Here is a 57232-nt window from a genome sequence, read left to right as displayed (position 1 = left end):
ATCATTCTCAGCCTGGTCGGAAATCTCCGCATAGAGCTGCTCGTAAACGTCCCAGTAGCGCGCCTTCTTGCCGCGCAAGAGGCCAGTGAAACCGCCCTTGTCCTCAATCTGCGCCTCCAGCGCCTTGGGATCGAGCCGTTTCAGCACGCCTTTCAGCGCCGCCTCCATACCGGTGACCATCGCCACCTCGTGCGCCTTGATGTCCCGCAGCGCTTCCTCGGCCGCGGTCTCGGGCGACAGGTAACCCTTGGTCGCCGGGCGCACCATCGCCTCCACCGCCTGTTCCGGGGTGATCGAGAATTTCAGCGGGTTGTTGCCGCCGGCAGAAATCATCGTCTGCTCGATGCGGAACTCGGATTTGATCGAGGTCCGGGTCATCAGGATTTCACGCAGGCCCGTGACCAGGGTTTTCATCACCCGGCCCATGCGTCCCATGGTGCTGGCGTGATCGGCGGGTCCGATGCTGACCTCTGCGCCCAGCCCTTTGAGGAAAGCCGCTACCGCCTCCTGCGTCTCTGCCGAGGGCGCAGTTGAAGGCGCGGTGGTCTTCTCCCCGCTGTCCTGCTGCGGCGGGATCTCCTGCGGCGGCGCAGGCGGCGCCTCTTGCGGCGGAGCCGAAGGCGGCACTTCCGTAGGAGGCTGCGGCATCTCACGCGGCGGCGGCGCAGGCTGCGGATCAGGCTGGGGCGCCGGGGTTTCCGGTTCGCCGATGCCCGAGAGGAAGTCGTCATCCCAATCATCCGGGATCATGTTCGATTGCGACGCAGGTGCGGCAAACCCGTCCGAGGCAGTCGGGTTGTGATTGGGCAGGCTGGCCCCCTCCCCTTCACGCCCGTCGCTGGCCTTCTGGAAGAACGGGTCCTCTTCTTCGCCAAGCGGCGGCAGCAACTCGTCGATCGGGTCCACAGGGTTGAACTGTGCGGGCCCCTTCGGCCCCTCACCCAGCAGATCGTCCAGGAAATCACCGCCTGGCCCGGCATCCTCCAAGAGTTGCAGCGGGTCAGGCGCATTGGCGGCATTGCCGTGCGAGGCCGGCCCCTGCGCCGCGGGCGCCGCGATCATGTCACCCACATCCGCCAGATCATCGCGGATTTCCACCACCAGCTCATAGTTGCCGACACACAGCACATCCCCGTTGTTCAGCGGCGTCGGAGTGCGGCCCAGCGGGATCTTGGAATAGTTCAGAAAGGTGCCATTGGAGCTGAGGTCGACCACCACCACATTGCCGTTGTGATCCTCGATCACACAGTGGTTGCGCGACAGCATCTGGTCCGGGTCCGGCAGCACCAGGTCGCAGCTGGCCCCGCGCCCCACGGTGAGGCTCGGCCCCCGCATCGGAACAGGGGCCGCATCGCCGGGCATCGCGCCCGAGCTCTGGAATTTCAGTGTCACTCCCATGCCTGGGCCTATCCTCCAACCAGCACAGTGAATTCACCCTTGGCAATCATGCCGCCGCAGGCAGTGCTGTCCAGCACGCGCGCGGCCGGCAGGTTGTTGATCAGCACCGTTGCCGACCCCTTGATGATCGGGTGCGGTGCAGGCGCCGCCGTGCACATATCCGTCAGCCGCGCCGCCGGCAGGTTGGCCACCAGCACGGTGACCGCACAGGGCGGCAGGATCGGCGTCGGCACCGGCAAGACCGGCGGCGGCGGGGTGGAGGGCAGCATGCAGGCATGCAGATCCGTCACCCGGGCCTGTGGCATTCCCATCTGTTACATCCTCCCATTCAGTCCTGCGCAGCCTGCAGCGGGACCTCGATCACCTGGCCCTTGCCGCCGCGCGCGATATCCAGCGCCCGCTCTACCAGAACGGCGCCGTGTTCTTCAAACTTATCAGACAATTGACCCAAGGCCACCATATTCATGGCAAAGGCAGCTGCCTCAGAGGCCCCTGCCGGGGCAGGATATTGATTCAATTCTCCCGGTCCCAGGGTTCCGGCGGCGTAGAGCACCGCCAGCGCGCAGTTCACCGTGTCATCATCCACATAGGCATGATCCAGGGTGATCCGCGCCTTGTCGCGGTTCTCCTCTGAGGGCTCGAACACCCAGGCCTCTGACGCGGTCAGCGAGGCCGGGTCCTTGTCCGAGCGCGGCCCGATGTAATCGCGCGCTGCCAGGCAGGCCCACCACACCCGCTCGCGCGGGGGCAGCAGCACCGCCAGCGTGCGCAGCAGATCAACCAGGGCGCCCTTGCGGTCCAGCTCTTCCAGCACAACCCCCGCCTGCGCCGTTGGCGGCGCTTCCAGCGGGGTTTTCAGGATGACATTTGCCCGTGACAGCAGCTTGGCCACCGGGTCAGCGGGCATTTTCACCAGCTTTTCAAATCTTGCCGACATCTGCACCCGCCTAGTTGATCATCGTGAGGCCGCCCTTAAGGGTCAGCATGGCCTCGCCTTTGACGGTGGTCATCGGCGCCTTGGCCTCAACCATTCCGGTGCCTTCGATCTTAATCATCGGCCCTTTGATACTGACCCCGGAGTTGTCGATTTTGACCTCCGAGGCGCCCACGGTCAGTTTGATCTCCTGCCCCGCGCTCATCGCGATCTTGCCCGCGGTCACATCCACGGTCAGATTGCCCAGCGAAACGGTTTCAGAGTGGTTCCCCTTGGCAATGGTCTCGGTCAGGTTGCCGGTATCCACGTCCAGGGTCATGTTGCCTGTCTGTATGGTTTCCGATTTGTCGCCGGTCTCCACCACTTCAGTCCTGTCGCCCTGATGCACGGTTTCCGTCATGTGCTGCTGAACAGTGAACACATAGCTTTTCTCATCCGCCGAGGTCACTTCCGGGTCCGGTGCATCCATGCCCACCGTCACCGTCGAGCGGTCCTTGACCAGCATCTGGTGGTCTTTTTCGGCCTGCACCCGCATCAGTTCGCTGTCTTTCTTGTCGTCGAACATCAGCTCGTTATAGCCGCCGCCGCCCTTGGAGGAGTTGGTCTTGATCCCCAGCTGGGTCTGATCATCGGGGTAGGTATAGGGCGGCATTGTTTCTGCATTGTAAAGCATGCCGGTGCAGATCGGCCGGTCCGGGTTGCCGTCCTCGAACTGGATCACAACTTCCTGACCCATCCGCGGGATCGCCACCATGCCCCAGTTCTTGCCCGACCAGGGCGTCATGACCCGCACAAAGCATGAAGAGGTCTCATTCTTCTTGCCCTCGCGGTCCCAATGGAACTGAATCTTGATACGGCCATGCTCGTCGGTCCAGATCTCCTCGCCGCTCTGGCCCACCACGGTAGCTGTTTGCAGACCCTGAACCTCCGGCCAAGGCGTCACAAGCGGCGCCCGGAACTGATCGGATTTCAGGATCGCCCCAAAGGTCGAGGCATAGACGTCATGCTCCATCTCCTCCGGAACATCCATGTTCTTCGGCTTCAGATCGCGCCGCATCGACCCTTGGTCAGCAGCCTTCTTCTGCCTCTGGCTTTCCCGCTCGCCGTAGTCCCAAGCCACCTTGATGTGATGCTCCGCATCGATCACCAGGTATTCCTTGTTGTTATCCTTCACCGGATGCTCCTTCATGGTGAAGGTGCAGCCCGTGACCAGCGTCGGCACGCTGGAGGCGCCCCGCCAGCGGATGTGCTTGATCGCTTCCGCTTCCATCCGCACCCGCGCCAGCTTGGTGCCCAGGCCGGAATTCTTCCGGTAATGGCCCTGATAGTCGTAAACCTCGTAATCCTTGTAGGAATGCTTGCCCTTGGCAATCGACGAGGTCGCCTTGAGATCCGCTGACGGCGTCAGGAAATCGAAGTCGTTCAGCGTAACCTTGCCGCGGGTCACGCGCTCATCCTTGGTCCATTCGGAGATATGCTCTTCGCGGCGCCGGTCGCTGTCGTCGCGGGCGTGGAATTCAACGGTCGACCCGCCGCTTATCGGGGAGTGGCCGCTGACACCGTCGCACAAAATCAGCTTTTCGCGCGTGGTCTCACCGACCGGGCTTTCGAAGTAGTAATAGATCCCCTCTTCCTCCATCAGGCGGCACAGGAAATCAAAATCGCTCTCACGGTATTGCAGGCAATATTCCCGCTTCTCGTAGCTCTCGCTCAGCTTGTCAGTGAAATCGCTGAAGCCGTATTCGCCGAACAGCTGCTTGATGATCTCGACCGTGGTCTTGTCCTGATACACCCGCAGGTCGCAGGTCCGGGTCAGCATCCAGAACCAGGGGCGCACCTCGGCCACAAACATCTCGTACCCGTTGCGGAACCCCAGATGCTCGACCGAAACGCAGATGCCGTTGAACTGATGCTCCGTCTTCTGGCGCATCACATGCACGTTCATCTGCTTGCCGACCAGGTCTTCCAGTTTGGGCTGGGCCTTGGTGGCGGCAAATTCGATCGTGGTCTCGGTGAGCTTGCTCAACCCCTCGCGCACAATGGCCCGGCTCATCATAAGGCCGTCGGTGGAATATGTCCCCGTCATCCAGGCGAGGTCGTTTTCATGGCCCTTGCTTACAACCATGTCTCCTCCTTTCCGCGACGGGAACGGGGCCGGTAATCGCCGGCAGTGTTCTCAAACATTCGCATCATAAATCATCCAAAAGCGCGGCGAGGTCCGCATCCATTTCGTCATCATCCCCATCGTCGTCATCGTCATCCCCAAACGACGACAACAAATCATCCAGATCCCCGAGGCCATCGTCATCCCCGTCATCGCCTCCGAAATCAAGATCATCCAGGCCGAGATCGTCCTCATCGTCACCGCCCGTATCCAGATCAAGATCCAGATCTTCGTCTTCATCGCCGCCGCCTGCAGGCGGCTTGGGCTTCGGCAGCCCGCGCGGATCCGGCGGCGAGGGCTCCGGCGCCGGCAATCCGGTCCAGGGCCCCAGTATCTCGCTGCCCTTCAAGGAATTGAAGGAGGTCAGCCGCACCTCGTCGCGCCCCTTGACCGCGCTCACCGCCATAAAGCCGCGCTCCTGCGCCAATGCGATCTTGTCCAGATCGATATTGCGCTCGGTGCAGGGCAGCGCCACCTGATCGCCGAACTTGTCGTTCACATAATGATAGGGCATCCCTCCCAGAGACATAATTTTCCCCAGCTGCAGCGACGGCCCGTGTTCCTTGAAGGACCGCCCCAGGAGGATCGCCACCAGCACCACCGGATTGGCCCAAAGCATACCCTTCAAGCCTTCCGTTTCGGTAAACTCCTCAAAGTCAAACTCATAGCAGGGCTCGGTTTTTTCACCATAAGGGCGCCGCAGCAGGAAGCGCGGGCTGACCAGCCCCAGATGCCCGGCTTCGGCCATGCCCTGCAGAGTGTCCCAGGCATCTGCCACCAGCTTGGGCCGCTCCGCCTTGGGCGTTTTCAGGAACTCCGGCGAAATCGACGCAAAGAAGGGTGCATCCACATGCGCCGCCACCCGCGCGATGCGGCCCAGCAGCTCCGCATGAGGCGGAGTTTCCTCGAACTGATACACGCCGATCAGCGCCGAATAGCCGCCGCGGCCGTTCTCCTCGTCCAGCGGCTCCTCCGTCAGCAGCCGCACAAAGCCGGTTTTCGACAGATCGTCCTCCGCCGCCAGATCCGCCGCCAGCTCCTCCGCCGAAATGTCATAGAGCATGACATCCAGCGTATCGTCGGCCTCAATGGAGCGTGCCATCAGATCCAGCGAGCGCCACTGCGCCTCCACCGACTGGAACTCCGGATGGTGCAGCACCAGCCGCATCGCATCCGACAGCGCCTCATCCACCGCTTTCTGCATTGCAGTGACATCCGGGTCCGGCAGCGCCCGGATATGCGGACCCACCACCCGCGCCAGCAGCTCTTCCACCGGCGTCGCCGGGCGCGGTGTGATTCCGGTGTCCTTGATCAGCTGCTGAAAGGCGCTCAGCCGCTTGTCGGCCGGCACCGCATTGCCCGCCGAGGTCCGCTTGGGCGCCCGTGCCCGGGTGCCGTATTTCTCCGCCCAGGCCTTCAGCGTATTCGCCGCATGATCCGCCGTCGCGCCGCTCTGCAGCTGCTTGCGCAGGCCCACAAGCTCCGAGAACAGCTCAACGTTTTCATAAAGCTCATCCGGGTGCAGCCCGTCCAGATCCTCCAGCTTGATCGCAATCCCCGCATCATCCTTGCCAATCGGCAGCACCAGCTCGGTGGCAAAGCGCTCGATCACATCCTCGACCGTATCCGGATCCAAGAGGATCGCTTTGCGCGTTGCCAAGGCGTCGCCGGTTTCGATCTGCCCCTTGGCCGCCCGGCCCGAGAAGTCGCCCAGGATGGCCATCCGGAACCGCTTGCGCTCCAGCTTCTGCGCCGCGGGCCGGTCCGCGCTCATGGTGCCATAGGCAAACTCCGGCTCATCCGAGGCCTCCGCCGCAGCAGCCTCCGGCGCCGGCGCCTCGCCGCCTTCGTCCAGGTCCCCCAGCAGCGCATCCAGATCATCACCGCCCGTTTCGGCGGCGTCTTCATCCTCACCGCCAAGATCACCGAGCAAATCATCCAGGTCCATATCCCCGTCACCGCCCATCAGGCTGTCCAGATCCGCATCCGCGTCCCCCAGACCGCCAAGCAGCGCATCAAGGTCGTCTTCGGCACTCTCCGCATCCGCCGCCTCTTCGGCGTCGGCTTCTTCGCCAAGACCCGCCAGCAGGCCGTCCAGATCTCCGTCCTCTTCCTCATCACTGCCAAGGTCGCCCAGCAGTTCATCCAGGCCGGCGTCCTCCCCGGCCTCGTCCTCATCCAAGCCGCCAAGTAGCGCGTCCAGATCGTCCTCGCCGGCGTCCCCGGGCTCGTCGCTGCCGTCGTCATCCAGACCGCCAAGCAGGTCATCAAGATCGCTGCCGCCATCATCCCCGCTGGCGGCCTCTTCCGTCTCACCCAACCCGCCCAGCAAAGCATCAAGATCATCACCGTCTGCTTCCTCGGCGTCCTCATCATCCGCCACAAGCGCATCCGGATCGGAACTGTCGTCATCGCCCGCGGCGTCCAAGCCGCCCAGAAGATCATCCAAACCGCTGTCGCCCGCCTCGTCCTCTGCACCGCTCAAGAGCGCATCGGAATCGTCCGCAGTTGCATCCTCTGCATCCAGATCCCCCAGCAGACTGTCCAGATCGTCATCCTCATCTGCCCCGCCGGCCTCGGCAAGATCTGCAAGCACATCAGCGGTGTCCTCTTCAGCCGCTTCTTCCGGCGCGCCGCTGCCGAGATCGGCAAGCAAGTCATCCAATCCGCTGTCTTCGGCCTCTGCTTCTTCGGGAGCCTCCAGCGTATCCAGCGCTGCACTCAGGTCGTCTTCAGCAGCCGCTTCTTCCGGCTCATCGAGACCGCCCAGAATATCGTCGAATTCCGTCTCACTCTCCGGGTCGTCTTCCGGCAGATCATCCGCCAGCCCGGCCAGCACATCCCCGGCAACATCCGCGTCTTCTGTCTCTTCCGGCGCATCCAGGCTGTCCAGAACAGCGCTCAGATCCTCCTCTTCGGGCTCATCTTCTTCCGGCGCTGCATCCAGCAATCCCTCAAGAACGTCCTGCGCGCCACCATCCTCCGCATCTTCGATTTCAACCCCGGCCAAGCTCTCCAGCGCATCTTCTGTTTCGCTGGCGGCTTCGTCCTCTTCGGGTGAATCCTCCAGGAGACCGCCCAGCACATCCTCCAGGCCATCATCGTCCTCAGCATCCGGAACCGCTGCATCCGTCAGGCTTTCCAAGGCAGCCGCGGCCTCTTCGCCGCCGCCGTCCTCCTCATCCTGTTCCAGGTCCGCCAGCCCGCTCAGAACGCCGGAAACATCCTCGTCCTGATCTTCCGAAACCTCCATCGCAGCCAGGCTTTCCAGAGCTGCACCGGAATCATCTTCATCATCCGCCGTGTCCGGCTCCAGCTCAGCCAGCCCTTCCAGAATATCCGAGTGATCCTCGTCCCCCGTCTCGGCCACCTCCGCGGCAGCGAGGCTCTCAAGCGCCGCGCCGGCGGCGTCCTCCGCCTCATCCTCCACCTCAATTGCGGCCAGTTCATCCAGAACCGAGGAATGGTCCTCTGCCTCTGCGGCCTCCGGCACATCCGCAGCCGCAAGGCTCTCCAGGGCCGCGCCGGCTGTCTCCTCTTCTGCCGCATCTTCAATTTCCAAGGCAGTCAGGCTTTCGAGCGCATCCTCCGCCGCAGTGTCCTCGGCCTCTTCCATCCCGGAATCTGCCAACGCGTCCAGGACACCCGAATGGTCTTCTTCCGCATCTTCGGAGATCTCTACAGAAGCCAGGCTCTCAAGCGCATCCTCTGCGGCCGTATCTGCCTCCTTCGGCACGTCCAGCTCCGCCAGAGCATCCAGCACGCCAGACTGATCTTCTTCTTCCGCCTCACTCACTTCAACTGCCGCGAGGCTTTCCAGTGCTGCCCCCGCTGTGTCCTCTTCGGCAGCGGCCTCCTCCACTTCCTGCGCCGCCAGCCCGGCGAGCACATCACCAGACGTGTCCTCTTCTTTCTCGGGAATTTCAGCCTGCGCCAATCCCTCCAGAACAGATCCGGTCTGAACGTCATCTTCGGCGTCCGGCATCTCAGCTGCGGCCAGCGACGCAAGCGCCTCTCCGGCTTCATCGCCCTGGTCTTCCTCCTCCGGCGCAGCCGCGCTCAGATCCGCCAGGACGTCCGCGGAAGCATCATCCGCCTCCGTCTCAACAGGCTCCGCAGCCCGCAGCTCATCCAGAACGCTGCCAGAGTCATCCTCAGCCCCAACCTCCTCCGGGGCCTGCGCGGCAAGCCCCGCCAGCACCTCGCCCGAGGTGTCTTCCTCCCTTACAGGGAGGTCCGCCTGGGCCAGCCCCTCCAGAACAGACGCAGATGTGTCCTCCTCAACAGCATCGGGAGTTTCTGCCGCAGCCAGCGACGCCAATGCATCCGCCGACTCATCCGGCTGATCCGTGTCCTCCGGCGCAGCCTCCCGCAGCGCATCCAATACACCGCCCGAAGTATCCTCTGGCTCTGTGTTCTCAGGCGCCTGCGCGGCAAGGCCGGCCAGAACGTCACCGGTGGAGTCCGCCTCCTCATCCGGCAGCTCCAGATTGCGCAAACTGTCCAGAGCCGCCGCACTGTCCGCATCAGCTGCGGGCGCCGACACCGCGGCCAGCAGCGACGGATCGTTCAGGATCGTCTCGATCAGCGTCTCGGCTCCGGTCTTGCCGTCCATATAGGCCATCAGGTTCTGCAGCTGGGTGCGCGCCTCCAGCAGAGGCCGCAAGGCATCCACCTTGGCGGCGATCGCCCCGGGCGAAAAATCCGCCATGCTCTCGAACGTGAGGTCCACCGCCAGATTGCCCTCGCCGGTCAGCGTGTTGGGCACGGTGAAGGCGGCGCGCGGCGCCAGGCCTTTCATCCGCTCGTCGAAATTGTCGACATCGATCTCCAGGAACTTGCGGTCCGCCACCGACGGCTGCTCGACCGTGGATTTTCCCACCAGGTCGCTCATCACCCCCATCACGAAGGGCAGCTGCACCTTCTTCTCGGCGCCGTAAAGCTCGACATCATACTCGATCTGGACCCTTGGCGCCCGGTTGCGGGCGATAAACTTCTGCGAGCTGTCAGCCATTACCCTGCCCTTTCAGCTGGGCAATCTCCGCCCGCAGTGCCTTGATCTCCTCATGCAGCTCCATCACATGCGCGTCGACCACATCGGTCTCCGATTTCACCAGGTCACGCAGCTTCTCGAACTCTGCCTCGGCTTCCGCCTCCACTGCCGACTGCATGGTGTTGACCAGAAGACCGATGAACAGGTTCAGCACCGAAAAGGCGGTGATCACGATGAAGGGCACGAAAAAGGACCAAGCAAAGGGAAACTCCTCCATCACCGGGCGCACGATGCCCATCGACCAGCTTTCCAGCGTCATGATCTGGAACAGCGAATAAAGCGACCGGCCCAGGGTGCCGAACCATTCGTCGAAGGCAGCACCGTACATCATCGTCGCCATCACGCCAAAGACGTAGAACACGATGGAGATCATCACGATCACCGCGCCCATGCCGGGCAGCGCGTCCAGCAGCGCCTGCACAACCGCGCGCATCTGCGGAATGACCGACAACAGGCGCAAGGCGCGCACCACCCGCAGCCCCCGCAGCGCCGACAGGCCCTGGCTGTCGGGGAGCAGGCCGAAAGAGACCACGACGAGGTCGAAGATGTTCCAGGCAGAAGAGAAAAACCGCAGGCCGTAGGCAAACAGCTTCAGCGCCAGCTCCAGCACAAAGATGGTCAGCACAGCGGTGTCGATCACGTCCAGCAGCCCGCCCGCATGCGCCCGCACCGCGGCGGAGGTGCCAAGACCCAGCGTGACGGCGTTAAAAATGATGATGCCCAGAATGGTATTGGTCACCCACGGGCGCTCGACGAATTCGCGGGCCCGGTCCCGAAGCGTCTCTGCGGTCTGCGCGCTGCTGTCCAAGGTACTTCTCCAGCCGGTCTTTCAGTATGCCGGGCGCGCGCTGCGCCCGGTGTCTTTCCTTCACGTCTCAGGCCGCGTCGAACACGGTTCCGTCCAGCACTTTGCTGGTAATCTTGTCATAGGCATAGCCGCCAACGGCGCCCCCCACACCCAGGGCCAGATCCTTGGCGCCGGTTGCGATCGAGTTGCCGTCAATCGGCGACAGCGCCAGGGCTGCGAACTTGAGCCCTTCACGGAACACCTTAAGCGCCTTCGGGTCCTTGATCGTCAGCGCCTTCACGCGCTTCATCAGGTCCTTGATGTTGTTGGCCCAGCCGCGCGCGTCAGCATACATGATCTGGATCTTGTCGATCGCCTTCTGCACCTCGGCATAGTTTTTCGCCAAAGCCGTATCCAGCGCCTTGCTGATCATCACCAGCTGGGTCTTCTTGTCCTTCACCGGGTGCTTCTTCAGCTTCTTGCCGACCTCGGCCAGGAACTCCTTCTTCAGCTTTTCCTGCTGCTTCAGGATCTTGTTCAGGTTCTTGGACAGGTCATGCATCTTGACCACCATCTGGGCGTATTTCGCCTTCAGCGTGTCCGCCGCATCCTCCACCGTCTTGACCGAGGGCTGGGAGATGCCGAGGAATTCCTGAAACACCGCCGCCGACACCTCGTTGGTGGCATTCAGCGCCTTGTTGGAGGCCGCCTTTTCCACCACCACGAGGTTCTTCACCAGGATCGCCTTGGACTGGTGGATATTGATCGCCAGCTTGCCGATATCCTTGGCCAGCGTGACGCCGGACTTGATCAGGCCGATGATGCCAAAGGCTGCACCCGCGCCGCCCGAGAAAGGTGAGGTCGCCATTGCCGCGATGCTCACCGCCAGCCCGGCCAGGGTGCCCGCGATGGACACGCCAACCTTGATCTTGAACTTGGACCATTCCTTCTTCTTCTTCTGCAGGCTGGTCCAGGCCTTCTGCGCTGCCAGCTCTGCCGCCTTCTCGCCGACCTTGATGTCATTCTTGATGGCGTCGTTCAGCCCCTTCAGCTGCTTCTCCATGTCCTTCTTGTCGGCGCCCTTGTTGGCCATCTCGACAAAGGCCTTGTCGAACACCTTGCACTTCTTCTCGATGGTGTCGCGGGTCTGCTCGAACACCTCGCTGGCACCGGCATGGAACTCCTGCTGCAGAAGCGGGTCTTTCTCGACCCCCTTCTCCATTTTCTTGTCCAGCTCAACCACAACCTTGAAGGACAGTTTGGGCGGATCAACCATCTCCAGCCCGGAAGCGCCGATGTCGACGTTCTTCATGTCCATGACAACGTGTTTAACCATAGGAACTCCTTCCCCACTTGTTACTTGTGAGCGTGATCAATCAAATGCGTAGGTGAACTCTCCGTCCTTGACGCCGATGGCAACTTTCTCGACCTCCGCGCCTTCCATCAGGCGGCGCAGGAACTCGTTGGAAATCTCCGGCAGCATGGTGTTGGTGACAATCGCGTCGATCATCCGGCCGCCCGAGTCCAGTTCCTGGCAGCGGTTGACGATTTCCCCGACCACGGCATCGGAATACTCGAACGGCACCCCATGCGCTTCTTCGACCCGCTTCTGAATGCGGCCCAGCTGCAGCTTGGTGATCTCGCCGATCATCTCCGGGCTGAGCGGATAATAGGGGATCGTCACCAGGCGCCCCAGCAGCGCCGGCGGGAACACCTTCAGCAGCGGATCGCGCAAGGCTTTCGCCATGCCCTCCGGATCCGGCATCAGGTCCGGGTCGGAGCACAGATCCATGATCGTCTCGGTGCCCACGTTGGAGGTCAGCAGGATCAGCGTGTTCTTGAAGTCGATCACGCGGCCCTCACCGTCCTCCATGACGCCCTTGTCGAACACCTGGAAGAAGATCTCATGCACATCCGGGTGCGCCTTCTCGACCTCGTCCAGCAGCACCACGGAATAGGGCTTGCGCCGCACTGCCTCGGTCAGCACCCCGCCCTCGCCATAGCCGACATAGCCCGGCGGCGCGCCTTTCAGCGAGCTGACGGTATGGGCCTCCTGGTATTCCGACATGTTGATGGTGATGACATTCTGCTCGCCGCCGTACAGAACCTCGGCCAGCGCCAGCGCGGTTTCGGTCTTGCCGACACCGGAGGTGCCCGCCAGCATGAACACCCCGATCGGCTTGTTCGGGTTGTCGAGGCCGGCGCGGCTGGTCTGGATCCGCTTGGCGATCATCTTCATCGCGTGGTCCTGGCCGATCACCCGCTGGGCCAGCCGCTCTTCCAGGTTCAGGATGGTCTCGATCTCGTCCTTGACCATGCGGCCCACCGGGATGCCGGTCCAGTCACCCACCACCGAGGCCACCGCCTGATGGTCGACAATCGGCAGGATCAGCGCGCTGTCGCCCTGCAGCGCCTCCAGCTCTGCGTTCTTGTCCTTCAGCTCCTGCATCAGCTTGGCGCGTTCTTCGTCCGACAGCGGGCTATCGGCAGCGCCCTCCGCACCGTCTTCCCCTGCATCCGGGGCAGCGTCCACGGGCGCGGCCCCCTCCCGGAGCTTGGCGCGCAGTTCCAGAATGCCCTCGACTACCGCCTTTTCCTTGTCCCAGCGTTCGGTCAGCCCGGCCAGCCGCTCCTCCTCGGCGGCCTTGGCGGCTTCCACCGCCTCGCGCCGGTCAGCGACCTCGTAGCCTGCGGTCTCGTCGCGGCCGATGATCTCCAGCTCGGTGGTCAGCGCCTCGATCCGGCGCTGGCTGTCATCGACCTCGGCGGGCACCGCGTGCTGGCTCACCGCCACCCGGGCGCAGGCGGTATCCAGCAGGCTCACCGATTTGTCCGGCAGCTGGCGTGCCGGGATATAGCGTGCCGACAGGCTGACGGCGGCCTCAATACCCTCGTCCAGCACCTGCACCCGGTGGTGCTTCTCCAGCATCGAGGCAATGCCCCGCATCATCAGGATTGCCTTCGGGATGCCCGGCTCATCGACCTTGACCACCTGGAAGCGGCGGGTCAGCGCCGGGTCTTTCTCAATGTATTTCTTGTATTCGGCCCAGGTGGTGGCACCGATGGTGCGCAGGGTGCCGCGCGCCAGCGCCGGTTTCAGCAGGTTCGCCGCATCGCCGGTGCCGGCTGCGCCCCCTGCCCCGACCAGCGTGTGGGTCTCATCCACGAACATCACAATCGGCGTCGGGCTTGCCTGCACCTCGTCGATCACCTGGCGCAGGCGGTTTTCAAACTCGCCCTTCATGCTGGCACCCGCCTGCAGCAGGCCCACGTCCAGCACCAGCAGCCGCACATCCTTCAGCGCAGGCGGCACGTCGCCGCGGGCAATCCGCAGGGCAAAGCCCTCGACCACCGCAGTCTTGCCGACACCTGCCTCGCCGGTCAGGATCGGGTTGTTCTGCCGCCGCCGCATCAGGATATCGACGATCTGGCGGATTTCCTCATCCCGGCCCACGATCGGGTCGATCTCGCCATTTCGCGCCTGTTCGGTCAGGTCGGTGCAGAACTGCTCCAGCGCCTCGCCCTTACCCATCGCACCCGGCGCCATGGAGCCGGAGGCCTCGCCCGGCTCGGCGCCGCCGCCGGTCACGTTGGAGCCGTCCTGCGCCCCCAGGCGTTCCTCGGGCGAACCGTCGGTGGCCTCATGGAAGTTGTCCGCCAGATCATCGGCACCGATCTTGGCCAGTTCCGGCGACATGTTCGACAGGATGTTGCGCAGCGCCGGCGTCTTCAGCATCCCCAGCAGCAGATGGCCGCTGCGCACCTGGGCAGAGGAATAGAGCAGCGAGCCCCAGACCCAGCCGCGCTCCATCGCATCCATCAGATGGTCCGACAGGTCGGAGATCGTCGAGGCGCCCCGCGGCAGCATATCCAGCGCCCGGGTGAGCTCAGCGGCAATCTTGCCGGTGTCCAGATCGTAATGCTGGATGATCCGGTGCAGGTCGCTGTCCTGCTGCGCCAAGAGCTGATGCATCCAATGCACCAGTTCCACATAGGGGTTTCCGCGCATCTTGCAGAAAACGGTTGCGCTCTCGACGGCCTGGTATCCCAGCTTGTTCAACTTGCCAAACAGCGCCACGCGGCTGATCTCGGTCATCTCAAATCCCTCCCTCTACTCGCTCATGAGCCCCGGCGCCCAGCCCCGGGTACAGGTATAAGTCATTCACATCCGGCTGATCCGCATCCGGATCGGGGCGCGAGCGCACCCAGCTGGTATGCCCCAGCCGCGTGGTGCCGCCCAAGGATGCCCGCGGCACCTCGTCGCCCGCCAAAATCAGGTTCACGTCCCAGTCCAGCACATCGCCGGCATAAGACCGCACAATTGCCCGCAGCCGGTTCAGGGCCGCGCCGCCCGGCAGCAGCCGTTCGTAATCTTCCAGTTTCAGCGGCCCGATGCGGATGCGGAATTTCGCGGTGCGGCTCCACACCTTTTCGCCAATGCTGGTGGTCTGCCCCAGCCCGCCGTAGCCCAGCTGCCAGCGGTCGTCCGGCTCCAGCTCCAGCCAGCTGCCGACATATTCCTCCAGCTTGACCGGCACTTCGAAAAACGCCGACAGGATCGACACCAGCCCCTCGGCGTTCTTGGCCCCCTTCGCCAGGTGGCCCGCAAAATGCAGCTTGGCCAGATCCGGCATGTCGTCCCGGCTGGTGAACTTGAACCCGTTGTAACCGATCAGCGATGCAACCTTGCGCGCCATCGGGTCATCGGCCCGGTCAAAGCTCACCGCGGGCGAGCCTTGCGTCCAGGCCCGGTACAAAAGGCTCATCAGCCGGTGCGTCAGCATATCGGCAAAGGCCACCATCGTCGGGTCGCGGTGGTTGCGTTTGCGGTCGCGGGCGTATTCGGTCAGATGCAGCGGCAGCGGCCCCTGCGGCCCGAACAATCCGAAGAACCGGTTGGTCAGCACCGCGGGCTTGTCGCCTTCGGCCGGTTTGAATGCGGCAATGGTCGAGGGCGGGAATGCCAGCTCCGCCTCCTGCCCCAGACGCAGCCGGTCCTGGCGCGGGCGGCGGCTTTCTCCAAGGCGCGGGGCATCAGCGAAATGCGCCTCCAATACCCTCAGGGCCTGAAAAACGTGGTGCTTTTCAGGGTCTATGGCCAGCCGGCCATAAAGGCTCAGATCATCCGGCCGAGGCCCTTTTCCGGTCGCCATCTGGCAATTTCCCCGCGTTTTTCGGTTTTCAGGACGGTCTCCGTGAACGAGTTGATACTGGCATAGCCGCGGAAGAACCGCTCCAGCACGGCCCCCAGCGCATAGATGTTGCTGCCCTCGAAAAAGCTCTCGTCAAAGCCCAGAGTGATCTCCAGCCCGCGCACCGCGGTTGACAGCACCTCGTCGCTCATCCGGCGCACGATGGGGCGGGCCCCGACCGACAGGATGCCCTCCAGTTGCTTCTCTGTCACCCGGTCGCCTAGCGGTGCATACAGCCCCACCAGCTCGCGCAGCGCCTCAGCTGACTGGCCCTTGCCGGTTTCAGCGATTGAGACGTAGTTCAGGCTCAGATGCGAGATCAGCCGCCAGGCGGTATCCCCTTGCGCCAGCGTCGGGTGCGGTCGGGTCGGCGACACCGGCAGCGTCACCTTCTGCACCGGGCCGCCCTCGGGCAGGTGGAACACATCATCGCTGCCCGTGGCCAGCAGCATCGGCAGATCGCGGTTGGTGCACAGCGCATTGACCGCCAGCTGCTCCAGCCCGGCGGAATACGGCGCCTGCGCCCGGTCCACCAGCGTCAGGAACACTTCCGATCCCAGGTAGGAACTGCGCACCCCGCGCAGGCGCTCCTTCTCCGACCGCTGCCGCATCCGCCGCTTGACGGTGTAATAAGCCGGGTGGCTTTCACCCGCGGCGGTGAAGTCATTGGCGGAGTAGAACGGGCGGAAGATAACATCGTCTTCGCCCTCGCCGCTGATGCCGGTCACGCTCTGCAGCCCGTAGATCTCGAAATCGAGGCCCGCGGTACGGTTCGGGATCACATGATGCTCGGTATCGATCGGCGAAATCCGCACCCGGTCGCAGCGTTTCTCGAACAGGTTCACCGCCGGCACCGCGTTCAGCTTGAACACCTCCGGCACCACGATCGGCGCAATCTCCGGCATGCCCTCGCGCAGCAGGATATACAGGTCGACCTCGTTGCCCTCGGACTTCTGCAAGCCCGCTTGCAGCCCCTGCAGCTCGACAAAGCGGAACCGCTCCGGCATCGCGAAATATTCCTGCAGCAGCCGGTAGCCGTCATAGACCCGGCGCGGCAGGGGCAGCAGCGCCTCATCCGGGCCAAAGCCCTTTTGCACCACTTTGGCGCCGCGCAGCGGCAGCTGCCAGTCGGCCCGCCGGTCAGTGGAGCGCGCCACGATCCCTTGCACCTGGGTGCACAAAAGCTCCAGGAGCGGCCAGCTGTTGCCCGCCTCGCTGGTCAGGTACAGCGACAAGCTGTCCATATCCAGCTTGCTGATCGGATCGCCGTCGATCCGCTTGATCCGCAGCCGGATGCCCGCCCGCGCGTCATATCCGGTGGCCACGCCCGCCGCCACCAGTTCGCCGCGGCCGTCGATATACTGCGCTTCGGTGATCTGGATCGGCCACATGGTCAGATCGGCAGCGGTGCGGAACTCGCACGGCGTCTGCTCGCCCTCGGTCAGCCGCGACCGCAGGGTCGAGCCGCGTTTCAGCACATAGCCGCTCTTGACGGCGGAGTTCGCCACATCCGGTTCAAACGCCGCGATCATCATCGAGGGCGTCGGCGCCAGGTAATGCGGATAGATGATCTCCAGCAGGTTGGAGGTGAAGTTCGGGTACTGCAGCTCCAGCTCCAGCTGCACCCGCGCGGTCAGAAAGGCGACGCCTTCCAGCAGCCGCTCCACATAAGGATCAAGAACCTCGACCCCTTCCATCCCCAGCCGCGCGGCGATCTTGGGATAGGCAGCGGCAAATTCCCCGCCCATGTCGCGCAGGTAGTTCAGCTCATTCTCGTAATGGGTCAGCAGCCGTGTATCCATCACATGGCCCTTTCCATTTCCACTTCGCCGGTGGTCAGATCAACCTTGCTGCGCAAATACAGCTCCAGCGGCATCGGCTGCGCCCACATGTCGGCGCGGATCTCCAGCCCGACTGTCATCTCGGTCGCATCGGTGCCATCCTGCAGCCGCACGTCGACCGAGCCTTCGATGATCCGCGGCTCATAAGTCGCAATCGCCTGCTTGATCGACCGCCGGATCGCCTGGGCTTTCTCAGTGGTCGAGGCCTCGCCCGCCACTTCCACCAGACCGTAGTTCAGCACCGAGGCCGATACCGAAGGAAACTTCTCCGCATCGAAATGGCTTTCGACATTCTGGGTGTTCAGCAGCCAGGACAGATCGCGCTGAATGATTTCCCGCAACCGCACAAGGTCGATCACCCGGCTCTCGCGGGTTTCCTTCTGATCGCCAGGTGCATTGTCAGTCAGCCGGTCCAGCAGCGAGGGCTGCAGGCGCTCGGCCAGTGTCTTGTCAGCCATTCTCTTCGCCGTGCCCATCCATCCGGAGTGTGCGCACGTCCATGATGGCAATGTCCTCATCGCCGATCGCCAGCAGCCGCTGGCCCAGACCGGTATAGGTTTCCTCGCCGGCATCCTCCCAAACGGTGGCGCGTGCCAGCATCGACAGCCCGTCGGCCTTCTCGCTGCCCGGGTAGCGGGTCGGGATCATCGCCGCCACCGCGCCGCCGCCCGCCAGTGTCAGGGTTCCGGCCGTCCAGACCGCATCACGCAGGTCGCTCGGCTCTTCCGCCTCGAAGGAGACGATCTTGGAAAACGGCAGCCAGTAGTATTTGCCGTTGATCACCGCCTCCAGCACCGGGCCCAGCCGCATGTCGGCATCGGCAATCCATTCGAACCGCTTGCCGTTCACCTCGCCCGGGCTGGCCGGCGCCGCATCGAAGGCCTTGGCGCGCAGTTCCGCGGCTTCCTTCGGGTTGCCGCCCGCCAGCAGTTTCTGCGCCTCGATCAGATGCGCCAGCCATTCCTCCGGCTCGCCCAGTATCAGCGGCGACTTTTCACCGGCGAACACCTTCTCGCGGTAAACCTCGCAGATGATCGCCTCGCGGTAGGCCTGCGCCATCACCGTGGCGCCTTCATCCAGCCCTGCCGCCGCCTTCAGCTGGGCAATCGCCCGGTTCCAGTCGCCCAGCACACACAGCAGCTGAAACAGGAACACCCGCAGTTTCGGATTGCTCGCATCCGCCCGGATCTTGGCTTGCAGCGCCTCCAGCGCCGCCTTGGGATCACCAGCTTTCAGATGCTCTTCGGGTGTCATGGGGCTCTACTCCGCAACGAGGATGGATGCTGCAAATACGTCAGAAAAAACGGACCCCGGGCGCAAATACACCCGGGGCCAGCCAAAAGGTTTACTCGACCTTGCCGGTCTGCACGTTCCACTTGAAGGTGCCTTCAGTGGTGAGTTTACCAGTCTTCTGGTTGGTCGACTTGTACTCGTGCTCAAGCGATGCATAGGCCAGCGACCAGGTCTCTTCCGGGATGCCGTCTTCACTTGCCGAGATGGAGTAGCTGTCGACAACCACATCCTTCAGCTTCCAGATCGAATAGACCAGCAGGCCCTGGCTGGCGCTGTCGCCCGAGCGGCACCAGTGCATGATGATTTCCGGGCGCACGGTGCCGTTGGCAACCGACAGCGCCAGGTCGTTCGATGCCTTGCCCATCTGCGAGGTCAGCTCGATCTTGCCGAAGTTCGAGTTTGCGTGCATCCGCTGGGTAGAACCCAGGTCGGTCATCTCGACGGCACGTTCAACGTTCCAGCTTGCCGACTGAACAACGATCCACTTCTTGTGGTTCTCCTCGGTTGCATCGCCTTCGATGTCCGAGATCTGTACGAACATGTTTGCAGCCATTTTTCTATCCTTTCAAAATTTAAGAACTCTACTGCACTATGCTTGGTTAAGGCTGGGGAGTGGGTAATCAGCCTCCTTTTTCCGAGGGCAGTTTCGATACCAGACGCAGCGAGACGGAAAGCCCCTCCAGCTGGTAATGCGGGCGCAGGAAGAATTTTGAGGTGTAATACCCCGGGTTGCCCTCGACCTCTTCCACAACCACTTCGGCTGCGGCCAGAGGCTTGCGCGCCTTCTCGTTCTCCGAAGAGATGTCTGCGTTGAAATCAACATAGTTGTTGATCCAGTCCTGCAGCCAGGATTCCATATCCTGACGGCTTTTGAACGAGCCGACCTTGTCCCGCACCATGCACTTCAGATAGTGCGCGAACCGGCATGTGGCGAACAGATACGGCAGCCGCGCGCCCAGATTGGCGTTGGCGGTGGCGTCCGGATCGTCATACTCGGCCGGCTTGTGCAGCGACTGCGCGCCCATGAAGGTCGCGACGTCGGTGTTCTTGCGGTGGATCAGCGGCATCATGCCGTTCTTCGCCAGTTCCGCCTCGCGCCGGTCGTCGATGGCAATCTCGGTCGGGCATTTCTGATCGACGCCGCCATCGGTGGTCGGGAAGGTGTGGCTGGGCAGGTTTTCCAGCGTGCCGCCGCTTTCGACGCCGCGGATGCGCGAGCACCAGCCGTACATCTTGAACGAGCGGGTGATGTTCACCGCCATGCCGTAGGCCGCGTTGACCCAGCCGTATTTCTCGCTGCCCGCCCCTGCGGTGTCTTCCTCGAAGGCGAACTCCTCAACCGGGTCGGTCTTGGAGCCATAGGGCAGACGGCCCAGGAAGCGCGGCATCGCCAGGCCGACGTATTTCGCGTCCTCGCTGTCGCGCAAGCTGCGCCAGGCGGCATATTCCGGGGTCTGGAAGATCTTGGTCAGATCGCGCGGGTTCGACAGTTCGGCCCAGCTGTCCATCTGGAACAGCGTCGGCTTGGCGCCGGTGATCAGCGGCGCATGCGCGGCTGCGGCGATCTTGGACATTTCGCCCAAGAGCTCGATGTCCGGCGGCGAATGGTCGAAGTGGTAGTCGGCCACCAGGGAGCCGTAGGGTTCGCCGCCCAGCTGGCTGAATTCCTCGGTGTAGATCTTCTTGAAGATCGGCGACTGGTCCCATGCCGTGCCCTTGAATTTCTTCAGGGTCTTCGACATCTCCTTCTTGGTGATCGGCATCACCCGGATTTTCAGCTGCTCATCGGTCTCGGTGTTGTTGACCAGATAGTGCAGGCCGCGCCAGGCGCTTTCCAGCTGCTGGAAATCCTCGTTGTGCAGGATCAGGTTCACCTGTTCCGTCAGCTTCTTGTCGATCTCCGCCACGATGCTCTCGATCGAGCGCAGCGCGTCATCGGAGATCAGCGCGGAATTTGCCAGCGCCTGCTCGGCCAGGGTCTTGACCGCGCTCTCGACGGCGGTCTTGGCCTGGTCCGACTTGGGGCGGAATTCCTTCTGCAGCAGGCTCGCAAATTCGGTTGAGCCAAAGGCGGCTTCACCGGCAGCGGCTTCCGCCTGGAGTTCTTCTTCAGCCATCTTTGTCCTCCCCTCTTATTCTTCGCTGTCGGCGTCGCCGCCGGGTTTCGGCTGCGCCGCCAGGGTTTTCAGCAGGCTCGGGTCCTGGATGATCTTGGAGATCAGATCCTCGGCGCCGGTCTTGCCGTCCATGTAGGTCATCAGGTTCGACAGCTGGGTGCGCGCTTCCAGCAGCTCGCGCAGCGGCTCCACCTTGGCGGCGATCGCGGCGGGCTTGAAATCATCCATGCTCTCAAAGGTGATGTCGACCGCCAGGTTGCCCTCGCCGGTCAGCGTGTTGGGCACGGTGAACGCGGCCCGCGGCGCCATCGACTTCATCCGGTCGTCGAAGTTGTCCACGTCGATTTCCAGGAACTTGCGGTCCGCCACCGCGGGCTGTTCCACTTCGGATTTGCCCACCAGGTCGCTCATCACGCCCATCACGAAGGGCAGCTGCACCTTCTTCTCGGCGCCGTACAGCTCCACGTCATATTCGATCTGGACCCTTGGTGCCCGGTTGCGGGCAATGAATTTCTGTGAACTTCCGGCCATCTAGGTCTCCTTACTCGTCTTGCTTTCACGGACGCTGCAGCAGGTTCCGCCGCAAATCTTTCCGTGTCCGTCAGTCGTCGTCGTCTTCGTCAATCCCGCCGATCAGGTGGACGTTCTCCACCCCCTGCGGGGCCATGTCATTCATGATGGTGAGGAAGTCGGCCCCCACCAGCCGCTTGCACCGCTCCAGCAGGATCGGCAGCGGGCTGGAGGGTTCCGCCCGCCGGTAATAGCTGATGATGCGGTCCAGCGTATTGGACACATCCGCGGGCGAGTTGATCGCCCCCGGCGCAGACGGCACCGCGCGCCCGCCCGCGGCCGGAGCCGCAGCCGCGCCGCTGTCTTCGGCTCCATCCTCTGCGGCCTCATCCCCCGCAGCATCGTCCTCCGCGCTCATGTTAGCATATGTGGCGATCCGCTTGGAAATCTGCTGCAGCAGCTTGATCAGCGCGCTCAGGTCCGGCCCCTGCCCCGGTGTCTGCTCGTCGAACACCGCCGAGATCGCCCGGACGTTCTCCTCTGCGGCCTTCACCGCAGCCAGCCGCGCCGCAACTACCTCCTCGTCGCTGTCCTGGAACGCCGCACCAATGGTGGCGGTATCCGGGACATGCTCCATATCTTCCGGCGCCGTCATCACCCCTTCGGCGATTTCGATGTCGCGCAGGCAGAAGCGGCCGAAGCCGCGGCTTTCGCTCAGCGGCGCGCGGCGCAGCGAGCGGTACAGCGGCGACGCGCCGGCCATGCCGTCCGGCTGGCCGCACAGATCCTGGATCGCATTGATCCGCATCGTCGGATCGCCGTCGTCCTCATCCAGCTCCGGGTGGCAGGTCTCCCAGAACTCCTCCAGGCAGCCGCGGATATAGGTCGTCACATCGGCAAAACCGGGCAGCCCTTCAGAATGCAAAAGCGCATCTCCCAGAAACACCGCCGCCCGCAGGTCGTGGCTGCGCTCCAGCACCTCCAGCGCCTTCTTCTGAACTTCGCGGTAGTCGGGATCGGTGGCCTCGATCTTCTCATCGCCCACCACCGATTCCTCGCCCGGCTGAGCCGCCAGCTCCATCTCGGTGAAAGCCGGGTCATATTCGAGGTTTTCACCGCTAGGGGAATCCTCCCCTTTGGATTGCAGCAATACTGCAGGATCCATCTTTATTCGCCCCCCTGGGTGCATTCTTTATTGGCCGCGCCTCAGATAGGTAACGCGACGTAAGGCAGGTGCCACTCTTTTCGAGCCTGGTGGTTAAACCCGCGGAAACCTCAAACAATAACTTGACCCCAAGAGAGCCTTATCGCCATCCTAATGTCAAACCTTTTCCATGCTTTTAGCGGCGGCTGAATGATGAGTATTGATCGTATTTCTGGCAAGGAAGTCAAAGAGATGGTCCGCGAAGGCGCCAAGAAGCGGATGAGTTTCGCCTTCTGCCTCGATGCCAGCAAGGACCCTCTGCTGATGATCCAGCCCGGCAAGAAACCGGAAACCCTGAAGGCCCCGATGAAGAAAGAAGGCGGCGGCCCGCCCATGGCCTGGGGCACCTACGTGGTGCGCTCCGGCAATATGGAGGTGATCTGCGAAAGCGCGCCGCAGCGCATGGTCACCGAACTCAAGAAATTCCTCAAGCGCAACCCGGCCAAGGTCAACGTGCTGTTCTACGATGACGGCGGCAACCTGCTGGACAGCCTCAAACCCGAGGCCCCCGAGGGCCAGGTCACAGAGGAAAACGTCTCCGACATTTCCGCCGCCGGCATCGACCCCAAGGCCATCGCACCGCTGAAACGCCGCCTGAAACGCATCCAGCCGCGCATCGGCCTTGCCCCCGGACCGCTGGAGCTGAAACTGAAACGCGCACTGGCCAAATCCGTCAGCCTGATCAACGACGGCCGCCTGCAGGAGGCCGAAACGATGATCGTGGTGATCGAGCGCGCCGTCGCCCGCATCGGCAAGGACCGAGAGGACGAAGGCAAGTCGATGAAACGCGGCCAGCGCGAAATGGACCAGCGCTCGCTTGGCGCCCAGGTCAAGCGCGCCCAGTCCCTGCAGGCCAATGTCGCCCGCGCCCCGGGCAAGGTCCGCGACCGCCTGGGCCGCGCCCTGCATGTGGCCGCCCGCCACCTGAAACGCCGTGACCTCGATTCCGCCCGCGACGCCATGGACAAGATCGAAAAGGCCCTGACCGCACTGGTCTGATCCAAAGAACCAATCCGCACCCGGCGGGCTGGCGAACACCAACCGGAACCCGGAGACAGTGATGCCCTTGAACCGCCTGCTTTCTGCCCTCGCCCTGATCTGCCTGCCGCTGGCCGCCGCGGCCGAGACCGGCCCGCTGCGGGTCGAGCTGAACAAGACCGAAGAAATCGAGGGCGGCGGCTGCCGCGCCTTCTTCCTGTTCCGCAACCAGACCGGCAAGAGCTTCGAAGGCTTTGAAATGTCGCTCGCCATCCTCGACGGCCAGGGGGTGATCGACCGGCTGCTGTCGATCGACGCCGCCCCCCTGCCCGTCCAGCGCACCACCCTGAAACTCTTTGAAATTCCCGAGATCGCCTGCAGCAACATCTCCGAGATCCTGCTGCACGACATCACCTCCTGCCAGCCCCAGAACGAAGAGCAGACGGACTGTTTCCCGATCCTCGAGCTTGGCTCCCGCGCCGCCGCGCCGCTGGTGAAGTAAACCATGGCCGGCACTTGGGAAATGCTCGGCACCGGCGGACCAGTGATCGTGATCCTGGCGCTGATGTCACTCCTGTCGCTGACGGTGATCGCCGTCAAACTGATCCAGCTCTGGCCGGTGCGCTCCGGCTCTGACGCCCGCGAGCAGGCGCTGACCCGATGGAAAGACGGCGACCGCAAGCAGGCGCAGGACAGCATAGCGGGCGGCAAATCCCCGGCCGACCGGGTGATGGGCTACGCCATGCAGGCACTGCAAGAGGGCCTGCGCGGACCGCTCCTGCAAGACGAACTGCAACGCCGCGGCAACGAGGAGGTAAGCCGGATGAATTCCCTCATCCGCCTGCTGGAGCTCATCGCCATGGTGGCGCCTCTCCTGGGTCTTCTCGGCACCGTTCTCGGCATGATCCAATCGTTTCAGGAGCTGGAACTGGCCCAAGGCGCTGCCAATGCCTCTGTGCTGGCCGGCGGTATCTGGCAGGCGCTGCTGACCACCGCCGCAGGCCTGCTGGTCGCCATCCCCGCCGCCATCGCCGCGGGCCTGTTCGCAGCCCGCATCGACGCCGCCGCGCAGGCGATCGAAAGCGCCGCCGGCCGCCTGCTGCTGATCGACGGGTCGCGCTGACACGGGGGAACGCCGCCATGATGATCAACCGGCCAGCCCGCCCCCGCGCCCTGATTTCGCTGGTGCCGATGATCGACGTCATGCTGATCCTGCTGGTGTTCTTCATGGTGACTTCCACCTACCTGAATCTCGACATGATCCCGGCGGTGAAACCCTCCGAAGGCGCCGCAACAGGAAGCCCGCAAGCGCCGGCAGGCACCCTGATGATCCGCCTCGGCGCAGACGGTGTGCCGGTGCTGCGCGGCACCGGACTGGATCAAAACACCCTCCGCGCCACCCTCGCCGCCGCGGTGGCAGAGGAACCGCTGACCCAGGTGGTGATCCTCCCCTCCGGCGCCGCGCAGACCCAGGCGCTGATCACCGTGATGGACAGCGCCGCCCTGGCCGGCGTCACCCGCCTGCGCGTCCTGCGGCTGGAGGCGGTGCAATGAAGCTCAACCGCCCGGCCCGCAATCCGCATTCGGAAACCATCATCGCCCTCATCGACGTGGTGTTCTTCCTGCTGGTGTTCTTCATGCTGATCGGCCGGATGGACGCCACCGCGCCGTTCGATGTCCGCCCCGCCACCGCCGTCACCGGCCGCGACATGCCCTCGGGCGGCATCACCCTGGCCATCTCCGCCACCGGAGACCTGGCACTCGACGGCAAGGCAATCCCCCGAGACGCCCTTTCCCCTGCCCTCTCGGCGCTGCTGGCAGACGACCCGGATCTGCGCCTGCGCATCAACGCCCACCGCACAGCGGAACTGCGCAACGTGCTGCCGCTGGTCGCCGCGGGCGAGGCGCTGGGATTCCGGGACGTGGTGCTGGTGGTCACCCCGGAAACGGACGGATGATGCGTACCCCGGCCATATGGGCGCTGGGGCTTGCGGCCTCCGCCCTGGTCCACGCCGGCGGCGCCGCAGCGCTGCTGATCTCGCTGACGCCCGACCCGGTTCCGCAGCAGCCCACGCCGGAAAGCAGCCTCAACCTGCAGGCCCACCGCGTCCCCCGTTCCGAGGCCGTGCAACAGCCGCCCGAGGGCGAGCAAGCCGCTGAAAGCGAAACGCAAAGCCAGGGTCTGGCGTCCGGAAGCATCCCGCAATCGGCGGCCCTGCCGCAGCCGCCTGACGCGGACCGTCTTGCCGCTGCTGTTCCGCCTGCTGCACCCCTTGCTGCTGCCGCAGCGCCAGCCGCCGCTGCAGCTCCGGCCCAGGCGGCCGGCAGCCCCCTCGCCAGCGCCAGCCTTCCGGCCGCAAGCCTGGCCGCTGCAAACCCGCAAACCCAGCAGGCCCAAGCCACCGCCCCGGCGCTGTCACAGGCCGCCGCCGCAGCAGCCCCCGCGCCTTTGGCGCTGGCCGCTGCGCAGGAACCGGCGCTTACCCTTGCAACGGCACCTGCTCCGCTGACGGCCGCCGCAGCAGCACGCCCCGACGCGGCCGCGCTGCCGCAAACCGCTCCAGCCAGCCAGCCCGGCCAGGAGGCGCAACCGGATGCGCCCGTGCTGCCCGGCACCGCGCCCAATCCGCAGCAAACGCCGGCCGCCATCCCGGACGCCCCCCGCATCAAGGCCGCGCTCGCCTTCCAGGGCGGCAGCGGCGGCATCGACCCGGTCTCCCTCGCCGCGTTCCAAAGCTTCATGCAGCCGGGCGACGCGGCGGCTGAGGGAGATCCCCTGCGCGACGGCGTCTCCGGCATCCTCGCCGCCGTGCCCTGCTCCCGCCTGCAGGTGGCCTTTGTTCCGGAAACCGCCACGCTGGAGGTGCGCGGCCACCTGCCTGAGGACGGCCTCCGCTCTCCTGTTCTGGCAGCCCTTCAGGCACAAATGGGCGCCGACATCACAGTCTCGGACGAAATGCGCCTGTTGCCCCGGCCGCAATGCGGCGCGCTGGCAGGCATTTCAAACGTCGGCCTGCCGCAAAGCACCGACCAGATCACCAACCCGCTGCTGGTCGGCGAAGACGCCCATGCACGGGTGCTCGACTATTCCGGCGGCGAGCGGCTGTTCTTCGACCTCACCGCGCCTGACTACCCGGCCTATGTCTACGTGGATTACTTCGACGCCGGCGGCGCGGTGCTGCACCTCTCCCCGAACGAACTGGTGCCGCTCGCAGAGGCCGCCGCCAAAAGCGCCCTGCGTGTCGGAGCCAAGGAAGCCGGAGACCCCGGCCTGCAAATCACCGTCGGCCCGCCCTACGGCCAGGAAATCGCGGTGGCCTTTGCCGCCTCGCACCCGCTTTACGAGGGCAACCGCCCGCTCAGCGAACCGGCAGCGCCCTATCTGGACTTCCTGCGCACCCAAGTGGCAGAGGCCCGCGCCGAACACCTGGATTTCAAGGGCGAATGGGTTTATTTTCTGATCGACACCCACGCCCCCTGATTGCAGACCGCAACGGCAGATCTCCCGCACCCGCAGGCCCGCGGCTGACGCGCTGCGCCTGGCCCCCGTCCTTTTCCGGGTCAAGGGCTGCGCGAGCAGCCGCGCGCACGCGCGGTTCACCCTTGACGCGGAAACGGGCGGAATATCATGGACAGGGCGCCTTAAGGGCAAACCTGCCCTTAAGCGCTTCTCAGCAAACGAAAACCCGCTTTCCACCCTGTGATACGCTGCTCTCTGAAGCGCGCCCTGCGCTGTGCACAGCACAGCGCCACGCCCAACCAGGACGGTGCATCTTCAAATGCTCCCGCACGGGCGGGAGCCCTCCCCTGCCCTGCAGAAAACAGTTTGCGGGTGTCTACTGGCAGCCGCCCGCGGCCCAGCTCTTCAGCACCTGTTTCAGCGCGCCGCCAAACGGGTGCTGCTTGCCCAGCGAGCGTTGCATGTTGAGGCTCAGATAGGTGTTGCCCTGCGTGCACAGCCGCTCCCGCGTCCACTGGTGGCAGGCGCTGCAGGACTGGTCCTTCCAGTAGCTTTCCGGCAGCCCGTCGACGGGCGCAAAGGACGGTGAGCGGGTCACCACCTCCGCCAGTGTCAGCCCGGCAATCTCCGGCATGCTGGTTTGCAGCGGGCTGGCATAGGTGACCGGGCCGGCCTCTGCCAGTTTCACCGCCTCCGGTTCAGGGTCAGGCGCTACAGCAGGCGCCTCGCCGCCCGCAACAGGATCCCGGCCCGCGCCTGCAGCCAGCGCGGCAACTTCAGCCGCGGCCATTTCAGCGAATTGCCCCTCAGAATAGGCCATCAGATAGGCCTCGTAGGCTGCCTTGCTGCCATCCCCCTGCGCCGCCTGAAACATTGCCGTCTCGGCGTCTTGAACAGAGGCTGGCGCCTCTGCGGCCGCCGGCTTGCCGTTCTGCAGTTCCTCCTGCACCAGTTCCGCCAGCAGCGCCCGCGCCTCATCGGCATATCTGCCGTCGCCATAACCGCGCAGGAACAGCATGATCTGCATCGCATCCCGCGACGCCTTGATCGAAGCCCAGATCTGCGCCTCCTCCATTTCCGCGGCACTCATCACCACCTCCGGCGCCGCCGCGGCAAAAGCAAAGTCGCTGACCAGCGAAGACGTGTCCCAGGGCGTCTGCTTGCCGCCGCTTTGCTCCAGCACCGCCCGGCGCACCTGTTTGAACACCTGCTCCACCGGCGCCCCCGGCACCACGATCTCGCGCGCCAGCGCCTCGGTGAAGGGGCTGTTCTCCCCTTCCCCGTCCAGCGCCACGTCACCCGGCGCAGTGGCATAGGCGAGGAAGGTTCCGGTCGGCGCCTTCATCTCCGCCAGGCCGCTTTCGTTCAGATCCGCCACCGCCTTGAACGGATTGTTGCGGCAGGCGTCCAGGATCACGATGTTGGTGCGGTTCCGGGCCGACGCCATCTGCCGCAGCACCGACTGCGCCTCGATTGCCATCAGATCCAGATCCGCCGCATCCGCCAGCGCCACATCGACAGGCAGCAGATAGTTGCTGCCAAAGCTCTGCACCCCGTGGCCGGCATAATAGAACAGCCCGGTCGCGTCCTCGCCGGCGCTGCGCAGCTTGCGCCCGAACTGGGCAATCGCACGCTTCATCTCGATCTGCTTGGCGTCCGCTGCCAGCGTCACGTCAAATCCCAGCCCCTCCAGCGTCTCAGCCATCAGCCGCGCATCGCGCACCGGATTGTCCAGCTCGGAAACCGCGCCATAGGCCGAATTGCCGATCACCAGCGCCAGCCGCTCCTCCGCCAAGGCCATGACGCCCCAGCAGGACGCAACAGCGGCCAGCAGCATCAGCCGGACCCGGATCATCAAAATTCGCACGTATCTGCTCCACTTCCCGCCCCTAGCACCCGTCCGCGCGGGGGCTGCTTCCCAATTCTTAAGGGTATTTCGTTACCAAACTATCGCGTCCCTTGCGCCCGGCGGCAACTCTGCGGTTAGTCTGGGCGCATCATTTCTGCCCTGGCCCGCAGGCCGGTGCACCACTGACAGCCTTTGGGATGGACCCTGCATGTACCGCTTAACCCTTTCAATCATAACAGTTTTCCTGCTTCTCATCCGCCCGGCACTGGCCGCCGGCCCGTTTGAGGGCGGATGGCAGCTGACACCCGAATCCTCCGCCATCCGTTTCATATCGATCAAAAAAGGCAGCATTGCGGAATCCAGCCGCTTCGCCGCCTTCTCCGGCAGCATCTCCGAAGCCGGTGAGGCAAAGATCCATATCGCGCTCGATTCCGTCGACACCTCCATCGACCTGCGCAACGTGCGGATGCGGTTCCTGTTCTTTGAAACCTTCACCTACCCCGAGGCTGTGGTTTCGGCCCGGATCGATCCGGCGCAGATCGCCGATCTGGCTGCAGTGCAGCGCAAGCAGATCGACCTGCCCGTCACCCTGTCGCTGCATGGGGTTGAGACCGGGCTGACCATCCCGGTTGCGGTAACACTGCTGAACGGAAACCGCGTTGCCGTCGCCACCGTGCAGCCGGTGATCCTGAAGCTGGAGGACTTCAACCTGGTTGCCGGAAAGGAAAAACTTGAAGAAGCCGCAGGCGTCACCATCACCCCTGTCGGCCTGGTCAGCATGGACCTGATGTTCGACCGCAGCGGCACTGACGGTGCGGCTGTCCCCGCGGGGACAGCCGCCTCAGGCGCCGCCACCGCGCTGGAGGCCAGCGGCGATTTCAGCCGCGAGGCCTGCACCGGGAGGTTCGAGATCCTGTCGCAGGGCCGCAGCGTGAACTTCGCGCCCTCCACCGCGCGCCTGGATGCCAACTCCCGCGACTTCCTCAACAGCCTGTCGGACATCATCCGCCGCTGCCCCGGCATGGTGGTTGAGGTCGGCGGCCACACCGACAGCCAGGGCAAGGCAGCCTGGAACATGACGCTGAGCGAGAAGCGCGCGGCTGCGGTGAACCAGTACCTGCAGGAGATGGGCATCCCGGCAGAACGCCTGGTCGCCGTCGGCTATGGCGAGACCACACCGCTGGTGCCCAACGACACGGTGCAGAACCGGGCCAGGAACCGGCGGATCGAGTTCAAGGTTCTGAACTGATCCGCCGCTGTCCCCGCGGGGACAGCAACGCTGCACAGAAGCAGACCCGGCCCCGCGCCGGGTCTTTTCATTTGGCCAGCAGCCCTCAGCAGACGTCTTTCCTTGCCTTGTCCCCGCGGGGACACATGCCGGAAACACCGCCGCTTGCCACCTGCGGACATGAAAAAGGCCCGGCATCTCTGCCGGGCCTCAGCCACTTTTCTGACGCTGTCCCCGCGGGGACAGCTGCTTCAATCGTCCTGTTCGAGGGCGGCAAAGAACGCGGCAATCGCGCCTTCCAGCTTGTGCCGGTCGATCTCGGAGAAGTCGCGCTCCATCGCCATCTCGATCTTGCCGTCGCGCGCCTGGCAGCGGACTGTCCCCGCGGGGACGGTGCAGCGCAGGGTGGTCTTGGCAACACCGGGACGCGGTGCTGCAGCTGCGCGGGGCGCAGGTTTGCGCTTGCCCTCGAGAAAGCCGCGAAGCACCTCCAGCTCCGCCTCTTCGGTTTCGGCCTTCGCCCGCGTCAGCGCCTCCCGCAGTTCCGGGATGTGAGCCGCATCAGCCTCCAACCGCTTCCTCAGCTCCAGCCCCAGCGCGCGCGGGATCGCTTCCGGGAATTTCAGCAGATCGCCCACCGCGCCCAGCAGCTGGGCGAAATGGCGGATATAGATCTTCTTCTGACGGCCCGCAGAGGCGTAAAGGTCGTTGACCGCGTCTTCGAGAGACTTCGCCCGGGTGCCCCCGTCGTGAGTATAGCTCAGCGCCAGCTGGGCCATTTCGGCGAATGAGATGTCCCGGCGCACCAGGTTTTCGTCCACCATCCGGCGGTACAGGCTCTGCAGCGAGTCGCCCTTGGCCACCAGACCCGCGGGGATATGCTCATAGGCTTCATCCTCCGTCTCCCGCAGCAGCTCCAGATAGGCCCGCAGCCGGCGGTAGCCCTGGATCAGCTCATAAGTGCCGTCTTCCCTTTCCTCGACCCGGATCGGGTTCGACAGGCCGATGGCTTTGATGGATTCCTTCAGCTCGTCCAGGTCGGGGTCGCGCCCCTCCCTGCGGTCGCGGATCAGCTTGGTCGCGCCGATCCGTCCGATCGGGATCCGGTCGACCATCAGGCCCAGCTTCTTCAGCCGCACAAACTCATGCGCCAGCCGGTCGTTTTCGTCGCGGATTTTCTGCTCGGCCTCCGCGCGGGTGCGCAACGCATCGGCGTTCTCGGAGATCGCGGTGGCCATCGGGCCGCGGCGGGATTCAGCGGGTTTGTCTGCCGGTTTTTCCGGTGCTGTCCCCGCGGGGACAGCGGCCGTATCAGGGGTGAAGTCGATGTCGAAGACTCTGCGTTTGCTCATGCCTCATCCTCCAGGTTTTCCCAGGCTTCCAGCGCGTAGGCTTTGAATTCGTCATAGGCCTGATCAAACGACGCCCGCGCGCGCCGCCAGGTTTCGCGCGTCATGTCCCGGTAATCGATTTCGTAGATGGAACTCAGGAAGCGGCCCGATTGTTCGACTGCGCGGGTCATCTCGATCGGGTGCTCCGTCATTCTACCCTCAAAAACCTTCATAAATGCCGAACGCATCGCACGGTGCAAATCGTTACCGCTTTCGTAACGGGTCAGGAGGAAGCGGACGTCCTGGAAAACCTTGGGCAGGGCAAATGTCCCCGCGGGGACAACGCCGTTAAAGGCAGAGAGATCCTCCAGCGCCTCGGACAGCTGGCCGATGAAAGAGGTGGTGGAGTCATATTCCCAGTAGCCGGGGCCGGAGGGGATATAGAGCATGTCGGCCGCGAAGACCGCGTTCATCGACTGGTAGCCGATGGCGGGCGGGCAGTCGAAGATCATCAGGTCGTAATCCTCAGACGGCAGCTGATCGAGGTAGCGCGAGACGGCCGCGAAGAACGACCATTCCGGGTTCAGGTGGCGGTACTGGGCGGAGGCGAATTCCACAAAGGCCGCATTGGCGCAGGAGGGGATGATGTCGATGGTCGGCCAGCTGGTCGGCTTGACGAAGTCGCTCACGCGCAGATCCTGCAGCCCCATGCCCGTGATCGCATCGGGCAGCTGGCGCTGGGGCAAGGCGGTGCCGGACTCAGCCCCCTGCAGCGACGCGTTCATCCGCGTGGTCTCGCGCACCAGGTCGCGGGCCATGATGCCCCAGACGGTGTAATCCTCAGTAACGTCGCTGAGACCCATGGAGTGGGAGAGCGTCGCCTGCGGGTCGAAGTCGACGCAGAGCACCCGGTAGCCGTCCAGCGCCGCGGCATGGGCGAAGTGCAGCGCAACGGTGGATTTGCCGGCCCCGCCCTTGAAGTTGGAGATTGCCACCCGCAAGGCACGCTTGCCTGCGGGGCGCTTGGGCAGCAGGGATTTGCGGTTGATCTTGATGCGGCGGCGCAGCTCGTTAATCTCCTCCAGCGAATACCAGCGCTGGCGGCCGTCCTCCTCGACATGGCCCTGGGGCAGGGAGGGGTCGGTGGCCAGCCGCCCGCGCAGGGTCGACTGGTTGACCCGGAAGATCAGCTCCGCCACCTCCCAGGAGGAGAACCGGCGCAGGGTCTTTTCCATTTCGGGGGAGAAGGTTTGCTGGCGGATCCAGCTTTGCATCTTCAATGATTGGGCCTGCATTTTGGACAGGTCTTCGTGCGTAAACATCACTGCTCCTCGATCTGCACGTTGTTCTTATATGTATGGCGGCGTCCATTTTCCTGCGGACGCTAATTCAGCCTCAATATCCATTTACGCCGAATTTGCAAAAAACGCAAAAGCTAATATGGTCGGGAAGAGCGTCCTGTCCCCGCGGGGACACATCTGCAGAAGGCCCAGTGAAATAAGGCGCAGGGCGATTCGGAAGGCACCTGCCAAACGATTCGTTTCATTGGTTTTTTCTGGGGTTCAGACGCCAGATTTAGGGGGACTCCCCGGACCGGGATACAGCAGATTGGGGGACATTTTGGCGCAAATAGGGGTCACCCTGGATGTCCCCCAATACCATAGATACCAATTTTTCTTTCGAAAAAGGGATTAGGGTTGAATTCAATTCCCGCCAGCGCTTGACAGAATCGGAATTCCGGACGCAAATCAGATACAACAAACGAATAGCGTTGAGTTCAGGGCAAACCCGGCCAACGCATTTCCCGGCAAACAAGTCCGGGAGCACTTGAGGCAGCATATCCCGGCCCAGGAGGGCAGGGAGGGAGAAACGGGGGCAGCAATGCTTGCCAAACGGCCTGCGGGGCGCAACGCCTCTGCACTGAAGTATGATATCCTCACGGCGATGGGGGCTTATGCGCTTGGCCAGGGCAAGGGGGCGCAGAAGCTGGTTCTGCGTTTCATGACATTGATGACGGCACGCTACAACTGGCTGCGGGATGAGCTGGCCGTCGGGCAGCGGGAGATTGCCCGGCTGTGGGATGTCGACGAGCGCACGGTGAAGCGCGAGATGGCGAAGCTTCGCGGCATGGGCTGGCTGGTGGTGAAGCGCCAGGGCGCCCGCGGGCGGGTCACGGAATACGGCATAGACCTGGAGCGGCTGCTGGCGGACACGCAGGAGCGCTGGGGCGCCGTTGGGCCGGACTTTGAACACCGGATGCAGGGCGCGGATGAGCCTGCGCCGAATGTGGTGCCGCTGCGGCCCGGTGCGGTGCCGCCACCCCCGGATGTGTCGGACGGCCATGAGTGGAGCCTGGCCAAGGCAGTGCTGCATGCGGAAGACCCGGCCAACTATGCCTCCTGGGTGCAAGGACTGGAGCGCGCGGGCAGGGCAGGGGGCAGACTGGTGCTGAAGGCGCCGAGCCGGTTCCATGCGAATTACGTGATGTCGCATCTGATGCCGCGGCTGCTGGCGGCCTGCCGTGATGTGGATGGTGAGGTCTCCGCGATTGTTGTGGAGGCGTGAGACGGAAACGGCACGCCTGCGGTTGAACCCCTTGGGGCCAAGGCATTATGTGGGCGGGCAGGGGGCCTGGCGTGACAGGCCCCGCGGAACAAGGAGCAGCCCGAAATGAGCGGCGTGCAAGACAAGATCTGTGTCATTGGCCTGGGCTATGTCGGGCTGCCGCTGGCAGCGGCCTTCGGGCAGCACCGGGCGGTCGTGGGGTTCGACATTGATCCCTCCCGCATCGCGGGGCTGCGCAACGGCGAGGACCGCACGCGGGAGCTGGAACCCGAGGAGCTGGCCGCGGCGGAATTCCTGTGTTTCACCTCGGACCCGGCGGAGATTGCGGACTGCACGATCTATATCATCACCGTGCCGACGCCGGTGGATGCAAGCCACCGCCCGGACCTGAGCCCGCTGCTGGCGGCCTCGGCCATTGTGGGCGGGGTGCTGAAACCCGGCGATCTGGTGATCTATGAATCCACCGTCTATCCCGGCGCCACCGAGGAAGACTGCGTGCCGGTGCTGGAGGCGCGGTCGGGGCTGAAATTCAACGCGGATTTCTTTGCGGGCTACTCGCCCGAGCGGATCAACCCCGGCGACAAGCAGCGGCGGCTGAAGGATGTGGTGAAAGTCACCTCCGGCTCCACTCCGGAGGTGGCGGAGCGGGTTGATGCGCTCTACCGCGAGGTGGTGACGGCAGGCACCCACAAGGCCGCAAGCATCCGGGTGGCAGAGGCGGCCAAGGTGATCGAGAACAGCCAGCGGGATATCAATATCGCGCTGGTGAATGAGCTGGCCAAGATCTTCAACAAGATGGGGATCGACACCCAGGCGGTGCTGGAAGCCGCTGGCACCAAGTGGAATTTTCTGCCGTTCCGCCCCGGGCTGGTGGGCGGGCACTGCATCGGGGTGGACCCCTATTACCTGACCCATAAAGCGGAGCAACTGGGCTACCACCCGGAGATCCTGCTGGCGGGCCGCCGCTTGAACGACGGCATGGGCGCCTATGTTGCGGGCGAGATGGTCAAGGCAATGCTGAAGCGCGGGTTGCCGGTCGCGGGCGCGCGGGTGCTGGTGATGGGCCTCACGTTCAAGGAGAACTGCCCGGACTTGCGCAATACGCGGGTAATCGACGTGGTGCGTGAGCTGCAGCAATACGGCGCAGTGGTGGATGTTTTTGATCCCCATGCGGACCCGGATGAGGCGCAGGAGGAATACGGCATTCCGCTGGTCGCTGAGCCGGGGCAGGGGGCCTATGCCGGGGTTGTCCTGGCGGTGGCGCATTCGGAGTTCCGCGCGATGGGGGCGGAGGCGGTCCGCGCCTTGGGGTCCGAGGGAGCGCTGGTCTATGACCTGAAATATGTGCTGGCGCCGGAAGAGGCGGATTTGCGGCTCTGACAAGGGGAATTTTACCGTAGTCGCTTGAATTGCTGTATCCTTGCCCATGTCAGCAAGGAGACCGGGTATGAGTGATGTTCTGGAAGGCCGCTGCCTGTGCGGCGCCGTGAAAATCCGTGTTGAAGGGGCGCATGACCCGCGCGCAGGGGCCTGCCACTGCCGCATGTGCCAGCGCTGGAGCGGCGGGCTGTTTCTGTGCTTCGAGGCTGATGCGGAGGCGGTGACGGTTGAGGGGCCGGTGGCGCATTACCAATCCTCTGCCTTTGCCGAGAGGGCGTTTTGCAGCACCTGCGGATCGCATTTGTGGATGCGGGATGTGGATGAGGACGGCCGGCCTTATGACCTGATGCCGGGGTTGTTTGATGAAGCGCTGACCTGGCCGCTGCGGTCTGAGATCTATGCTGACCGGGCGATGGCTGCGGTGCGGCTGGAGGGGGATCACAAGCGGGCAACCCGGGATCAGTGGGAGGCGCAGAACCCGTTTATTGACGGCGATGTCTGAGGGCGCGTGGCAGGGGGATCAGCCCCCGACGCGCGGCAGTTTCGGGCCGCTCCAATAGGCGCCGCTGTCCTGGCGCAGGGCGTCGTAGGCTTTGATCCGGCGCCGGGCGTCTTCGCCGCCGGCCGCGATCAGATGGGTGAGCAGGCACTCCAGCACCGCCATGGCGCCGCCGATAGCACCGAAGGGATGCAGCGAGTTGGCGGCCACCGCCAGCACATGGTCGGTGCGGATGCCGGGGGCAATGACCTCGCTGTCGGTGATCAGGATCACCGATGCGCCGCGTTCGCCCGCCAGCCGCAGTGCCTGGATGGTGCCGGCGGAGTAGGGGGCGAAGGTGACGGCGATCAGGCAGTCCTCGGGGCCTATGTCCAGGAGATCATCGAGCGCGGCGCCCATGTGGCGGGGAACGAGGTCCAGAGACGGCAGGGCCATGCGGCCGACGTAGTGGAAGTAATAGGCAAGCGCATAGGAAGAGCGGGTGGCGGTGACATAGCTGCGGCGGGCGGTGAGCAGCGTGTCCACGATGGCCTGGGTCCGCTCTGCCGTCATCAGCCGCAAGGAGCGGGAGGTTATGTTCAATTGGTTGCGGGCGGTGGCAGCCTGCAGTTTTCCTGCCGGGCCTTCGTCCTGCATCCGGTCCAGCCAGTCCTGACCGAGGTCTGCCTCATGCGTGGTGGTCAGCGCGGCGCGGAAGGGGGCGCGGAAGGCCTCAAACGTGTCATATCCCAGATGCTGGGCGAGGCGCACAAAGCCGTTGGCGCTGATGCCGGTCCTTTTGGCCGAGGTGCGCACGGTGTCGAGGCCGAAGTCGCCGGGGTTGTCGATCACGTATTTTGCCGCCGCTTTCAGCTTGGGGGGCAGGCTGTCCATTTGATCCTTCAGATGCTGGATCAGCCGGGCGGTTTTCCGGGGGTCGAGATGCGGGTCCATGCGCCGCATCAGAGCAGATGTGCGGTAAATGGCAAGAGTGGAACGGGTGTTATTCCGACAGGAACGCCATCAGGTCCTGGCGGGCGTGCAGGATGCGGATGATATCCGGGCGGTTTTGCTCCAGACGGTAGATCACCAGATGCGCGCCCGACGGGTGGATGCGGACCGGGGGGGTGAATTCGTGCCGTTCTCGGGCCATTCCGGGAAAGTCCGCCAGCAAATCGAACAGGGCAAACAGGCTGTCGGCATAGGCGTCGGCCTGTGCTTCGCCCCAGGTTTCCAGGCCATAGCGCCAGATGGCGGCAAGGTCGGCGCGGGCGGCGGGCCGGATCCGCCAGCGCGGCTCAACCATTGCGGCGCATGGCGGCCTTGAAACCTTCGGCTGTCAGCGTTTCCGCCGGGCCGCTGGCGAGGCCTGCGTCGATGGCGGATTGCAGTTCCGCTATGGCGGCGGTGCGGGCCTGGTCGCGGCGGATCAGGTCGCGGACATAGTCGCTGGAATTGGCATAGGTGCCGGTGCGGGCCTGTTCCTCGACCCAGTCCTTCATCTGGTCCGGCAAAGAGACATTCATGGTGGCCATGGGCGGGCTCCTTTCGCTGGGACAGGTCGCTGGGATAGGATATGGCAATCTTTGCCAAAAGTGCAAGGGGCGGTGGAATGGCGGGCAGATTGCCCGCCCTGCGCAAAAAGCCCGCAGCTGTTTGCTGCGGGCTTTTTTGTTGTTCCTGTCCGGTTGGATCAGGCGGAAACTGCCTTGAGGCCCTTTTCCTCCAGCGGCTGGATGGTGCCGTCTTCGCTGACGGTCACCTGCTCGCCGTGGTTCAGGCTGTCGAGGCCCTTGCAGGCGACCAGCATCAGAACGTCCTTTTCGCGGGCAACGATGGCCATGTGGCTGAGCCAGCCGCCGACCTCGCTGAGCACCGCGCCGGAGCGCTGGACGTAAGGCAGCCAGGCCGGGTTGACCATGCGGCAGACCAGGATGTCGCCGTCCTGGAAGTCTGCAAAGGCCGCGGGGTCGATGCAGCTGTCGTCCTCCATCCAGAACACCCGGGCGGTGGCGCTGCCGCTGCCTGCGACGCAGGTGCCGCCCATGGTGCCGTCGCCCGCCTGGGCCTGGGCGCCGAGCGACAACAGCTCGCAGTCGCGCAGGGTGAGGGTGACGTCGGTCGGCGCGGATTTCTTGCGCAGGGCTTCCTTCTCTGCGCGCGCCTCTGCCAGGTCGCGCAGGGCGTCCGGGCTGGACCAGTTGCTGTCCAGAACCTCGTCGAAGGTCAGGCTGAACACCAGTTCGTCCAAACCGCTGGTCTGTCCCAGGGCCAGCAGGGCGCGGCGCAGTTCGGCGACGACGCGCAGCGCCTCGTGCTTGGCCTGTTCCTTGAGGTCCTGATAGGCGATGGCGATGCCGATGGTATCGTCCAGCTCATCCGGCAGGTTGGCCGGGACCGGCACCGCGCCGATCGGCTCCACCGTGCTGTCGAGCAGCGAATGCAGCAGCGCCGGCGCCTCGGCGTAGCGGGGCGAAGACAGCTCGTAGTCGAAGATCGAGCGGTGGCCCATCAGCTTCATGGCGCGTGTCCGGGCATCCTTGCCGGTGCAGGAGGCCAGCAGGCTGGACGGCGCGTTGGGCAGCTCCGCGTGCATCAGGTGCGCGCGCAGGGCCGGGTCGCCGGCTGCCGCCGTGCCTGCTTCGCCCATGGTGAAGCCTGCCAGGATGTTGATCTTCTCGGCCTCCAGATAGACCTCGCGGATGAACATGTCCTTGAGGGTGGAGATCGCCTCCAAGAGCTTGTCCTGGGGCAGGGCGGTGTAGTCCACGGCCTGCCAGATCGCCAGCTTGTTCTTCAGCTCCGGCATCACCTGGCCGCGGAAGCGGGTGATCATCGGATGCGCCTGCTTGCGCAGCTGCTTGGCCTTGGCGGCGCTGAGTTTCAAAGTCATGCCCTGTTTCAGCGCCACGTCGACATAGGTTTTGCCGAACAGGTTGACCAAGTGGCCGTCGCGCCCCTCGGGCAGGCCGTAGGGCACGCCCAGCTCGCGGCAGGCCAGGTCGACGCTGCCGCCCGGTGCCCACAGCTCGCTCATCAGCGAGAAGGAGAGCGGGGTGGGGCGGGGCAGTACCTCCGACATTTCGTCCTGCTCCAGGATGGTCTGATCCGGGTCCGCGTCCGCGTAGCGGTCCAGCAGATCACGCCATTCGGCCAGGCGGGTCTGCTCCTGCTCGGTGCCCAAGGAGAGCGTGGTGATGTCGCGGCTCTGGACAATCTGGAATTCACCGTTCGCATATGCCCATTCGACGTCCTGCGGGCAGCCGAAGGTTTCCTCGATCTGACGCCCAAGCGCCAGCAGGGGCGCCATGTCCAGGGTCTGGTCCTGGTCCTCGGACGCAGGCAGGCCGGTGTAGCGGCCAAAGCGCAGGCTGGTCGGGGTGACGCGGCCGGAGACCAGGTCTTCGCCGCATCCCTCGACCCATTCGATCATCGCCATGCCGGGGGCCATCGGGTCCTGGGTGAAGAGGACGCCGGCGTATTCCGCCTGCACCATTTCCTGCACCACGATATTGCCCTGGCCGGTGCTGTCGCCCTCGCCGGAGTAGCTGGCGGCGCGCTCGGAGGAGAAGCTTTCCACCACTTCGTCCAGGGCGGCGCGCATGGTGTCTGCGGTCACGTCCAGCACCGATTCAAAGACGCCGGCAAAGCTCTGGTCGGCACCGTCCTCGTTGCTGGCGGAGGAGCGCACGGCGACCGGTTTGCCGCCTGCAAGGGCAAAGACCTGCGCCGCAAAGGCGTCTTTCCCGGCATCGGGCATTTCGCGGTAATCGTGGATCGCGTCGGAGCGGACAATCACGCCGCCGGGCACCGGCAGGCCCGCGTTGCGCAGGATCGACAGGCGCAGGGCCTTGTTGCCGGCCTGCTCCAGCTCCTCGGTATAGCCCATCGGGATCACGCCGCGCGGCAGCTTGGCAAGGCGGCGCTTGTGGGCGCGCAGGGCGAGTGCCTCACCCAGCTTGCGGTGCATGCCGGTCACATAGGCGCGCTGCACCAGCAGCAGCGTCAGGCTGAAGCAGAGATAGGCATTGGCGGCGGCTGTCAGGGTGAAGACCATGGCAAACAGCGCAGGCATGCCCAGCACCATCCACAGGGTTTTCTGGCGCTTGGTCTTGGCCACGGCCCAGAGCAGGTAAACGGCGGCCAGGGCGCAAAACAGCACCGGCATGATGAACAGCGGGTCGGCTGCGCCGAGGTCGGCCATCCACAGGAACGGGGTCTGCAGCGAGGCGCTGGCCTCTTGAGCCGCAGAGACGCCCAGCATCATCACCGGCAGGAACAGCAGCGCGGTGAGGTTTTTCATCGGCGTCAGGCCCTTGTCGGCATAGAATGCCTGTACCGCGCGCGCCTTGCGCACCGGGTCATGGGCCAGTTTCGCCTTCAGCGCCTTCATTTCATCGGCGGTCTCGGCGGTGATGATCTGGTCGCGTTCGGATTTCAGCGCCACCGGCAGCACCAGGATGCGGGTCACGATCGACAGCGCCAGGAGGCCCAGCAGGATGTGGCTGCGCTCATGCACCCACAGCAGGGCGGCTGCCAGCGCCGAGATCGCCTTGTCCCAGAGGCCGGTCTGCTGGTCTGCCAGCCATTCCTGCACATGCGGCTTGGGCTTGGGCGCGACGAAGTATTCCCAGGGCAGGGTGTAGCGGCCGCGGAAGTCGATGCCCTTCTGCGACAGCTCCAGCCCCAGCACCTGGCTCATGAAGCAGCTGCGGCGGTCGTAGCAGGCGGCGATGGTGGGCTTGTCCGGGTCCAGCTGCGCGATGCGGTCCATCAGGTCCGCGGTGGTCATCTTGCGGATCGGGATGTTGACGGCGCCGGGCAGGTGGCCGGCCTCGAAATCGCCGGGGTAGCGGGTGTCGACGATCTGCAGGTCCTCGGTGGTCAGCAGCGTCTCGAAATCAGCGGTGCTGAGCAGCACGTCCTTGCCCGGGTATTCCGGGATCGCGCGCAGGTCGGACAGTGTCTTCACGTCCTTGTCGGAGAAATCGCGGCCCTCGACGATCCATTTCTCGATGCCGCCCGCAATGAAGCTGCAGTCGATGCCCATTGCTGCCAGCTTGGCGCAGGTTTCCGAGGAGCGGTTGCCGTTGTGGCAGAACAGCACGACCTTCTGGCCTGGCTGCACCGGGCGGGTCTCCAAGAAGTCCGGGAAGCGGATATGGGTGGCGCCGGGCAGGGTGCCCATGGCGTTCTCGCCGGTTTCGCGGATGTCGTAGAACAGGGTGGAGCCGTCCTGCAGCGCGGCGGCGGCGTCAGCCGTGCTCATCGCCAGCGGGTGGTCCTCCTGCTTGGAGAAGCTGGTTTCCTTGAGCGATGCGTCCTTGATGGTGGTGCCGTCAAACTGCGCCGGCCGCGTCAAAGTGGCCTGCAGCCTTGCCAGCTCAGCCTGCGCATGCGAGGAATATTGCCAATAGTTACCGGCTGCCAGCGCCATGGCTGCCAGAACAAGAACGGATATCAGCTTGACCGGGTAGCGGCGCGGCGGGTTGCCCGGCTTGGGGGTAAAACCCAGTTTCGCCGCGATGACAGCGCCCAGACCGGAAATCATGGCAATTCCCACAGCCAGAACCTGGGACAAAGAGGAAACCGAGCCGATCACCAGCTCTGGCGAGGGAATGGCAAAGGCCGCAACAGGGAGCACTGACAAAAGCGAAGTGAGCACAATGGTTTGTGCTGAAAGTCGGAGGGACCGGGTGGTCCAGGAGGGCAATAGGGTAGTCTTCACGGTGGTTCCTGTCGGGCCAGCTGAGTCTGATATTCCGAAATTAAGGCGAATTTACCTAAAAGATTACGAAAACCTTACTGAAGGGTTAATATAGAGGCCGAAGAATAAAAGAACCGCAAAATTTTTCCGAGAATTGCAGGTGCGTTAACATTGTATTCTTATCTATGTGCCATGTAACCAAGGGGCGCGGCCTGCCTGCCGTGCCAGCCGATGTCAGTCAGGAGGCTAGACTCGTGAAACTGTTTGAGTGGACCTTTGGTATCATTGAACTTTCCCGGAAACGGCTGAGGCACGCTGTCCCCGGCGCGGTTCTGGCTGCCTGGCTTGCGGCGCTGCTGCCCGCTGCCGGATTGGCCGGCACAGACCTGGTTTTCGGCACCTATGCAGCGGATAAACCAACCGCAACGGTCAAAAAATACCAGCCCTTTCTATCCTTTTTGTCCAAGCGGATGAGCGAGGAGCTGGGGGAACCGGTCACGATCCGGCTGAAGATCGCCAAGGAATACGAAGAAGGCATCCGCCAGCTGGCTGACGGCGAGGTGGACTTCTCCAGATTCGGCCCGGCGTCCTATGTGCATGTGATGAAGGAAAACCCGGAGATCCGGATCATTGCGATGGAATCCCAGAACAGCCAGAAGCGGTTCAAAGGGGTCATCGTGGTCCATTCGGACAGTACCATTCAATCGGTTTCGGACCTGGCCGGTCTCAGCTTTGCCTTCGGCGACGAACTGTCGACCATCGGCCGCTACCTGTCGCAGGAATACCTGCTGGATGCGGGCATCAGCAGTGCCGATCTGCTGGAATTCGCCTATCTCGGCCGCCACGATCTGGTTGGCGAGGCTGTGGGAGCGGGCAGGTATACCGCGGGGGCGCTGAAAGAAAGCACCTACAAGAAACTGGTGGCCAAGGGAGTGCCGATCCGGGTGCTGGCGTCTTTTGACAATGTGACCAAGCCCTGGCTGGCGTCGCCGGATATGCCGGAACAGGTGCTGGAGGCGATGCGCAAGGTGATGCTGTCCTCGGAGAACGAGGAGATCGTGCGCCGGATTTCGAAGAACGGCTTCCTGCTGGGGGAAGATCAGGATTATGACATTATCCGCCGGGCGATGGAGCGCAGCCTGGCCTTTTAGGGCGCCGCGTTGACACCATGAAACGTACAAGCATCCTTTTCCAGATCGTGCTGTCTCTGCTGCTGGCGGCTTCGGCGGTCGGCTTTGTGGTCGGCGATCTGGCGCAGCGCCAGGAGGCGCGGCGGCTGGAAGAGCAGCTGGCCGAGCAGGCGGACCTCACGGTGTCGCTGCTGAGCGGGCTGATGCTGGAATCGATCATTGTCGAGGATGTGCCGGTGCTGGAAACCGGCCTGATCGAGGCGGTCACCCGCAAGCCGCAAATCGTCTCCATCCAGATCCGGAGCCCGGCAGGCAAACTGCTGGCCTCGGCCGAAGCGTCCGGTGCGCCGCCCGAAGGCGGCCGGGTGATGTATGAGCGCCCGATCGAGCTGGAGGGGGCTGTCTTCGGCACCATGGTGGTCGAATGGTCGACCCGGGACGGCGAGGCGCTGGTCGCCGCTTCGGTCCGCCAGATCATCATCTGGACGGTGGTCCCGGTGCTGGTGCTGTCGCTCATGGTGCTGCTGCTGGTGCATGGGCTGGCGCTGCGTCCGCTGCAGATGATCCACAAGCGGATGTCGGATGCGATTTCCGGCCTGCGCAGCCCGGCGCAAAGGCTGCCCTGGTACGCCTCCCGCGAGTTCCGGGCGCTGGATTTCTCGGTCGGGGTGCTGGAGGAGACCTTTGCCGAGCGCGACGAGCGCGAGTTTGCGATGGAGCAGGCCCGCGAAGCGGCGGATATCGCCAACCGGGCGAAGTCGGAATTCCTTGCCAATATGAGCCATGAGATCCGCACCCCGATGAACGGGGTGATCGGCATGGCGGAGCTGCTGCAGGACACCGATCTGGACGATGACCAGAGGATGTATGCCGGGACCATTGCCAAGTCCGGTTCGGCGCTGCTGACGATTATCAATGATATCCTGAACTTCTCCAAGATCGAGGCCGGCAAGGTCGAGTTCAGCATCGCCCCCTTCAATCTTCAGACCGCGGTTGAGGACGTGGTGACCCTGCTGTCGCCGAAGGCGGCGGAGAAGGGGGTGGAGATCACCATGCGCTACGATCCGGCTTTGCCCGAAATCTTCGAGGGCGATGCTGGCCGGATCCGCCAGGTGATCACCAATGTGGCCGGCAATGCGGTGAAATTCACCCGCGAAGGATATGTCTACATCGAGGTGACCGGGGAGGCGCAGGAGTCGGGCAGTCACCTGCTGAAGCTGCAGGTGCGCGACACCGGGATCGGCATCGAGCCGGATCGCATCGGCAAGATCTTCCGCGCTTTCGAACAGGCCGACAACGCCGCCACCCGGAATTTCGAAGGCACTGGCCTGGGGCTGGCGATCTCGTCCCGGCTGCTGTCGCTGATGGGCGGATCAGTGCAGGTGGAATCGGCGCCGGGCGAAGGATCGGTCTTCACCATCACGCTGCCGCTGCGGCCCGGCAGCGCGTCGGCGGCAGCGCCGCAGCGCAGCCCGCAGAACTTTGCCGGGCTGCACTGTCTGCTGGTGGACGACCTGGAGCTGAACCGGGTGATCCTGTCGGAACGGCTGAGCGCCTGGGGCGTGTCGTGCTCGCTGGCGGCCTCGGCGCATGAGGGGCTGGAAATCCTGGCCGATGCGCAGCTGGACGGGCGCCGGTTCGACTTTGTCATTCTCGATTTCCAGATGCCGGCCATGGACGGGCGCGCCCTGGCGGCGCGGATCCGGGCGATGCCGGGGTTTGAATCTGTGCCGCTGGTCATCCTGTCGTCGGTGGAGCACGCGCTGACCCGGGCCGATTGCGAGGCGATCGGCGCCTGCGAATTCGCGCTGAAACCGGTACGGGCAGTGCAGCTGCGGCAGGTGCTCGACCGGGTGCTGAGCCTGCCGCCGGGGCAGGCGGAGGCTGATGCCGGGCGGAAGCACGGTATTGAAGTGCCGGGCCGCCGCCTGAAACTGCTGCTGGCGGAGGACAACCGCACCAATCAGCTGGTGGTTACCAAGATGCTGAAGGACGCGCAGCTGGACATCAGAATTGCCAGGAACGGCATCGAGGCGGTTGCGCAGTTCCAGGACGCCCGGCCGGATATCGTGCTGATGGACATGATGATGCCGGAGATGGACGGGCTGGAGGCCACCGCCGAAATGCGCCGGATCGAGGCGGATAGCGGCAGCGGCAAATGCCCGATTGTGGCGCTCACCGCCAATGCGCTGCAAACCCACCGGGAAAAGTGCCTGCAGGCGGGGATGGATGATTTCCTGAGCAAGCCGATCAACAAGAAGGCGCTGACCGAGGCGATCAGCAAGTGGACCGGCACCCCGGACCTGCAGCGCACCGGCAGTTGACAGGCCGGCCGCGGGCGCAGGGAGCTTCGAGCGGACTGATGGAAAACGCCTGCTGCGTTCTTCCGGCGGGCGGTCAGCCGCGGCGGCGGTGAAACAGCAGCCCGGTCAGGCTGGACGCGGCAAACAGCCCGGCTGCCAGGCAGACGATGCTGGGGCCTGCAGGCGTATCCAGCGCAAAGGCCAGCTGCAGCCCGCCGGTGGCGGCCAGCATGCCCAGCAGCGCGGCAATGACTGCCATCCGTTCAGGCGTCGCGGCAAAGGCGCGGGCGGCGGCGGCCGGGATCAGCAGCATCGCGGCAATCAGCAGCACGCCCACCACTTTGATCGCCACCGCCACCACCAGCGCCAGCGCGATGGTCAGCACCATCTGCTCGCGCCGGGGGTCGATGCCGGCGGCATGGGCCAGGTCCGGGTTCAGGGTGGCGGTCAGCAGCGCTGACCAGCGCCACCACAGCAGCGCCAGAACCAGCACCGCACCGCCCCAGATGACGGCAAGATCGCCGCGCCCCACCGCCAGAATATCGCCGAACAGATAGGCCATCAGATCGATCCGCACCCCTTGCAGGAAGGAGACGGCAACCAGGCCGAAGGCGAGGGAGGAATGCGCCAGCACCCCCAGAAGCGTGTCCATCGCATAGCCGCGCCCGGCCAGCGCCGAGACGGTCGTGGCCATCGCCAGCGCGGTCGCCAGCACGCCGGCAAAGACCGAGACATCAAAGCTGAGCGCCAGCGCCACGCCGAGGATCGACGCATGGGCGGTGGCGTCGCCGAAATAGGCCATCCGGCGCCAGACCACGAAACAGCCCAGGGGCGCCGCAGCCAGCGCCACGCCGATGCCCGCCAGCGCGGCACGGATCAGGAAATCGTCCAGCAGGGTCATTCGGCGGCCTCGTGATGATGTCCGTGATCATGGGCGCAGTCGTGATCATGGCTGTGATTGTGCTCATGCCGGTACAGCGCCAGGGCGCCCTGGGTGCCGGTGCCGAACAGGGCGCGGTATTCGGGGGCGGAGGCGACATGCTCCGGCGCGCCCTCGCAGCAGACATGGCCATTGAGGCAGATCACCCGGTCGGAGGCCGCCATCACCACATGCAGCTCGTGGCTGACCATCAGCACCGCACAGCCAAGCTCCTGCCGGACCTTTTCAATGCGCTGGTAAAAGGCGGCGGAGCCGGGCTGATCCAGGCCTTGGGTGGCTTCGTCCAGGATCAGCAGCTGAGGATTGCTGAGCAGCGCGCGCGCCAGCAGCACCCGCTGGAACTGGCCGCCCGACAGGCCGGACATCTGCCGCGCCGCCAGACCGCCGGCGCCGGCCTGCTCCAGCGCCTCAGCGGCGCGGGCGTCGGACACCCGGTCCGGCAGGCTGAGGAAACGGCGCACAGTCAGCGGCAGGGTGGGGTCGATGTGCAGCTTCTGCGGCACATAGCCGATCCGCAGCCCGGGGGCGCGCCGGACAGTGCCGCGCGAGGGCTTTTGCGCGCCGATCACACTGCGCAGGAGGGTGGACTTGCCGGAGCCGTTGGGGCCGACCACGGTGACGATCTCGCCGGGGGCGATGGACAGGCTGACGCCGGACAAAACCGTGTTGCCGCCATGCGCGACCGTGAGGCCGTCCAGGGAGATCAGGCTGCTCATGCGGCGGGCTTCTCTTGGCATTTCGGGCAGAGGCCCTCAGCCTCGATCACCGTGCGCTCAATCATGAAACCGGCGTCGCGGGCGGCCTGGCCGAGCTGGCCCTGCGTCGGCTCGCGCTGCGCTTCCGCCACCGCGTCGCAGGCACGGCAGATCAGGAACACCGGCGCGTGGCTCTCGCCCGGGTGGGTACAGGCGATGAAGGCATTGAGCCGCTCGATCTTGTGGGCGAAGCCGTTTTTCACCAGGAAATCCAGCGCCCGGTAGGCAACGGGCGGCTGCGAGCCGAGGCCCTCTTCGCGCAGCCGGTCGAGGATTTCGTAAGCTCCCAGGGCGCGGTGCTCCTGCAGCAGGATCTCCAGCACCCGGCGGCGCACGGGGGTGAACTGCAGCCCGTTGCTCCGGCAATAGGTATCCACTGCTGCAATGCCGTCGTGAATGCAGCTGCTGTGATCATGCGGTTCGAATCCGATGGAATCCATGGGGCGAGGTCTCCGGGCACGGGCGGGATTGGCTCTTGATATGTAATGTTATGACGTTTATCAACCCGGGCGAATGTTATAAAGTTACATCGGAGGATGACATGCGGAACGCGGTTGCGGTTGCGGCGCTTTTGGCAGGAACCGGGGCGGCCTGGGCAGAGGTGCCCAAGGTGGCGGCGGATATTGCGCCGGTGCACGGTCTGGTGGCGCGGGTGATGCAGGGGCTGGGCGAGCCGGCCCTGGTGGTGCCGCCGGGCGCCTCGCCGCATGGCTATTCGATGCGCCCCTCTGAGGCGCGGGCGCTGGATCAGGCGGATGTGGTGTTCTGGCTGGGGGAAGCTCTGACCCCTTGGCTGGAAGGCCCGCTGGCGGAACTGGCCGGCGATTCGCACCGGATCGAGCTGCTGGAAAGTGAAGGCACCACGGTTCTGCCGTTCCGTGAAGGCGCCCGGTTCGAGGCGCATGCGCATGATGGTCACGCGGAGCACGGCGATCACGATGACCACAGCGGGCATGAGGATCATGCAGATCATGACGGCCACGGTGACCACGGTCACGCGGAGCATGCCGAAGCAGATGCGCATGCGGGCCATGATGATCACGAAGGCCACGGGCATGAAGAACACGCTGAAGGCCATGATGGCCACGAGGATCATGAGGGCCATGATCATGCAGAGCATGCCGAAGAAGGCGGGCACGGCGAACATGAGGGGCATGAGGATCACGCGGATGCGCATGGGCATCACCACGAGGGCGCCGATCCGCATGCCTGGCTGCTGCCGGCCAATGCCCAGGCCTGGCTGGATGTGATCGCCGAAGAACTGGCAGAGCATGACCCGGACAATGCTGCCGCCTACAAGGCCAATGCCGAAGCCGGCAAGCAGGAGATTGCAGAGGCTGTGGCCAGCATCTCAGCCAAGCTGGAACCGTTCCGGGCCAAGCAGTTCATCGTGTTCCACGATGCCTATCAGTATTTCGAGCGCGGTTTTGGCCTGAATGCAGCGGGTGCGATTTCGATCAGCGACGCCGCCAAACCGAGCCCGGCGCGGGTTGCGGAGGTGCGTGACGTGGTGGCGGACCTGAAGGTGACCTGCGTGTTCTCCGAGCCGCAATTCAACCCGGGGCTGGTCGCCACGGTGCTGGACGGTACCGGTGCGGGTACCGCGGTGCTGGACCCGCTGGGCGCCGAACTGGCGCCGGGGCCGCAGTTCTATCCGGAGCTGCTGCAGGAGATCGGTGCGGCGATTGCCGGTTGCGAGTGAGAGAGGGGCGGGCCATTCGGTCTGCCTTTTTCATCTGTCGCTGATCAGATGGGTGAGCGTGGCGCCGGTCTCGTAATAGGCGCTGCGCAGGCCCGCAAAGGGGATCGCGTGATCGCGCACCGGCGGCACCGGCAGGCGGGATCGGTCGCCGCTCAGCAGCGCCTCTGCCATGGCGGTCCCGAACAGGGTGCCGGGACCGATGCCGCGGCCGGAATAGCCGAAACAGGCCAAGCCGCCGTCCAGATCCAGGATCTTAGGCAGGTGCTCGGTGGTCATGGCGATGCGGCCGTGCCAGTGGCTGTGCAGCTGCATGTCCTGCAATTCGGGGTATAGCGCGGCCAGCTTGCGGGGCAGCCAGCTGCGGTGCAGAGAGCTGCCGATATGGTTGAGCGCGCCCATGCCGCCGATCACCAGCCGACCCGCCCGATCCAGCCGCCACGACGACATCACCAGCGCGGTGTCCCAGCAGCCTTCCTTGCCCGGCAGGATTTTCTCCAGCAGGGGCGCGGGCAGCGGATCGGTGGCGGCCTGGAAGTAATGCACCGGGATCACCTGCGGCGCGTCATAGCCGGTGATTTCACGGGCGTAGGCATTGGTGGCCATGATCAGATGCCTGGCGCGGAGGCTGCCCTTGGGGGTGCTGACCTGCCAGCTGCTGCCGCTGCGGGTAATGCCGGTGGCAGGTGTGCCGCTGTGCAGCAGCGCGCCCGCTGCCGCGGCGGCGCGGGCGAGGCCGCGCACATAGGCCAGCGGCTGAATGGTCCCGGCGCGCGGATCGAACAGGGCGCCATGCACCGCCTCGGACCCGGTGCGCCGGACGGCTTCCTCGCGCGACAGCAGTTCCACCGGCGCGCCGATGGCGGTGAGCTGGTCGTGGCGCCGCTGCAGGTCTTTCAGGCCGCCGGGCGCATGGGCGCAATGCAGGGTGCCGCTGCGCTCCGGTTCGCATTGGATGGCGTGTTTTTCGATCAGCGAGAACACCATCCCGGGGGCGCCCGCCAGCAGGGAGGAGAGGCGGCTGCCGGTTTCCGGCCCCAGCGCGGCGTTGATGTCGTCGGGCGGCAGCCAGAGGCCCGCATTGGCCAGCCCCACGTTGCGGCCGGAGCCGCCGCAGCCGATCACGTCCGCCTCGATCAGGCGGACCGAGGCGCCCAGTTCCGCGGCTTTAAGCGCGGCGGAGCAGCCGGTATAGCCGCCGCCGATCACCGCCAGATCAGCCTCAGCCTCCCCGGTGAGTTCCGGGAAGGCTGGGTTTTCCTGGCAGGTTTGGTGCCAGAGGCAGGACGCCAGATCAGATGTCAAACTTGATCCCCTGAGCAAGCGGCAGCTCGCGCGAATAGTTCACGGTGTTGGTCTGCCGGCGCATGTACCCTTTCCAAGCGTCTGAGCCGCTTTCGCGGCCGCCGCCCGTCTCCTTCTCGCCCCCGAACGCGCCGCCGATTTCAGCGCCGGAGGGGCCGATGTTCACGTTGGCAATACCGCAGTCGGAGCCCGCTGCCGAGAGGAAATATTCGGTTTCGCGCACGTCGGTGGAGAAGATGCAGGAGGAAAGGCCCTGGGGCACTTCGTTCTGCATTTCAATGGCTTGGTCGAGACCCGCGTATTTCACCACATAGAGGATCGGGGCGAAGGTTTCGGTGTGCATGATCTCCGTCTGCGCGGGCATCTCGACGATTGCGGGATGCATATAGGCCGCGTTGGCGAAGCTGTCCGTCAGGGCGCGGGCGCCGCCGTGCACGGTGCCGCCTTCGCCCTGGGCGCGCTCCAGCGCCCGCAGCATCGAATCCATGGCGTGGCGGTCGATCAGCGGGCCGACCAGGGTGCCCTCGGCCAGCGGGTCGCCGATGGGCAGGCCCTCGTAGGCCTTGATCAGGCGCGGGATCAGCGCGTCATAGATGTCTTCATGCACGATCAGGCGGCGAAGGGAAGTGCAGCGCTGGCCGGCGGTGCCGACGGCGGAGAACACGATGGCGCGCAGGGCCATTTCCAGATCGGCCGACGGCGCCACGATCATCGCGTTGTTGCCGCCCAGTTCCAGAATGGTGCGGCCCAGGCGTTTCGACATATCGGCCGCAACCGCCTTGCCCATCGGCACCGAGCCGGTGGCGGAGATGATGGCGACATCCTTGGAGGCAGTCAGCGCCTCGCCCAGATCACGCTCGCCGATCAGCACCTGGATCAGGCCCTCGGGCGCGTCCTCGCCAAAGGCCGCCATGGCGCGTTCGCATATCTTCTGCACCGCCAGCGCGGTGAGCGGGGTTTTCTCGGACGGTTTCCAGATCACCGGATCGCCGCAGACCAGCGCCAGCGCCGCGTTCCAGCACCACGGCGCAACCGGGAAGTTGAAGGCGGTGATGATGCCGCAGGTGCCCATCGGGTGCCAGCTCTCGCGCATCGCGTGGCCGGGGCGCTCAGACGCGATGGTGAGACCGTAGAGCTGGCGCGACAGGCCCACCGCGAAGTCGCAGATGTCGATCATCTCCTGCACTTCGCCCAGACCCTCCTGGTAGATCTTGCCGCATTCCAGGGTGACGAGGCGGCCCAGGTTTTCCTTTTCCTTACGCAGCTCGTCGCCCAGCAGTCGCACCAGCTCGCCGCGGCGCGGGGCAGGCACCAGGCGCCAGGATTTGAAGGCGGATTTGGCGGCGGCGATCTGTGCTTCGGCCTCCGCCGCGCTGTGGGTTTTCAGGCGGGCGATTTCGCTGCCGTCCACCGGGGTGGTGACAGTCAGGCTGCCGCCGTTCAGCTCGGCTTGGGTCAGGCCGGCAGCGGCGAGGATGTCGGAATGGGGCATGTCAGCGTCCTTTCGGTGCGAGGGCAGGGCATGAGGAAAACTTTAGGGTGGTTTCCCGCGAAGTCCCGCCGGGCGTAGGTCTGATATAGAAATTGCACCTGGAGGGCCGGATTGCTAATGAAAGTAAATCCTGCAGCCATGAGTTATGATCATATGATTGCGCCGCGCCGTTTTTTGCCCTCGATCCCCTCTCTGCTGGCGCTGGAGGCGGTGGACCGGCTCGGCAGCGCCTCTGCCGCGGCGGAGGACCTGTCGCTGACGCAAAGCGCCATCAGCCGCCAGCTGAAGCAGCTGGAGGAGCAGATGGGAGTGGACCTGATTGCCCGCGACCAGATGCGGATGCAGCTGACGCCGGCGGGGACGGGTTTTGCCAAGGAGGCGAGGGCGATCCTGACCCGGCTGGCGCAGGCCTCTGTCAAGCTGCGGGCTAATCCGGACGGTGGCAGCTTTACCCTGTCGATCCTGCCGTCCTTTGGCCTCCATTGGCTGGCGCCGCGGCTCAAGGAGTTTGCCGCCTCGCATCCCGGGATCACGGTGAACCTGCACACCCACAATCTGCCGTTCAGCTTTGACGCGGGTACCGCGCAGGCGGCGATCCACTATGGCACCCGGGACTGGCCGGGGGTGGAGTATCTGCCCCTGATGCCGAAACACGTGCTGCCTGTCTGCGCGCCGGGGCTGATGGACGGGCCGGTGGCCAGCCCGGCGGAACTGCTGGACTATCCGCTCTTGCATCTGGAGACCCATCCCGATTGCTGGGAGCAGTGGTTTCATTTGCATGATGTGCCGGCGGCCAAGCTGCGGGGGATGCTGTTTGACCAGTCCTCCGCCATGACGCAGGGGGCGGTGCATGGGCTGGGGGTGGCGCTGCTTCCGGATTTCCTGGCAGAGAACGAGATTGCGCAAGGGCGGCTGGCGCTGGCGATGGAGGGGGCTGCGGTGAGCCTGGGCGAATATTTCCTGGTCTGGCCCGCGGACCACGCGGAGGAATATCCGCTGATCAAGTTCCGCGAATGGCTGCTGATGCAGCTGGAGGAGGATTGAGATGCGCCTGCCAAGCCTGACACATCTGCGCTGTTTCGAAAGCGCCGCGCGGCACCAGAGCTTCACCGCCGCGGGCGAGGAGCTGGGGCTGACCCAGAGCGCCGTCAGCAAGAAGGTGAAGGAGCTGGAGGCGGACCTTGGCTTCGACCTGTTTCAGCGCGCGGGCCGCGGCGTGGTGCTGACGCCGGCGGGGCAGGGGCTGGCGGCCGATCTGGAGCTGGATCTGGCGGGGCTGCGGGCGACCTTGCAAAAGGCCGCTGCCGCAGGGGCCGGGCGGTCCGCCCTGCGGATCGCGGTGCTGCCGGCCTTTGCCAACCTGTGGCTGATCCCGCGGCTGCCGGATTTCTTTGAGCGCCACCCGAAGGTGGAGCTGAGCTTCTCCACCCGGCTGGAGCCGTTTGACTTTGCCCGCGAAAACTTTGACCTGGCGGTGCATTACGGGCTCGACAACTGGCCCGGCACCCATATGGCGCCGCTGTTCGGCGAGGAGATGGTGCCGGTCTGCGCGCCGGGGTTCTATGCCGCCCATCAGCTGGAGCTGGCGGCCAATTTGGCACAGGCGCCGCTGCTGCATCTGGAAAGCCGTGCCGGGTCCTGGGCGGAGTGGTTCGAGCGCGCCGGGCTGGCGGGCGCGCCGCGGCAGGACGGGCGTTACTTCGACCAGCACTCGATGGTGATTGCGGCTGCGGCGGCGGGACTGGGGGCGGCGATTGTGCCTTATGACATGGTGGCGCGGGAAATCGCGGCCGGCGATCTGCTGCGGATCCCGGGGCCGGAGCTGGTGTCGCGCAAGCGCTACTACCTGGTGCGCCCGCACGGGCCGGTGCCGGAGGCAGTGCAGAAGCTGGAAAGCTGGATGCGCAAGCAATTGCGGACCAGGCCGGAATGAGAGCTATTGCCTGGCCGAAGGCCGGGCAGAGCCCGTCCCGCCCCCGTCAAACCGAAGGTTTGCCTCCGGCAAAACGGCGGCGGGCGCTTCACGCCCTCCCCGTGCGGAACGGGCGCTGCCCTCCGTTTTGATCTTCTAGCCATGACCGGCAGGAATGGGTGCCGTCGAAACCGGTTAGTTTTCCCACCCGCACGGATGCTGCAAGCTGGCGAAGCAAAATCAACAGGGAGCCTCCGCCATGGCCGAATTCCGCCGCGCCCGCCGTCTTGACCCGCTTGAGGTCTCCGAAATCCTCACCATCGGCGCCAAGGCGGCGGAGATGAAGCGCCAGGGCGCGCCGGTGATCATCCTGGGCGCAGGCGAGCCGGATTTCGACACGCCAGACCACATAAAGGAGGCCGCCGCGGTGGCGATGCGGGCGGGGGAGACGAAGTACACTCCGCTTGGCGGCACGCTGGCGCTGCGGCAGGCGGTGCAGGCGAAGTTCAAGCGCGACAACGGGCTGGACTATGCGCTGGATGAAATCATCGCGGGCACCGGGGCCAAGGAAATCCTGTTCGATGCCTTCATGGCCAGCCTCAACCCCGGCGATGAGGTGATTGTGCCGACACCTTATTGGACCTCCTATTCCGATATCATCCGCATTGCCGGCGGCGAGCCGGTGCTGGTGCCTTGCGGGGACGGCACAGGTTTCCGGCTGACGGCGGAGAAGCTGGAGGCAGCGATCACCCCGCGCACCCGCTGGCTGCTGCTGAACTCGCCCTCGAACCCGGCAGGGGCAGGGTATAGCGCTGCGGACTACCGGCCGCTGCTGGACGTGCTGCTGCGGCATCCGGATGTCTGGCTGATGGCCGATGACATGTATGAGCACATCACCTATGGCGGCTTTGAATTCGCAACGCCGGCGCAAGTGGAGCCGCGGCTGAAGGACCGGGTGCTGACCGTCAACGGCGTTTCCAAGGCCTATGCGATGACCGGCTGGCGGCTGGGCTATGCGGGCGGGCCGAAGGCGCTGATTGATGCGATGAAGGTGGTGCAGTCGCAATCGACCTCGCATCCCTCGTCGATTTCGCAGGCAGCCGCGGCGGCGGCGCTGAACGGCCCGCAGGAGGTGCTGGCGGCGCGGCGGGCGAGTTTCCAGATGCGGCGCGATCTGGTGGTGGAGGCACTGAACGGCATGGAAGGGATCACCTGCCCGGTGCCGGAGGGGGCGTTTTACACATTCGCCAATTGCGCAGGGCTCCTGGGCAAGCGCACACCGGAGGGCAGGGTGCTGGAAACGGACGCGGATTTTTGCGCCTATCTGCTGGACCAGCATCATGTGGCGGTGGTGCCGGGCCGCGCCTTTGGCATCTCGCCCTATTTCCGGATTTCCTATGCCACCTCCGAGGCGGAGCTGCGCGAGGCGCTGACCCGGATCGGCCGGGCGGTGGCGGCACTGACCTAGGCCTGCGCCATTGACGGCTGGCGCCGGCTCCTGGCGCCGGACCAAGCCTGCACCAGCTGGCGCTGCAGGGCGGCCGCAGCAAGACCCAGGGCGATGCCGCCGAAGATCGCCAGCGCATCGTTCAGCGGGCTGCGGCCCTCCATCCCGATCACCGGCATCAGAAGCTCCGGCACGAAGCGGTGCAGCAGGTAGATCGGGAAGGCGGCCTGCGCCAGCCGCATCAGCGGCCGGGCGGCAAACCGCGGCACCGGCAGGCGGGTGATGAACAGCAGCCCGGCAATCAGCGCCAGCAGCCACATGTATTTGATCCAGCCGCCGTACCAGTTGCCGCCGAGATAGGCGGCTGCTGGCATGATCACGCAGGCCGCTGCCAGCACCAGCAGCCGCTGCCCCAGCGTGCTGGCGGCGGTGATGCACCAGCCCAGGGCAAACAGGTAGAACACCCACGGCACGGTGAACTGCGCCCGGCCGCCGATCTGCCAGACTTCCGGTGCAATCAGGCGGATGGCAACGGCAAACGCCAGGAAGCAGAGGCCCGCGCGGTAGGCGCCCTGCTGCACCAGCCAGTGCCGCACCGGCGGCAAGGCAAACGGCAGCGCCACCAGCAGGGTTATCTGCAGATAAGCCTCGATGAACCAGTACAAATACGGCAGCATCAAATGGGTTTCAGGGGTGGTCAGGGCAAAATTGCCGGCCAGCAAGAGCGAGGCCCAGGGCACCTGCTCCCATGCCACGGCATAGCCTGCGAGGATCAGGTAATAGGGGATCAGCACCGCTGCCACGGGTTTGAAGAAACTGCGCATATCGCCGGACTTCAGCGCCTCCCAGCGGAAGCCTGCAACGCTCATCCCCATCAGGATCACCATCGCCGCGGCACCGCCGAAGACCGGCCAGAAGGTCTGATGCGCCACCACTACCGCCAGGATGGCGACCACCCGGGCCACCAGATCAAAGGGCAGGCTGGCGGCAGGCGCCGGGGCGGCCTGCTCCAGATCCTTGATCGGCATCTCTTCCCAGCCTGCCGGGGCGCCGCCCAAGGCTTCGTCCAGCGCCAGCGACAGCTCCACATGGCGCAGCGAGTCGCCGCCGAGCGAGGCAAAACTGTCGTTGCGGCCCACAGTCTGCGGGGCAAAGGCGGCCTGGAAGGCGGCCAGAACGCCCTTGGCGGGCTTGGGCTTGGCGGATTGCGCCTTGAGCGCCGGGTAGTCGACCTTGCCGTTGGCGCGGCGCGGCAGGGATGTGCGCGGCAGCACCGTGAAATGCTGCTGGCCGACGCCGGTCAGCTGGGCGGCCAGCGCGGCGATGCCATCCTCCGGCCCGCAGATGGCGATGGAGATGCGGGTGTCATCGCCCCAGACCGCAGCTTCATGCCCCTGGGCGGCCAGGGCACGCTCGATGGCGTCATGGCCGATGCGCAGGCCCGCGATCTTGGACATGCGTGAGAGCCGCCCGGTGATGTGATAGAGCCCGTTTGCATCGCGCCGGGCAAGGTCACCGGTGGCAAGTTCAGAAAGCTCCGCACCTTTGGCCAGATCGGCGCAGTCTTCGGCATAGCCCATCATCACGTTCGGGCCCCGGTAGACCAGCTCGCCTTCGCCTTCGGGCGCGGTGACTGCGTTGCCGCCTGCATCGCGCAGCAGCAATTGGCCGCCAGGGATGGCGCGGCCTGCGGAACCGGAATGTTCCAAAGCCTGTTCAGGCGGCAGGTAGCTGATCCGCGCGGTGGCCTCGGTCTGACCGTACATGACGAAGAACCGGCCGGCACGGGCCTGCATCCGGGCGGCCCAGTTGCGGACGTGTTCCGCCTCCATCGCGCCGCCCGCAACGGTAAGGGTCTTGAGGCTTTCCGGCAGCGCCTGGGACAGGCCCGCGCTGTCCAGCAGCCGGAAGTGATGCGGCACGCCGGCCAGGCTGGTGGCGCCGGAGGCCGCCAGCATATCGGCGAAGCCTGCATCCAGAACCGAGCCGGGTGTCAGCCAAAGGCTGGCACCGGCGGCGAGATGCGAGTGCAGCACCGACAGGCCGTAGGAATAATGCAGCGGCAGGATCAGCGCGGCGCGGTCTTGCGGCTGGATCTCCAGGTACTCGGCAATGGCGCAGGCGTTGCTGTCCAGGGCATTGGCGGACAGGCGCACGCCGCGGCCGTGGCCGGTGCTGCCGGAGGTTTGCAGCAGCAGGGCGAGGTCCGGGTGGATCTCCGCCGGTTCATGCGAATGGGTCAGCAGCTGCCAGGTGCCGCCGATGCAGCGGAAGCTGGCGGCAGGGCGGAAACGGTCTGTCAGGCTTTCGGCGGTGTCCTCATCCCCGGCGGGCAGCGGCATCACGGCATGGCCTGCAGCCAGCGCGCCGAGATAGGCTGTAATGGCTTGCGGATCGCCTGCCGTCTCCACCGCAATCAGCCGTCGGCCCTGCGGCAATTGGCGGGCAAACTGTTCGGCAGCACCCGCCAAGGCTGCATAGGTCAGCTCCGTTCCGTCCGCCGAAATCAGGCAAGGACGGGCGCCGAACGCGCGCAATTTGGCCAGGTCAAAAAACATCCGCAACTCCTTCGAGCGCGGCGGGTATTATAATTTACTAATTTTGTCAATTATTGCCAGGCGGCTTGTTGCCGTCTTTTTCGAGCAAGCAGGAGCTGAAGGCTCAAGGGTCGTTGCGACGTTTCCTGCTATCTCAGTTTCATGAGTTCGTCCCTGAACGCTTCAGCCGGTGTGCGCCACCCGAGGCATTTTCTAGGTGTGTCGTTTAAGCGGTCGCAAATC

General features: G+C 64.7%; 45 protein-coding genes and 2 pseudogenes (1 of these 47 cut by a window edge). 16 read left to right on the top strand and 31 right to left on the bottom strand.

Translation table 11 applies throughout. The annotated features are described in order from the left end of the window. The 17 genes and pseudogenes from tagH to tssA form a co-directional block, all read right to left on the bottom strand. A protein-coding gene (gene tagH, locus AB1A62_RS18620; protein ID WP_366662976.1) for a type VI secretion system-associated FHA domain protein TagH crosses the window boundary here: on the bottom strand, positions 1–1398 show its 5' portion. Its footprint begins 69 nt before the window's first position; the window shows 1398 of its 1467 coding nt (coding positions 1–1398); it begins with the start codon at positions 1396–1398; its stop codon lies beyond the left edge, outside the window. Positions 1399–1406: 8 nt separating this feature from the next. After that, a complete protein-coding gene (locus tag AB1A62_RS18615) occupies positions 1407–1709 on the bottom strand; it encodes a PAAR domain-containing protein (RefSeq protein ID WP_366662975.1) in 303 nt (100 codons plus the stop codon). Between the two features lie 17 nt (positions 1710–1726). Next, positions 1727–2335, bottom strand: a complete 609-nt coding sequence (locus AB1A62_RS18610; protein ID WP_366662974.1) for a hypothetical protein — start codon at positions 2333–2335, stop codon at positions 1727–1729. A gap of 10 nt (positions 2336–2345) precedes the next feature. Further along, positions 2346–4457: a type VI secretion system tip protein TssI/VgrG gene (gene tssI, locus AB1A62_RS18605; protein WP_366662973.1), complete on the bottom strand. Its 2112-nt coding sequence runs from the start codon at positions 4455–4457 to the stop codon at positions 2346–2348. Positions 4458–4521: 64 nt separating this feature from the next. Beyond that, the gene (locus tag AB1A62_RS18600; protein ID WP_366662984.1) at positions 4522–8112 is read right to left on the bottom strand and encodes a type VI secretion system contractile sheath large subunit; all 3591 of its coding nucleotides are present in this window, start codon (positions 8110–8112) and stop codon (positions 4522–4524) included. Between the two features lie 921 nt (positions 8113–9033). Further along, positions 9034–9510 (bottom strand): annotated as a pseudogene (gene tssB, locus AB1A62_RS18595) (type VI secretion system contractile sheath small subunit); the annotation flags it as partial. Then, positions 9503–10357 carry an ion transporter gene (locus AB1A62_RS18590; RefSeq protein WP_366662972.1) on the bottom strand — a complete coding sequence of 285 codons (855 nt, stop codon included), beginning with the start codon at positions 10355–10357 and terminating at the stop codon, positions 9503–9505. The gene AB1A62_RS18590 and the pseudogene tssB (AB1A62_RS18595), both read right to left, overlap by 8 nt. Before the next feature lie 67 nt (positions 10358–10424). After that, positions 10425–11672 (bottom strand): hypothetical protein, encoded by a 1248-nt coding sequence (locus AB1A62_RS18585; protein WP_366662971.1) that lies wholly within the window; start codon positions 11670–11672, stop codon positions 10425–10427. A gap of 36 nt (positions 11673–11708) precedes the next feature. Then, positions 11709–14432 (bottom strand): type VI secretion system ATPase TssH, encoded by a 2724-nt coding sequence (tssH, locus tag AB1A62_RS18580; RefSeq protein ID WP_366662970.1) that lies wholly within the window; start codon positions 14430–14432, stop codon positions 11709–11711. 1 nt (position 14433) lies between these two features. After that, positions 14434–15489: a type VI secretion system baseplate subunit TssG gene (tssG, locus tag AB1A62_RS18575; protein ID WP_366662969.1), complete on the bottom strand. Its 1056-nt coding sequence runs from the start codon at positions 15487–15489 to the stop codon at positions 14434–14436. Beyond that, the gene (gene tssF, locus AB1A62_RS18570; protein WP_366662983.1) at positions 15453–17330 is read right to left on the bottom strand and encodes a type VI secretion system baseplate subunit TssF; all 1878 of its coding nucleotides are present in this window, start codon (positions 17328–17330) and stop codon (positions 15453–15455) included. Before tssF ends, tssG begins: the two co-directional genes overlap by 37 nt. After that, a complete protein-coding gene (gene tssE / locus AB1A62_RS18565) occupies positions 17330–17827 on the bottom strand; it encodes a type VI secretion system baseplate subunit TssE (RefSeq protein ID WP_366662968.1) in 498 nt (165 codons plus the stop codon). Before tssE ends, tssF begins: the two co-directional genes overlap by 1 nt. Beyond that, positions 17820–18623, bottom strand: coding sequence for a type VI secretion system accessory protein TagJ (locus AB1A62_RS18560; protein ID WP_366662967.1), 804 nt, complete (start codon positions 18621–18623; stop codon positions 17820–17822). Before AB1A62_RS18560 ends, tssE begins: the two co-directional genes overlap by 8 nt. Positions 18624–18714: 91 nt before the next feature. Next, positions 18715–19203 (bottom strand): type VI secretion system tube protein Hcp, encoded by a 489-nt coding sequence (locus AB1A62_RS18555; protein WP_366662966.1) that lies wholly within the window; start codon positions 19201–19203, stop codon positions 18715–18717. Positions 19204–19282: 79 nt separating this feature from the next. After that, positions 19283–20779 (bottom strand): type VI secretion system contractile sheath large subunit, encoded by a 1497-nt coding sequence (gene tssC, locus AB1A62_RS18550; RefSeq protein ID WP_366662965.1) that lies wholly within the window; start codon positions 20777–20779, stop codon positions 19283–19285. A 15-nt stretch (positions 20780–20794) separates the two neighbouring features. Then, positions 20795–21310, bottom strand: a complete 516-nt coding sequence (tssB, locus tag AB1A62_RS18545) for a type VI secretion system contractile sheath small subunit (protein ID WP_027260175.1) — start codon at positions 21308–21310, stop codon at positions 20795–20797. A gap of 70 nt (positions 21311–21380) precedes the next feature. Beyond that, positions 21381–22454 (bottom strand): type VI secretion system protein TssA, encoded by a 1074-nt coding sequence (gene tssA / locus AB1A62_RS18540; protein ID WP_366662964.1) that lies wholly within the window; start codon positions 22452–22454, stop codon positions 21381–21383. Positions 22455–22643: 189 nt separating this feature from the next. Here tssA and AB1A62_RS18535 point away from each other — a divergent pair, with 189 nt between their 5' ends. The 6 genes from AB1A62_RS18535 (at position 22644) to AB1A62_RS18510 (ending at position 26952) form a co-directional block, all read left to right on the top strand. Next, positions 22644–23492: a hypothetical protein gene (locus tag AB1A62_RS18535; RefSeq protein WP_366662963.1), complete on the top strand. Its 849-nt coding sequence runs from the start codon at positions 22644–22646 to the stop codon at positions 23490–23492. Between the two features lie 61 nt (positions 23493–23553). After that, the gene (locus AB1A62_RS18530; protein WP_366662962.1) at positions 23554–23973 is read left to right on the top strand and encodes a hypothetical protein; all 420 of its coding nucleotides are present in this window, start codon (positions 23554–23556) and stop codon (positions 23971–23973) included. Positions 23974–23976: 3 nt separating this feature from the next. Next, positions 23977–24594 (top strand): MotA/TolQ/ExbB proton channel family protein, encoded by a 618-nt coding sequence (locus AB1A62_RS18525; protein ID WP_366662961.1) that lies wholly within the window; start codon positions 23977–23979, stop codon positions 24592–24594. Between the two features lie 17 nt (positions 24595–24611). Next, positions 24612–25025 carry a biopolymer transporter ExbD gene (locus AB1A62_RS18520; protein ID WP_366662960.1) on the top strand — a complete coding sequence of 138 codons (414 nt, stop codon included), beginning with the start codon at positions 24612–24614 and terminating at the stop codon, positions 25023–25025. Further along, on the top strand, positions 25022–25429 hold the full coding sequence (locus AB1A62_RS18515; protein WP_366662959.1) for a biopolymer transporter ExbD: 408 nt from the start codon (positions 25022–25024) through the stop codon (positions 25427–25429). Before AB1A62_RS18520 ends, AB1A62_RS18515 begins: the two co-directional genes overlap by 4 nt. After that, positions 25426–26952 (top strand): DUF4384 domain-containing protein, encoded by a 1527-nt coding sequence (locus AB1A62_RS18510; RefSeq protein ID WP_366662958.1) that lies wholly within the window; start codon positions 25426–25428, stop codon positions 26950–26952. The genes AB1A62_RS18515 and AB1A62_RS18510 overlap by 4 nt, the downstream gene beginning before the upstream one ends. Positions 26953–27307: 355 nt before the next feature. On the opposite strand, the gene AB1A62_RS18505 is transcribed toward AB1A62_RS18510, so the two are convergent. Then, positions 27308–28798, bottom strand: coding sequence for a caspase family protein (locus tag AB1A62_RS18505; protein WP_366662957.1), 1491 nt, complete (start codon positions 28796–28798; stop codon positions 27308–27310). A 190-nt stretch (positions 28799–28988) separates the two neighbouring features. Between AB1A62_RS18505 and AB1A62_RS18500 the strand changes: the two genes are divergently transcribed. Next, the gene (locus tag AB1A62_RS18500) at positions 28989–30029 is read left to right on the top strand and encodes an OmpA family protein (RefSeq protein ID WP_366662955.1); all 1041 of its coding nucleotides are present in this window, start codon (positions 28989–28991) and stop codon (positions 30027–30029) included. A gap of 230 nt (positions 30030–30259) precedes the next feature. Here AB1A62_RS18500 and AB1A62_RS18495 read toward each other — a convergent pair whose 3' ends face one another. Next, positions 30260–31360, bottom strand: coding sequence for a ParB N-terminal domain-containing protein (locus tag AB1A62_RS18495; RefSeq protein WP_366662954.1), 1101 nt, complete (start codon positions 31358–31360; stop codon positions 30260–30262). Continuing rightward, positions 31357–32661 carry an AAA family ATPase gene (locus AB1A62_RS18490; RefSeq protein ID WP_366662953.1) on the bottom strand — a complete coding sequence of 435 codons (1305 nt, stop codon included), beginning with the start codon at positions 32659–32661 and terminating at the stop codon, positions 31357–31359. The genes AB1A62_RS18495 and AB1A62_RS18490 overlap by 4 nt, the downstream gene beginning before the upstream one ends. A 559-nt stretch (positions 32662–33220) precedes the next feature. Between AB1A62_RS18490 and AB1A62_RS18485 the strand changes: the two genes are divergently transcribed. From AB1A62_RS18485 to AB1A62_RS18475, 3 genes are all read left to right on the top strand, one after another. Continuing rightward, positions 33221–33904: a DnaA N-terminal domain-containing protein gene (locus AB1A62_RS18485; protein ID WP_366662952.1), complete on the top strand. Its 684-nt coding sequence runs from the start codon at positions 33221–33223 to the stop codon at positions 33902–33904. A gap of 105 nt (positions 33905–34009) precedes the next feature. After that, positions 34010–35284, top strand: a complete 1275-nt coding sequence (gene tviB, locus AB1A62_RS18480) for a Vi polysaccharide biosynthesis UDP-N-acetylglucosamine C-6 dehydrogenase TviB (protein WP_366662951.1) — start codon at positions 34010–34012, stop codon at positions 35282–35284. Between the two features lie 67 nt (positions 35285–35351). Beyond that, positions 35352–35786, top strand: coding sequence for a GFA family protein (locus tag AB1A62_RS18475; RefSeq protein ID WP_366662950.1), 435 nt, complete (start codon positions 35352–35354; stop codon positions 35784–35786). 18 nt (positions 35787–35804) lie between these two features. Here the strand turns inward: AB1A62_RS18475 and AB1A62_RS18470 are convergent, their stop codons facing one another. The 4 genes from AB1A62_RS18470 to AB1A62_RS18455 all read right to left on the bottom strand — a co-directional run bounded on the left by AB1A62_RS18470 (position 35805) and on the right by AB1A62_RS18455 (position 41313). Beyond that, entirely contained in the window at positions 35805–36716 is a 912-nt protein-coding gene (locus tag AB1A62_RS18470; protein WP_366662949.1) for a MurR/RpiR family transcriptional regulator, read from the bottom strand. A gap of 49 nt (positions 36717–36765) precedes the next feature. Then, a complete protein-coding gene (locus AB1A62_RS18465; RefSeq protein WP_366662948.1) occupies positions 36766–37068 on the bottom strand; it encodes a type II toxin-antitoxin system RelE/ParE family toxin in 303 nt (100 codons plus the stop codon). Further along, positions 37061–37297: a type II toxin-antitoxin system ParD family antitoxin gene (locus AB1A62_RS18460; protein ID WP_366662947.1), complete on the bottom strand. Its 237-nt coding sequence runs from the start codon at positions 37295–37297 to the stop codon at positions 37061–37063. The genes AB1A62_RS18465 and AB1A62_RS18460 overlap by 8 nt, the downstream gene beginning before the upstream one ends. A 158-nt stretch (positions 37298–37455) precedes the next feature. After that, positions 37456–41313, bottom strand: a complete 3858-nt coding sequence (locus AB1A62_RS18455; protein ID WP_366662981.1) for a PEP/pyruvate-binding domain-containing protein — start codon at positions 41311–41313, stop codon at positions 37456–37458. A gap of 410 nt (positions 41314–41723) precedes the next feature. Between AB1A62_RS18455 and AB1A62_RS18450 the strand changes: the two genes are divergently transcribed. Then, a complete protein-coding gene (locus AB1A62_RS18450) occupies positions 41724–42620 on the top strand; it encodes a PhnD/SsuA/transferrin family substrate-binding protein (RefSeq protein ID WP_366662946.1) in 897 nt (298 codons plus the stop codon). 17 nt (positions 42621–42637) lie between these two features. Beyond that, complete coding sequence (locus AB1A62_RS18445) at positions 42638–44923, top strand: response regulator (RefSeq protein ID WP_366662945.1); 2286 nt, start codon at positions 42638–42640, stop codon at positions 44921–44923. Positions 44924–44996: 73 nt separating this feature from the next. Here AB1A62_RS18445 and AB1A62_RS18440 read toward each other — a convergent pair whose 3' ends face one another. Genes AB1A62_RS18440 through AB1A62_RS18430 form a run of 3 tightly spaced genes read right to left on the bottom strand, consistent with a single transcriptional unit; the run spans position 44997 to position 47037 of the window. Continuing rightward, on the bottom strand, positions 44997–45803 hold the full coding sequence (locus AB1A62_RS18440; protein ID WP_366662944.1) for a metal ABC transporter permease: 807 nt from the start codon (positions 45801–45803) through the stop codon (positions 44997–44999). Beyond that, positions 45800–46558 carry an ATP-binding cassette domain-containing protein gene (locus tag AB1A62_RS18435; RefSeq protein ID WP_366662943.1) on the bottom strand — a complete coding sequence of 253 codons (759 nt, stop codon included), beginning with the start codon at positions 46556–46558 and terminating at the stop codon, positions 45800–45802. Before AB1A62_RS18435 ends, AB1A62_RS18440 begins: the two co-directional genes overlap by 4 nt. Continuing rightward, positions 46555–47037 carry a transcriptional repressor gene (locus AB1A62_RS18430; protein ID WP_366662942.1) on the bottom strand — a complete coding sequence of 161 codons (483 nt, stop codon included), beginning with the start codon at positions 47035–47037 and terminating at the stop codon, positions 46555–46557. The genes AB1A62_RS18435 and AB1A62_RS18430 overlap by 4 nt, the downstream gene beginning before the upstream one ends. Before the next feature lie 101 nt (positions 47038–47138). Between AB1A62_RS18430 and AB1A62_RS18425 the strand changes: the two genes are divergently transcribed. Next, positions 47139–48299 carry a zinc ABC transporter substrate-binding protein gene (locus AB1A62_RS18425; protein ID WP_366662940.1) on the top strand — a complete coding sequence of 387 codons (1161 nt, stop codon included), beginning with the start codon at positions 47139–47141 and terminating at the stop codon, positions 48297–48299. Between the two features lie 30 nt (positions 48300–48329). On the opposite strand, the gene AB1A62_RS18420 is transcribed toward AB1A62_RS18425, so the two are convergent. Further along, positions 48330–49601 (bottom strand): FAD-binding oxidoreductase, encoded by a 1272-nt coding sequence (locus tag AB1A62_RS18420; RefSeq protein ID WP_366662939.1) that lies wholly within the window; start codon positions 49599–49601, stop codon positions 48330–48332. Further along, positions 49591–51093 carry an aldehyde dehydrogenase family protein gene (locus AB1A62_RS18415; RefSeq protein WP_366662938.1) on the bottom strand — a complete coding sequence of 501 codons (1503 nt, stop codon included), beginning with the start codon at positions 51091–51093 and terminating at the stop codon, positions 49591–49593. Before AB1A62_RS18415 ends, AB1A62_RS18420 begins: the two co-directional genes overlap by 11 nt. A gap of 138 nt (positions 51094–51231) precedes the next feature. On the opposite strand from AB1A62_RS18415, the gene AB1A62_RS18410 reads away from it, so the two are divergent. From AB1A62_RS18410 to AB1A62_RS18400, 3 genes are all read left to right on the top strand, one after another. Next, positions 51232–52137 (top strand): LysR substrate-binding domain-containing protein, encoded by a 906-nt coding sequence (locus AB1A62_RS18410; RefSeq protein ID WP_366662937.1) that lies wholly within the window; start codon positions 51232–51234, stop codon positions 52135–52137. A gap of 1 nt (position 52138) precedes the next feature. Then, on the top strand, positions 52139–53026 hold the full coding sequence (locus AB1A62_RS18405) for a LysR substrate-binding domain-containing protein (RefSeq protein ID WP_366662936.1): 888 nt from the start codon (positions 52139–52141) through the stop codon (positions 53024–53026). Between the two features lie 238 nt (positions 53027–53264). Continuing rightward, the gene (locus AB1A62_RS18400; RefSeq protein WP_366662935.1) at positions 53265–54473 is read left to right on the top strand and encodes a pyridoxal phosphate-dependent aminotransferase; all 1209 of its coding nucleotides are present in this window, start codon (positions 53265–53267) and stop codon (positions 54471–54473) included. On the opposite strand, the gene AB1A62_RS18395 is transcribed toward AB1A62_RS18400, so the two are convergent. Together AB1A62_RS18395 and AB1A62_RS18390 are read right to left on the bottom strand one after the other, a co-directional pair. Next, positions 54470–57010, bottom strand: coding sequence for an AMP-binding protein (locus AB1A62_RS18395; protein ID WP_366662934.1), 2541 nt, complete (start codon positions 57008–57010; stop codon positions 54470–54472). The two genes, AB1A62_RS18400 and AB1A62_RS18395, sit on opposite strands and share 4 nt — an antisense overlap. Before the next feature lie 128 nt (positions 57011–57138). Then, a pseudogene (locus AB1A62_RS18390) lies at positions 57139–57232 on the bottom strand (integrase); the annotation flags it as partial.

The sequence above is a fragment of the Leisingera sp. JC11 genome (assembly GCF_040704725.1).
Taxonomy (GTDB): domain Bacteria; phylum Pseudomonadota; class Alphaproteobacteria; order Rhodobacterales; family Rhodobacteraceae; genus Leisingera.
The sequence above is the reverse complement of the archived record's forward strand: the minus strand, read 5'-3'. Positions and strand labels throughout refer to the sequence as shown.

Excerpts from the sequence above, each read along its gene's own strand:
- tssC (WP_366662965.1), bottom strand. The coding sequence starts at position 20,779 with ATGGCTGAAGAAGAACTCCAGGCGGAAGCCGCTGCCGGTGAAGCCGCC.
- AB1A62_RS18470 (WP_366662949.1), bottom strand. The coding sequence starts at position 36,716 with ATGGACCCGCATCTCGACCCCCGGAAAACCGCCCGGCTGATCCAGCAT.
- AB1A62_RS18520 (WP_366662960.1), top strand. The coding sequence starts at position 24,612 with ATGATGATCAACCGGCCAGCCCGCCCCCGCGCCCTGATTTCGCTGGTG.
- AB1A62_RS18415 (WP_366662938.1), bottom strand. The coding sequence starts at position 51,093 with ATGCCCCATTCCGACATCCTCGCCGCTGCCGGCCTGACCCAAGCCGAG.
- AB1A62_RS18475 (WP_366662950.1), top strand. The coding sequence starts at position 35,352 with ATGAGTGATGTTCTGGAAGGCCGCTGCCTGTGCGGCGCCGTGAAAATC.
- tssA (WP_366662964.1), bottom strand. The coding sequence starts at position 22,454 with ATGGATCCTGCAGTATTGCTGCAATCCAAAGGGGAGGATTCCCCTAGC.
- AB1A62_RS18560 (WP_366662967.1), bottom strand. The coding sequence starts at position 18,623 with ATGACACCCGAAGAGCATCTGAAAGCTGGTGATCCCAAGGCGGCGCTG.
- AB1A62_RS18610 (WP_366662974.1), bottom strand. The coding sequence starts at position 2,335 with ATGTCGGCAAGATTTGAAAAGCTGGTGAAAATGCCCGCTGACCCGGTG.
- AB1A62_RS18425 (WP_366662940.1), top strand. The coding sequence starts at position 47,139 with ATGCGGAACGCGGTTGCGGTTGCGGCGCTTTTGGCAGGAACCGGGGCG.
- AB1A62_RS18435 (WP_366662943.1), bottom strand. The coding sequence starts at position 46,558 with ATGAGCAGCCTGATCTCCCTGGACGGCCTCACGGTCGCGCATGGCGGC.
- AB1A62_RS18465 (WP_366662948.1), bottom strand. The coding sequence starts at position 37,068 with ATGGTTGAGCCGCGCTGGCGGATCCGGCCCGCCGCCCGCGCCGACCTT.
- AB1A62_RS18395 (WP_366662934.1), bottom strand. The coding sequence starts at position 57,010 with ATGTTTTTTGACCTGGCCAAATTGCGCGCGTTCGGCGCCCGTCCTTGC.
- AB1A62_RS18535 (WP_366662963.1), top strand. The coding sequence starts at position 22,644 with ATGATGAGTATTGATCGTATTTCTGGCAAGGAAGTCAAAGAGATGGTC.
- AB1A62_RS18400 (WP_366662935.1), top strand. The coding sequence starts at position 53,265 with ATGGCCGAATTCCGCCGCGCCCGCCGTCTTGACCCGCTTGAGGTCTCC.
- AB1A62_RS18445 (WP_366662945.1), top strand. The coding sequence starts at position 42,638 with ATGAAACGTACAAGCATCCTTTTCCAGATCGTGCTGTCTCTGCTGCTG.
- AB1A62_RS18490 (WP_366662953.1), bottom strand. The coding sequence starts at position 32,661 with ATGTTTACGCACGAAGACCTGTCCAAAATGCAGGCCCAATCATTGAAG.
- AB1A62_RS18530 (WP_366662962.1), top strand. The coding sequence starts at position 23,554 with ATGCCCTTGAACCGCCTGCTTTCTGCCCTCGCCCTGATCTGCCTGCCG.
- AB1A62_RS18410 (WP_366662937.1), top strand. The coding sequence starts at position 51,232 with ATGAGTTATGATCATATGATTGCGCCGCGCCGTTTTTTGCCCTCGATC.
- AB1A62_RS18500 (WP_366662955.1), top strand. The coding sequence starts at position 28,989 with ATGTACCGCTTAACCCTTTCAATCATAACAGTTTTCCTGCTTCTCATC.
- AB1A62_RS18600 (WP_366662984.1), bottom strand. The coding sequence starts at position 8,112 with ATGGAAGAGGCCGAGGACACTGCGGCGGAGGATGCGCTCGAAAGCCTG.
- AB1A62_RS18430 (WP_366662942.1), bottom strand. The coding sequence starts at position 47,037 with ATGGATTCCATCGGATTCGAACCGCATGATCACAGCAGCTGCATTCAC.
- AB1A62_RS18555 (WP_366662966.1), bottom strand. The coding sequence starts at position 19,203 with ATGTTCGTACAGATCTCGGACATCGAAGGCGATGCAACCGAGGAGAAC.
- AB1A62_RS18585 (WP_366662971.1), bottom strand. The coding sequence starts at position 11,672 with ATGGTTAAACACGTTGTCATGGACATGAAGAACGTCGACATCGGCGCT.
- tviB (WP_366662951.1), top strand. The coding sequence starts at position 34,010 with ATGAGCGGCGTGCAAGACAAGATCTGTGTCATTGGCCTGGGCTATGTC.
- tssG (WP_366662969.1), bottom strand. The coding sequence starts at position 15,489 with ATGGCGACCGGAAAAGGGCCTCGGCCGGATGATCTGAGCCTTTATGGC.
- AB1A62_RS18525 (WP_366662961.1), top strand. The coding sequence starts at position 23,977 with ATGGCCGGCACTTGGGAAATGCTCGGCACCGGCGGACCAGTGATCGTG.
- AB1A62_RS18510 (WP_366662958.1), top strand. The coding sequence starts at position 25,426 with ATGATGCGTACCCCGGCCATATGGGCGCTGGGGCTTGCGGCCTCCGCC.
- tssH (WP_366662970.1), bottom strand. The coding sequence starts at position 14,432 with ATGACCGAGATCAGCCGCGTGGCGCTGTTTGGCAAGTTGAACAAGCTG.
- tssB (WP_027260175.1), bottom strand. The coding sequence starts at position 21,310 with ATGGCCGGAAGTTCACAGAAATTCATTGCCCGCAACCGGGCACCAAGG.
- AB1A62_RS18515 (WP_366662959.1), top strand. The coding sequence starts at position 25,022 with ATGAAGCTCAACCGCCCGGCCCGCAATCCGCATTCGGAAACCATCATC.
- AB1A62_RS18460 (WP_366662947.1), bottom strand. The coding sequence starts at position 37,297 with ATGGCCACCATGAATGTCTCTTTGCCGGACCAGATGAAGGACTGGGTC.
- tssE (WP_366662968.1), bottom strand. The coding sequence starts at position 17,827 with ATGGCTGACAAGACACTGGCCGAGCGCCTGCAGCCCTCGCTGCTGGAC.
- AB1A62_RS18485 (WP_366662952.1), top strand. The coding sequence starts at position 33,221 with ATGCTTGCCAAACGGCCTGCGGGGCGCAACGCCTCTGCACTGAAGTAT.
- AB1A62_RS18405 (WP_366662936.1), top strand. The coding sequence starts at position 52,139 with ATGCGCCTGCCAAGCCTGACACATCTGCGCTGTTTCGAAAGCGCCGCG.
- tssF (WP_366662983.1), bottom strand. The coding sequence starts at position 17,330 with ATGGATACACGGCTGCTGACCCATTACGAGAATGAGCTGAACTACCTG.
- AB1A62_RS18455 (WP_366662981.1), bottom strand. The coding sequence starts at position 41,313 with ATGATTTCCGGTCTGGGCGCTGTCATCGCGGCGAAACTGGGTTTTACC.
- tssI (WP_366662973.1), bottom strand. The coding sequence starts at position 4,457 with ATGGTTGTAAGCAAGGGCCATGAAAACGACCTCGCCTGGATGACGGGG.
- AB1A62_RS18495 (WP_366662954.1), bottom strand. The coding sequence starts at position 31,360 with ATGAGCAAACGCAGAGTCTTCGACATCGACTTCACCCCTGATACGGCC.
- AB1A62_RS18440 (WP_366662944.1), bottom strand. The coding sequence starts at position 45,803 with ATGACCCTGCTGGACGATTTCCTGATCCGTGCCGCGCTGGCGGGCATC.
- AB1A62_RS18615 (WP_366662975.1), bottom strand. The coding sequence starts at position 1,709 with ATGGGAATGCCACAGGCCCGGGTGACGGATCTGCATGCCTGCATGCTG.